Origin of the sequence: Haloarcula sp. JP-Z28, from assembly GCF_011440255.1 — an archaeon.
Taxonomy (GTDB): Archaea; Halobacteriota; Halobacteria; order Halobacteriales; family Haloarculaceae; genus Haloarcula; species Haloarcula marismortui.
The window spans coordinates 227,795-284,124 of sequence record NZ_JAAOHT010000001.1 but is presented as its reverse complement, the minus strand read 5'-3'; the positions used below and the strand labels follow the sequence as shown (position 1 = coordinate 284,124).

The window sequence follows — 56,330 nt, the reverse complement described above, 5'->3', positions numbered from 1 at the left end:
GCGTCGCCGGCCCGGAGACTGCGCTTGAACAACTGGATGACGTGTACGACGACCCGGTCCAGTGTACCGAGTGCATCGGAACCCGTAACTGCAAGACGGACTGGACGTACGAGGTCATCGGCTCGGACCCCGGCGCTCGGACGGTGTACAGCTACCGGTCGGAAGCCGGCGACTGTCACTCGATTCCGCGGTTAGCCATCGACCACGTCGGCCGCGGCGTCCTCGTCGAGACCGAGCGCCGTGGCAGCCGGTGTGAGTGGCGGCTCCTCCTCTGTAGCGACGCCGGCGTCGACGGCCTGTTCGAGGAGATGAAATCCGAGCTCCGGGAGGGACTCACCGTCGAATTCCGGCAGCTCAGTTCCCCCTCGTACTGGGTCGACGAGGCCGTGACGCTGGCGGAGCTGCCGCCGGAACAACAGGCCGCTGTCGAGGCTGCCGTCGAACACGGCTACTACCGGACGCCCCGGGACACCTCGCTCACTGACCTCGCAGAGACGCTCGACGTGTCACGGTCGACGCTCCAGTACCGCCTCCAGCGTGCGGAGGCGTGGATCGTCCGGTCGTTCGTCACGCGGTCGATGGGGCCAGTTCAGGCCGACGAAGATGTCGCCGAGGGTGGACGCCTCCGTATCGGTCGCTCGGGCGTGTAGTCGACAGTATCGCGTCTGGCACCAGAACCGAACTGCACTGCACTACCTGTATACTGCCGCGTCGCAGTTCAGAACGCGGTAACAGCGGGAGTGAGAGTTGTACGTCGTGGTGCGCCGAACGTGACACATAGATATTACTTCTCCGAACTTCGGCATATGCCAAACGAGGCGTCATGGGGGATGCACCCCTATAATTGGGTACGACCGCGGGCGTCCCACGCGCTCGCAGAGGACATCTATGACGACACGCAGCATCTATTCCCCAGACGAACGCGATGAAAGTGCGGACGAACAGGCCGAGTCCGAGGCGAGCACTGGCCACGCCTGCCCGGACTGTGGCGGAAGCCTCGTCACCGACGACAGTCGTGGCGAGACCGTCTGCGAGTCGTGTGGTCTCGTCGTCGACGAGGACGAGATCGACCACGGGCCGGAGTGGCGCGCTTTCGACAGTCAGGAGCGCGACAACAAGCGCCGGGTCGGCGCGCCGACGACCGAGATGAAACACGACAAGGGCCTCTCGACGAACATCGGCTGGCAGGACAAGGACGCCTACGGCAACTCCCTGTCGACGCGCCAGCGCGAGAAGATGCAGCGCCTGCGGACCTGGGACGAGCGGTTCCGCACCCGCGACCACGCCGAGCGCAACCTCAAGCAGGCGCTTGGCGAGATTGACCGGATGGGGAGCGCCCTCGGTGTCCCCGAGAGCGCCCGTGAGACGGCCAGCGTCATCTACCGCCGCGCGCTCGACGAAGGGATGCTACCCGGTCGCTCCATCGAAGGGATGGCGACCGCCGCGCTGTACGCTGCCGTCAGGCAGGCGAACCTTCCGCAGACGCTTGACGACATGGCTGTCGTCAGCCGCGTCGACGAGATGGAGTTCACTCGGGCCTATCGCTATCTCAACCGCGAACTCTCCCTGCAGGTCGGCCCGCCGGACCCTGCAACCTACCTCAGCAAGTTCGTCTCCAAACTCGACGCAGACGACGCCCTCGAACGCCAGGCCCGCGCCCTCATCGAAGCGGGGAAGGAAGCGAACGTCCACAGCGGCAAGAGCCCCGTCGGCCTCGCCGCTGCGGCCATCTACGCCGCCGGCCTCCTACTCGGCGAGGAGATGACCCAGGAGACCGTCAGTGAGGCTACTGACATCAGCACCGTGACCATCCGCGAGCGCTACCGCGAACTGCTTGAAGCCGAGTCGGAACTCGACGACAGCGCCGTCGACGCGGCCAGCGGCACCGAATCCGGCGCGAGCGCCTGAACCGTCGTATCTCCCGCTCTTTTACTCTCTACTGTCCCGGCAGCGGACAGAGGCTCGCAGTCAAAACAGCTACCTCGTCGGTGTGGTTGTGCGCGCCATGGGCCTGCCCGCGCTCGTTCAGGACGACGCCCGGCGCGGCGATGGCTTCCTCGGTGTCGTCCTGCTGGACCGTCACCTCGCCGCGGACGACGTGGAACACGTTCGTCGCGCCGTCGTGCTCGTGCGGGTCGATTGTCGCGTCCGGCCCCAGCGCGAACGCCTTCACCAGCACGTCGTCGGTCACTGCCAGTTCTCCGTCGATGACTTCGCCTGCTTCCGGTTCGGCGTCGAACGCTGCCAATCTATCGAGTGACATACCGGCACGTGGGCCGGGGCGTCCTTAGCCGTTCGGCTGCTGAGAAATTCGTGACTGTTTGTATCGGTGCATACACTGTTCAGACTCGCCTCACGAGAGACCAACACGGCTCACCCATCTGCTCGCCGGAACGCGAGACTGTACATCGTCCCGGTTCGCTCGGAGCCGATAGCTGCGACCAGATCTCCAGCCATCGCAGTCAGTGGCTCCCCGAGCGAATCCGGAAGCGCCGCGGCGTACTCCCGCACCACCTCTGCGTGGGCATCTAGATGAGCCTCGGTCCAGGGGACCGGGTTCAGCAGCGTCTTCCGTCGCTCGACACTCCAGCCGTTGGCGGCGAAAACGGCAGCCAGCACGGCGGGCGGGTAGAACGTCAGCGCCGGCCGGCCGTCGACTACCTGCGCGGCGGCGTTTTCCAGCGCGAACAGTCGGTTGACAGCCGCGTCGGCGGGCGGCACCGCGTAGTCGTCGACGACGAGGCAACCGTCGGGTTTTGCGACCCGCGTCAGTTCGGCCGCGATAGGGGCCAGTTCGGCCGGTGGCAGGACGTTACACAGTCCGTGGGCGGCGACGAGGTCGACGCTCTCGGTCGCAAGCGGCGTCGCCCGGAGGTCAGCCTCGATCACGGCCAGCCGGTCGGCGTTTCGGTCGCCGATGCGGTCCCAGACCGTCGCGGCGTGGTCTGCGTCGTTCGTCACCGCATACACGCGTTTTGCGCCCGCGGCTAGCAGTCCTGCCGTCGTGTTCCCGACGCCGGCTCCGGCCTCAAGACAGACCCGTCCCTCGACCCGCTGGTCAGCGAGTGCCGCTGTCACCGTCTCCGGAACGTCCCCGTTCACGCTCATACTGTTAGCTGTAAATTTATGCAGATATTCACCACCCTCTGGTGGTGACAGTTTTCAATGGCTTACAGCCGACAGTATCAGTGGTGCAGTTGCTCGGGCACCGGACTGTCATCGTGGCGCGCTTCCTCGATGAGTGCGCGCTGGCGCGCCTCGTCCATGCCCGCCGAGCGACTGGCGGCATCGAGCACCATCTTCACGAGCTTCGGGTCGCCGGGGCTGACGACGGTATCGAGACCTCGGGCGGCGGCGAAGTCGAACCGCTCGCGGATGTCCTCTGGTGTGTCGACCGGCTCGTACCAGTTCGCGTACGGGCGGTCGGCCTCGGCCAGTTCGTCGGTCGGTGGCCACGACCCCTTCGCGAACGCCTTGATGCCCAGCGTGCCAATACCCTCCGCCTCACAGCGTTCCAGCACGGCCTCGTAGTCGTACTCGTCACCGTCCTTGCCGGCGACGACGGGGTTCAGCGGGAACATCACCGTCTCAAGGTCGTCGATGCGGTCGATGGCGTCGAGGATGAGCCCGGGGTTGCCGTGGCTCGTCAGCCCGATGTGGTCTACCTTCCCTGCCGCCTTTGCCTCGCGTATCGCATCGAGTGCGCCGCCGTCAGCGGTGATCGTGTCCAGTTCGTCTTCGTATTCCAGGCCGTGGATCTGGTAGAGGTCGATAGTGTCGATGCCGAGGCGGTTCAGCGACCGGTCGATTTTCCGGGCGGCCCCCTCGTACTCTCGCTCTTGGGTCTTACAGCCCAGGAAGATGTCCTCGCGGTACTGCCGGAGCTTCGGCCCCAGTTTCAGCTCTGCGTCACCGTAGGTCGGTGCTACGTCGAAGTGGTTGACGCCGTGGTCCAACACGAGTTCGACCAACTGGTTCGCGCCATCCTGTTCGAGCCAGTTGAGTGAGATCGAACCGAACGTCAGCATCGTGCTCTCCTGTCCAGTGTCGCCCAGTGCTCGGGTCTCCATACCCGGTTGCACGCTCCGGATACCAATAACCGTTCGTCGCTGCTGTCACAGCCAATCTGGCTGCCGGACTGCGACAGGGCACGCCGACCGGGGTTTATTACTCTCTCAGTCCGAACGGGATGTATAGATGTCTAGGAGAGATCAACTGTTCTCGGCGATGACGGCGTCGTACGTGATCGCGGTCACGCTCGCCATCGTCATCGCCGCGATATTCGCGCCGGTCATCTGGAACGGCGTGCCAAGCGGTGGTGACGACGACCCGAGCGTCGCCGTCATCACCCTTCGGGGCGGCACAACCGACGCGAACGTCAACGCCGTCAAACAGGACCTCCGCGAAGCGCGAACGAACGAATCAATCGAGGCGGTCGTCCTCCGGGTCGACAGCCCCGGCGGCCCGGTCGACTCAAGCGAGGAGTTCTACCTCGCCGTGAACCGGACCGCCAGTGAGATGCCCGTTGTCGCCTACGTCGAGGGGACGGCCGCTTCGGGTGGGTACTATGGCATCACACCGGCCGACGAGATCGTCGTCAAGCCGAGTTCGAACGTCGGCAGCATCGGCGTCATCGTCCAGGCCCCGCTGAGTCTCATCGAGCAGGTCGAACAGCAGGGCGAGACGTTCGTCCGCTCGGGGCCGGACAAGGCCCAAATAAGCAAAGACAGCCTCCGCGAGGATATCGAGGTGCTCCAGCGGTCCTTCGTCGGGACAGTCATGCGCCATCGGGGCGATCAACTGACGGTCTCCCGTGAGGAAGTTGCCAACGGAGGCACGTATCTCGGCGCACAGGCGACCGAGAACGGCTTTGCCGACCGGATCGGCGATACCGGACTGGCCATCGAGCGGGCCGCTGCACTCTCAGACGACATCGAGGGCGACCAGTACGACGTTGTCTATCAGGGCACTGGCGGTGCCGAATTCAACGTCATCATCGTCCCTGCCGGCGCTGAAACCGTACAGGGCGCGAATAACGTGACCTATCTCGTTCATCCCGACAACAGTGAGACGACGTTCCGGGAACCGGTGAAGTACTACGCCGTCTGGGGAATCCCCGCCGAAGACAACAATGCAACGGTGATCCGCAATGACTGAGGGTCGTATCGTTAAGCCACTTGCCGTGTTTATCGTCGTCCTCGTGGTGATACTGGGCGGCACGTTCCTTCTCGCAGTCGTTAACCCGGGCTCATCGGGGCCGCCAGATGGCCAGTCCATCGACGGTCAATCGCCGTCACAGTACCAGCCCGACGCTGTCAATGCCCCTGTCGACCCCGAAGAAGGGGCGATCTCGGTCGACTCTGAGGGAAGTGACAAGCGAATACTCGTCGATACGAGCCACGGCAACCAGGTGTCCGAATCCGAACTCGAACCAATCACTGAGGCAGTGTTCGAGGCGGGCCATACTGTCGAGTACGGCACGTCCGGCACCGCCTCGTTCGCCGATTCGCTGGGCCAGTACGACGGCATACTCATCGTCCAGCCGCTCGGCAGTTACTCCGAAGCGGAACGCGAAGCATTACAGGAGTACACCGACGATGGCGGCCGTGTTGTCGTCCTCGCCGAACCGACACAGACCCGCCTTTCGACCGGCTTCACCCAGTCGACCACGACGGTATCGTTCGGGGCCAACAACGCCACCGAGCGCTACGGCGTTCGGATGGGGTCCGAACAGCTGTACAATGTCGACGATGCGGCCAACGACAACAACTTCAAAGCCATTTACGCCTCACCGAGCGACGATGGTGACCTGACCGACGGTGTCGAGACGATTACGTTCGACACCGCCGGCTACGCGGTGGTGAACGGCGACGCCGAGACGAAGTTCACCGCTGTCGAGGGTACCCGGACGCTGGAGACGCGGCGTACCGGCACGTACGCGACAGTCGTCCGCAACGACAACATGGTGTTTGTCACTGACTCGACGTTCATCAGTAGTTCCGAGCTATACGACGCCGACAACGAGGTGTTCATCGGGAACCTGCTTTCGTTCTTGCTCGACGGCGAAGCACCCGACCCGGGCGGTGGCGCGACCCCAAGTGCTGGATTCGGGACTGGTGACAGTGCTTCCACTCCGGCCGAAACACCGCCGGAGCCGACCCCGACGCCAGTCCCCACCCCAAGCGGGTCCTGACCCCGCTCACTCGAACCTTGCTTGCGGAGCTACCGTTCGCTGATACTGACCGTCGTCTCGCTGTACAGGCCACGCTCGCCGGCGTTGGCCACACTCAGTCCGGCGCTGATGGTATACTCCCCGGCTGATGCAGGCTCCCATTCGTCGTCGCTAACCCGGAACATCCGGTCCCACCGTCGCCTGAACTGCTTTCGTTCGCCGCGGTCAAATCGGAGGCTGCCGTCCTCACTGGGCACGCTATCGACGTGGGATGCCTCGGGCACTCCATCAACGTACCACGTCCACGGCCGCGGCGATTCCGTCGGTAGCGTTATCGGCACCGGAAGCGCGTTCTGCATCGTCACGACGAACGGCACCTCGGTTCCCGCCGGATACGACGTCTGCGGGACCTCGATATCGACCGATACCGCACGATAGCGGAGCCACGTCGGTATCAGCAGATCGCTCCAGGCCTGGCCGTCGATACTGCGTGCGGCCTGTGGCTGCGCCCCGCGCTCAGTGGGAGCCTGTGGCTCCTCGTCGTCACGGTGGAGCGCCCCCGAGTCGTAGATGCGACGCATTGTCAGCATATCGGTTGGCATGCGCAAAAGTGTTCGTCGGGCCAGTTCGGCTGGCCCGTCGGGTTCGGCCAAAGCGATACCCCGACGCAGGCACATCGCTGGAAATTGCAGAAAACGCTCACACCTGCCCGTGGATGCCGACCATGCATGTAACACACAGCCAAACACGCTAAGTGGCCGGCCCTCTGATATGTCAGCAAGCTACCGCTCCCGATGACATCAACACGCGACGCGATTCGGCTGTTGCACGTCGACGACGAGCCGGACTTCGCGGAGACGGCCGCCGCGTTCCTTGAAAAAGAGAACGACCGACTCCGCGTTGAAACAGCGTCAAACGCGGAAAACGCGCTGGAACGGCTCGAATCGTCGACGTTTGACTGTATCGTGTCGGATTACGATATGCCCGGGCGCAGCGGCATCGAGTTCCTCGAAGCCGTCCGCGAGGAGTACCCTGAACTCCCGCTCATCCTGTTCACCGGAAAGGGAAGCGAGGAGGTCGCGAGTGACGCCATCTCGGCCGGTGTCACCGACTATCTGCAGAAGGAGGCCGGGACAGACCAGTACACATTGCTGGCGAATCGGGTCCAGAACGCGGTGGAAGCGAGACAGTCAGCGACTGAGGCCGAGCGGCGGCGGCACCGTCTCGAACAGATCCTCAAGACTGTCCCGTCGTGTGTTGTGCAACTCGACCGCGACGGCCAGTTTGTCTTCGCCAACCAGCGCGCTGTCGACGTTCTCGGCCTGTCACAATCGGAAGTGAAAGACCGAACGTACAACGACCCAGAATGGGAAATACGTGATCTCGACGGTCACCCGATACCGGACGCGGAGCTTCCGTTTCGGCAGGTGCTCGAAACCGGCCAGCCCCTATCCGATGCCCGGCACACGATCCATTGGCCGGACGGTACCGAGAAGGTACTCTCGGTGAACGGCGCACCGCTGTTCGACGACGACGGGGCTGTTGAAAGCGTGGTCTGTACCCTGACGGATATCACCGACAAGCGAGACCGGAAACGCGACTTACAGGAAACCGAGCGCCGACTCCAATTGGCGCTGGAAGCCAGCGAAACGGGTGTCTTGGAGTGGGACTACGAGACGGACGAGGTCGTATTAAGCGATACGCTCGAACGACTCTTGGGCTTCGAGCCCGGCGAGTTCGGCGGGACGCTGTCGGCCGTGTTCGAACTGATTCACCCCGAGGACCGCACTGAAGTCCGCGAACAAATAGAGCGGGCAGTCGAGACAGACAGCGTCTACGACGGGGAGTTCCGGATGATCGACGCGGACGGCGACGTACAGTGGGGCTCTGTTCGGGGCCAACCCATCGAAGACGACGACAGTACACTGATGGTCGGCGTCCACCACGACATCACCGAGCACAAGGAACGTGAGCGCGACCTGCGGGTAATAGAGCGCCGGCTCGAGGCAATTCTGGAAAACACCACGACTCCGATGTTTATGAAAGACGACGAAGGGCAGTACCTCTTCGTCAACCACGGCTATCGGGAGCTTACCGGGCTCGCTGACGAGGAAATCGTCGGCCGTACGGACTTCGAGCTGTTCCCCGAAGAGACAGCTGAAACGACGTGGGCAAACGACCGTGCTGTCCTGCAAGCCGGGCAACCGATAGAGACCGAGGAGCAACTCATCATCGACGGCGAGACGCTCCAGTTCCTCTCGACGAAGGTTCCAATATACGACACGGGTGAGCGGTCTGACCCGGATACCCCGGTTGCCGTGTTCGGCGTCGCAAGCAACATTACCGACATCCGAAAGCAAGAGCAGGAGCTACAGCGTGAGCGCGACCGGCTTGCGGAGTTCGCCAGCGTCGTTAGCCACGACCTTCGCAGTCCGCTGAGCGTCGCACAGGGGCGGCTGCAACTCGCCCGGACAACCGGTGATGAGAGCCATCTGGAGGGCATCGAAACTGCACTCGACCGGATGGAACGCATCATCGATGACGTGTTGCTCCTGGCTCGCCAGGGACAGGACATCCAGGAGACAGCACCGGTCTCGCTCCATGACGCGGTCGCGGATGCCTGGGAGATGGTGTCTCAGGACGCAGAAGACGGGACGCTCGCCTTCACCGACACTGATAAACGGGACGTAACGATTACCGCCGACCGGCCGCGCCTGTTGCAACTGCTTGAGAACCTGCTCCGGAACAGTGTGGAACATGGTGCCACGCGCAGTCCGACGGGGACCGACAACGGTGTGAAACACGAGTCGGGGGAGCCGCGTTCACAGGCACACACAAACGTAGACCACGGCACAGCGGGCAGCCAGACGAAGTCTGTGGACGCCGCCGACGGGGATGGAAGCGTGAACATCACTGTCGGTGCCATCAAAGGGGGCTTCTACGTGGCCGACGACGGTCCCGGCGTTCCGGAAGACGAGCGCGAGACATTGTTCGAGGCTGGATACTCGACCGCCGACAACGGGTCCGGGTTCGGGCTGGCGATTGTCGACCGCATCGCAGAGGCCCACGGCTGGGCAGTCGACGTGGCAGAGAGCGCCGACGGCGGCGCACGCTTCGAGATTACCGGCGTCGAGTTTGCGTAGTCGAGTGGGCACACAGCGAGCCACTGTACTGGTACCCTGTCAGCGACTACTGGCCCGTGTAGACGTATCCGGATGGTCGTCATCGTACAGCAGGCAGGCGATTTGGTGGTCGTCACCGACATCGAACAGCGCGGGGTCGGTTCGCTCGCAGGGGGATTCGAAGGCGTCGTCCATCGCCGTCCGGGCGGCTTCGAAAGCCTCGTCGTGCAGGTGGTCGAGCGCCGTCGCCAGCACTCCTTCGGCCTCCCGGTCGCCGACCGTGTCCGGGAGGCCAAATTCGGCTCGGACCCGTGTTTCGAGAGCGGACCGAGAGAGCTGACGCAGGTCCTCGTCCTCGACACTGTCTTTGACGGCAGTGACGGCCTCCAGTGAGTCGGCCTTCCGGAGCCGTTGTTTCAGGTCCATCAGTGACCGCCACTCCGACTGGGCCATGTCAGTCCCCTCGGGCTGGATGACCCTCGGACAGCGGGTGTGGAACCGACAGCCCGACGGGGGGTTCAGTGGCGATGGAACATCGCCGGAGAGGAAAATCCGGTCGCCCTCCCAGCCGGGGTCTGGTTCCGGAATGGCGGACAGCAGCGCCTCGGCGTAGGGGTGATACGGTGGCTGAAACACGTTCTCGGTCGGCCCGACTTCGGCGAACTCCCCGAGATACAGGACACCCACGCGGTCGGCGATATGCTCAACGACGCTGAGGTCGTGGGCGATGACGATATAGGAGAGGCCGAACTCCGACTGCAGGTCCGTAAGCAGGTTCAGAATCTGGGCCTGCACGCTCACGTCCAGCGCCGAGACGGGTTCGTCACAGACGATGACCTCGGGGTCGACGGCGAGTGCGCGGGCGATGCCGATTCGCTGGCGCTGGCCACCGGAGAACTCGTGGGGATAGCGGTGGGTGTGACGCTGGCTTAGCCCGACGGTCTCCAGCAAGTCGTTGACACGCTCGGTTCGCGCCTCGCCGTCCGCGATCCCGTGGATATCCAGCGGCTCGCCGACGATGTCGCCCACCGTCAGCCGCGGGTTGAGGCTGGCGAACGGGTCCTGAAATATATACTGGATATCCTTTCGAAGCGCCCGCAGACGGTCATTTGAGGCACCTGTCAGGTCTTCGCCTTTGTAGCGAACTGAGCCGGCTGTGGGTTCGATGAGCCGAAGCAGCGTCTGGGCGAGCGTGGTCTTGCCACAGCCGGACTCGCCGACGATACCCAGTGTCTCGCCGGGATAGAGCTCCAGATCGACGCCATCTAGAGCTTTCACTTCCTGACTCCGACCCAGCAGGGTATCGACGATGGTCCCGCCGGACTCGTAGTACTTCGTGAGGTTTTCGACCTCCAGAATGGGGCTATCGGCTGTCTTAGCCATCCTGCTGGCCCCCCGTGTCGTTGTCCGCGTCGCCGTCCCGGTCTAGCAGGTCGGTATCGAGGCCGACCGGATCGGAGTCTGTCCGGAGTGGCTCTGCGTCCGTCCGTCCGGAGCGGGAGCCGGGCTGTGTGTTGTCGGGCGGCGTGTCGCGACCCTGTACCTCGACCTCGTAATCCAGTTCGTCGTCAAGGTCGCCGGTGTAGGCCAGACAGGCCGCTCCGCGGTCAGACAGGCCGACGCCGTCGCCGGTCTCCGGGTCGACGAGCGGTGGTTGTTTGCGCGTACAGACCTCCTCGGCGAAGGGACAGCGTGGGTGGAAGCTACAGCCCGATGGCACTTCGACGAGGTCCGGCATGGTCCCCGGAATCGTCTTGAGGCGGTCCTGCCGGTCGCCGATACGCGGGATAGCACTCATCAGCCCGACGGTGTAGGGGTGTTTTGGGTCGTAGTACAGTTCTTCGACAGAAGCTTTCTCGACAGCGCGGCCGGCGTACATCACCATCACCCGGTCGCACATCTCCGCGATGACGCCGAGGTCGTGGGTGATGAGCTGAATCGCCGTGTCGTACTCGTCGGCGAGCCGGTTGAGGCGGTCCAGAATCTTCGCCTCGATGGTCACGTCAAGCGCCGTCGTCGGCTCGTCGGCGATGAGGAGTTCGGGGTCACAGGACAGCGCCATCGCGATGATGGCCCGCTGTTGCATCCCGCCGGAGAATTCGTGTGGGTAGTCGTCGTATCTGGCTTCGGGTTCCGGGATACCGACATCATCGAGCAGCCGAATCGTGCGTTCGCGAGCGGCTGTGTCGTCGTAGTCGAGGTGGTGCCGGATAGCCTCTGAAATCTGTTCGCCGACGGTGTAGACGGGGTTGAGTGCGGTCTGTGCGTCCTGAAATATCATCGCAACGTCGTTGCCCCGGACATCTCGAACCTCGGAGTCGGACAGTTCGGTGAGGTCCTGGCCGTCAAAACGAATCGTCCCGCTCTCGATACGGCCGGGCTCTTCGATGAGTCGCATTACCGACAGCGCGGTGACGCTCTTGCCCGCGCCGCTCTCGCCGACGACGCCGAACTTCTCGCCGCGGTTGATACGAAACGAGAGGTCGTCGACGGCGGTGACAACGCCCTCCTCGGTGTAGAAGTTCACCGTGAGGTTCTCGACTTCGAGCAGCGCCATCAGACCTCGCCCCCGCGGGCCACGTCCTCGCCCTCCTGGGCGTCGAGGGCATCGTTGATGCCGTCGCCGATGAGGTTCATCGACATCACGAACAGGAAGATCGCGCCGCCGGGGAACACAGTGACCCACCAGGGGATCGTCCCACCAGGGCCCTGAACGATAGTCTCGCGGGTCTGATCCAGCATCGTCCCCCACTCGGCTGACCCGGGCGGAAGGCCCAGCCCGAGGAAGCCAAGTGCCGCCACACCGATGACGACTGTCCCGATAGAGAGAGAGGCCTGGACGACAAGCGGTGCGACAGCGTTGGGGACGACGTGTCTGAAGATGACGCGCCGGTCACGCGCGCCCAGCGCCTTCGCGGCCATGACGTACTCGTTTTCCTTGACTTTCAGTATCTCCCCGCGTATCAGCCGGGCGTAGCCGGCCCAGCCGAATGCGGTGAACGCGAGCACTAGCTCCCAGTACCCTTTGCCGAGCACAGCGACGATAATCAACGCCAGCAGGAGGCCGGGGAACGCGAATATCAGGTCCAGCGTTCGCATCATCACCTCGTCAACCCGGCCGCCGTAGTAGCCCGCGATGGCACCATACACCAGCCCGATGGCGGCGGTGATGAACACCACAATAAAGCCAATCGAGAGGCTGAACCGACCGCCGTACAGCACGCGGGAGAACACGTCCCGGGCGGAGCCGTCGGTTCCGAAGGGATGGGCCAGCGACGGGGCCTCGTACGCACTCACATCGAGGCCCTGTACGTACAGAATCGCGCTCGGGTCGTAGGGGGCCAGCGAGAAGGGCTGGACTGTCACGCCAGCAATGGTGACTGGGCGGGCGAATAGAGCCAGGATTCCCATCAGGGCAACAGTGTAGAGCCCGAGCATCGCGCTCCGGTTGTCACGGAACTCACGCCAGGCGCGCCCCCAGCGGCTCTCGGTTTCAGTGCCTCGCTGCTCTGTCCAGTCGGATAGTGGTTCGCGGGACTCGACGCGGTCGGCGTCGAACCCCGTTATCCGGATGCGTCCTCGGTCAGTACTCATAGGTCAGTCATAGCGGATTCGTGGGTCTAACAGCGCGTACGCAATGTCTGCGAGCAAGTTTGCCAGGATGATCGTCACACCGGTAAACAGCGTAATCGCCATAATGAGGTCGACTTCGCGGCCGACGATAGCGCCGACGAAGGCCCGGCCCAGGCCGGGCCAGGCGAACACCTGCTCGACGACGACGGCACCGGCGAAGATACTCGCGGTCAGGAACGCGGCAATAGTGGTCACGGAAATGAGCGAGTTCCGCAGGACGTGTTTCAACACGACGGTCCGCTCCGGAAGCCCCTTCGCCCGCGCCGCCGTGACGTACTGCTTGTTCATTTCTTCGGCCATCGACGACCGCATCACACGCATCAGCGTCGCCGACGACGCTGTCCCGATGGTGACGCCCGGGAGGACGAGATACCACAGCATCTCAGGCGAGAGTAGCGGCCTGTCCGGAGCCAGCACCGGCCACAGGTCGAGCCAGAGCGCGAACACGAGGATGAGCATCAGGCCGAGCCAGAAGTTCGGCAGCGAGATGCCCGAAAGGGCGAACACCCGCGAGAGGTCGTCGCCCAGCGTATCCTTGTTCACCGCAGCGTAGATACCGGTCGGGATGGAGATCAGCAACGCGATGGCCCAGCCGAACAGCCCCAGCGCGATGGTTTCGGGGAGCCGGGCCATGATGTAGGGCAGGACCGGCTGGTCGACGCTGATGACCGTGCCGAGGTCGCCCTGCAGAACGTTGCCTATCCATGTGAGATACTGCTGCCAGACAGGGCCGTCGAGGCCGTATCTGGCGCGTATCGCTGCCTCCTCAGCCGCCGAAATCTGGGGGTTCAGTGCAACCATCTGGTCGATGGGGTCCCCCGGCGTCAGGTGGACCAGCGCGAAGGTAAGCACCGAGACGCCAAACAGTATCGGCACCGTCGCGGCCACGCGAACCGCGATGAATCGTCTGAGGCTCATCGTACTGACTCACTCCCGGTCCAGATACGCGACCTGCTGGTCCGTCGGGTCGTGCAGTCCGTAGGGGAGAATCCCGCCCGAGAACGTGTACGTGTTGTGCCCGACGTAGTCGGTTGACAGCGACGAGACGTTCGTTCCGAAGACGGTGTAGCTGTTCGGGGCCTGCTCGATGAGTCCGCGCCACACCTGGTCGTACTGTTCCCCGCGGAACGCGGGGTCCTCGACAGCCTCGACCGAGAACCGCGCTTCCGTTGCGATCTCGTCGAGGTCGGGCGTATCGACCCGCTGGAAGTTACAGCACTGGCCGAAGTTGTCGATGGAGTTGACGGCGTCGTAGAAGCTCCCGGGGTTGAACGTCCCCGAGAGGCCGATGAGGACGATGTTGCCCTGCTGGTAGTACTCCGGGCCGAGGATGCGCTGGACGAACGTCGTGAACTCGAAGGTCTCGACGCTGATGTCGAAAAACTCCGTGTTGCTCATCACCTGGGCGATGAGTTCGGCCTCGCGCACCCGGTCGTCGGAGGTGTTGGTCTCGATGGTCGCCTCGATTGGTGTCTCGACGCCGAGGTCGTCGACGGCCTCCCCTAGCAGTTCGGTCGCGGCCTCGGTGTTCTGTTCGGTCTCCGGGCGCAGTTCCTCCACCAGCGCGTCGTAGTCAGCCGACCCTTCCGCAGCGGCCAACTCTGGCAGTGGCGTGTAGGCCGGATTCCGGTACCCGTTATAGATATTCTCGGCGATCTGGGCGCGTGGAATCAACTGATTGACGCCCCGGCGGATGCGGGGGTCGTCCCACGGCGAGACCGTGACAGGGTACTGCAGGAAATTGTACGCCCCGGCGTTGGTCACGCTGAGCCGGTACTCCTCCGAACTCCGGTACTCGCTGTAGGTGTCGCTCGTGAGGCCATAGGTGAGGTCTATCTCGTTGTTGTTGAGCGCGGCCGCACGGGTCGCGTCGTCGGTAACGATGGAGACCGTGACATCGTCGACGACTGGGCTCGTCGGGAACCCCTCTGGGCCGTCCCACCACTCCAGCGCGTCGAGGCCGAGGTCGTCCAGCCAGTAGTCGTCGAACGTGCTGAACTGGGCGCGCTGTTCGGCCTCGTAGGACTCGAACTCGAAGGGACCGGTCCCGATAGGCGTCAGGTCGTTGCGCGGGTCCGCGGCGGTATCGGGGTAGTCCTCGATGTGCGCCATGGGGTACACCGTCGGTGGGAGTTGACTGTCGGCCTCGGCGTCTGGCTCCTGCCCGTAGATGTTGACGGTGTAGTCATCGACAGCCTCGGCGTAGAGGAACGAGTCGAAGGTCTGGGCCGAAATCGCGGAGTTCTCAAGCACCTCATACGAGCGGGCGACGTGTTCTGCGGTCATTTCCTCGCCGTTGTGGAAGGTGACGCCCTCGTGGAGTTCGGCCTGGTACTGAATCCCATAGGTGCCGTCTTCAACCGCGTCCGGCGCTTCGTTGACGGTCAGCACTTCGCCGGCGTCAGGGTTCCTGATGATGATCTGGTCGTCGGCGACGAGGTTCCCCTCGTCGTCCGTCTCCGCCGACACCATGTACGGCTCATAGGCTCCGTCTTCGACCTCTTGGACCTCTACCCGTTCCCACGTCCGCGCGAGCCACGGGTACACGGTCCCCGCAGCGTCCTGTGTGATGAGGCCCTCGTAGACGAGTCCGTGGACGTTCCCGGCCGGCGCACTGGTGCTGTAAGACGGGTCGAAGGAGTCGATACCCGCTCCGAGGCCGAACCTGAGTGTCCCGCCCTCCTGGATGTCGTCGACGGCAACCTCCGCCCGTTCCCGAACTGGGTCGAGGCTCTGCTCGCCCCCGCTTTCACCCTGCTCCGCCCCGTCGCTTCCGGCGTTGCAGCCGGCGAACGCCACCACCGCCGACGCGCCCGCCGTCTTGAGGACGCGCCGTCGCGATACTGTACTCGTATCGGTATCTGCGTCATAAGGCATTCACGTTGACCTCGAGAGTTATGTATTGTGTTGCCGTCCCACACACTTATAGCATATCGGCCCTCAGGCTACCGAAGTCGGGTGACACCACCGGAGAGCGACGGTCTGGGGACACACTCAATAGAATCGACGCAGACTCCACGGGCGACTTTCACCGCCGGTTGGACTGTGTCGGTGTCTGGCCTCCGACCGGTTCTCCGATATCTCCTTGCCAGTGAACGCTATTTGCCGTGCATAAAACTGTGTCCCGGTCGGTACCGGGGAAAGCGCGGGCAGTTGCGCTCCAAATACGAACGGGCGCTCAGAACGGCGGGCTGTAATCTTCGTACTCGTCCATCTCCTCCATATCGTCGGTCTTCGAGGGCATGACCGCGGCGCGCGGCCCGCCGGAGCGGACGACTTCGACATCTTCGAGCCCGTCGACACTCTCGGGGAGTCGCTGCTCGATTGCCTTCATCGTCATCGGAGCGATGCCACATCCCGAACACGCGCCGCCGATAGCGACGGTAGCCGTGCCTTTGCTCTCGTCGACCTCGCGGACCTCGAAGTTGCCGCCGTGTTGCTGGATCTGCGGGACGTTATTGCTCAAGTAGTTACGCGTCTGTCGTTCGAGTCCTTCTACGCTCATAACAGTTCTACCTACGCACCATCATGTCATAAAACTGGTGTTTTTGGAGGGCCTAAAATACTGCACTTTAGGCCATCAAAAGCCCGAATTTTGGCTATCCAAAATTTTACTATACGCTTTCTGTTACCTTTTCGCACCGCCTAAAACAGGTCTTGATCAATATAGCCCCTCAAACAGTGTCTCTATCGGAGGCCGTCGTGTTTGAATCGGCGAGCCCCCGTGTACTTTCCCCGGCGTCACAGGGCAGTGTGGCCGCCAGCCGCTTGGCAACTATCGGACTGACTAGACCGGCCAGCTCCATCGCTTCTGTCTCGTGGTCGTCGAGGTCCAGCACACCCCGAAAGAACCACGAGACGGTCACGTACGTCTCGTGCAACTCCGCGGCTTTCTCGCGTCCTGGTTCGGTCAGTGTCACCCCGTCGTAGGGCTTGTAGGACACGAGACCGTCTTCCGAAAGTCGCTGACACATCTCCGTCACCGCTGCCGGAGACCGGTCGAGCATCTCTCCCAACTCCCCCGGCGAAACAGGCGGTTCGCTCCGGTGCTGTGCGATATAGATAGCCAACAGGTACTCCGGTGCCGTGCTCATCGCTCCGATGAATTCGTTCCGTCCCCGTCGTTTGCTGTGGGCGTATCGGTCGTCAGCTCCCCTGTCGACCGCTTACCGGCCTCGAAGACCACCGCGTAGGCCCATGCCCACAGTCGAGCGCGCGACCGTTGCGGGCGTTCATTCATCGTTTGGCTCCCCCCCCAGCCCCACCACCATTGCCACCCATCAGGCAGACGCCCCCCATGGTTCCGGCAGAGCACGGGCGGGCGAGCAACCGCTCGTCGGTGGGACCTCGGGATATCGCTCGCGGTATATGTTGGCACCACGCAGACGGTGTCGATGGGTCTGGACAATACGAAGCGTCCCGCCATCGTTCCTTGCGTGGGTCTCCCCCCGTTTGTGCCCCGCACTCAGTACCGTCGTCTGCCATATGATTTAGGGCTACCTAACAATATAAAACGTCTGTGGTTTTTAGGATGGCCTAATCCAATCTGCGGAGCGTCGGTACATCTGGAACATTCAAACCTGCTGTCCAACGAAGTGGGTCCGTCGCACAGCACTCAGCCCCGCTACCGGCAAAGACTCGCCTCCATCACCGCTGTCTCGAATCGACCCGGCCAGCACGGTTTTGTCTAATTCGATATCGCATTATAGGATTTATCCGAGCGACGATCGGCCCAGCTCCGAGTCGTCTGTGAACCGCCAGAAGAGAGCAATTAGCGGCCAAAACGCCGCTACTCAGTAAATTCGGTAATCGAATCGAACGCGTCGGTCGCCAGCCGTTCGGCGACTGCGTCCCTGTCGACGTTGCTGATTTCCTGCGGATATTTTCGTTCGAAGTAGCTCACGATGTTCTCGACATCGCGAGTTAGCAGTTCCCGGGCGTTTTCGTGGTCGGTCGGGACTGCCTGTGGCCAGTCGAAGACGACGACACCCTCGTTCGTGACGAAGACGTTGTACTCGCTCATGTCCGCGTGGACGTACCCCTCGCGGTAGGCCGTCTGCATCTCCTCAAGCACGAGATCCAGAATCGGTAGTACCTGTGCTGTTTCGAGTTTCGTTCGGGAGAGCTCGACGCCATCTATTTTCTCCATGACAATCGCATGGCGGTTCGTGTCGATTGGCTGTGGGACCGACACGTTCGGATACAGCGTCTCGAGGGCATCGTACTCCCGCTCGGCGGCCTTCCGGGCGGTGTAGAGCCAGGAGACATGGTCTCGGTCGGCGGTGTACTCTCGTTCTTTCATCACTTCGCGGAAATTGGTGTACCCCTCGCGGTGGTATTTCAGCGCCACCGGTTTGTACGACTGGGCCTCGTACACGTCGCTCTCCTTGCCGACGCCCAGCGGCGATCCCACTCCTTCAATTGTGTCTCGCTCAGCAAAGGTATGCAGCGCAAGCGTATCGTACCCTTCAAAAGTGAGTTTGAACCCTTCGTACTGGATGGTTTTTCGCTCGACCAGTCCCCGGTCCGCACACCGGTCAAGCCGGTAGTCGACATCTTCTGTCGTCAGCCGGGAGAACTCGGTCAACTTCTCGCGGGCGACGTACTCCGAGAACCGCATCCCCTGTTCGACGCCAGAGAGCAGATGGAAGTCCCCGGGTTCCAGCTCCACCATCACTGAAGCCACGTTCTGGACCATTAGGTCCCTCTACTCGGCGTACTCGTAAAAGGCCGACGCGTTCGGTGAATGGCGCCGATAAACTGGTAATTGCTATACTAAATTGAGCTTTGTCCTCGCCGCTCTTGGTTTGCTACCTGACTGCCGATGTGCCGATCAGTACCGTCTGTTGTGCAAGCGGGTCCAGTTCCGTGAAGTACTGGTACGGCTCCGTACGGTAGTTCTGTACCGATTGGCGTTTCAAACACAGTCGCCGTCGCCGTGTTTAATTAAATCCAAGAAGGCAGCGCGCTCGTAATAGACTGGAGTTCGCTTGGGCAAAATATACCAGTTCCAATATTCGGTATCTAACTACTCTGATACGACACTTGCTTTCGCTGCTTCGGGAGCGAAACAGTGCCTGCGACGCCATCACGCCGAGTAGGGGAAGTTTAACCCACATGAGTACACGTTCGATATAACAGTACTATTGACCGGGCATCACTGCTGTACCACCGTTCCGTACTCAAACTAGGACTGAGTACGCACGAAAGCGGTCTCTGAACGGTTGTAGCTATTCATACGAACTGTGTCTGAAATGGGTTGCGAGCTACACAGCAATCTACAAATACAATCCTAACCACGGTGACTGTATATGTAATGCGAACAGTGACTGCTTTCAGCTACTGCACATGTTCTAAATTAGTCTATACTTTTGGCCACCTGAACACAAACAAACCATGTGAGCAGACGAAACAAAGACCAGCTCAGGGATCTGCTTCGTTCGCTTGCTCTTCGACCCCACGATAGACGGCTCGCGTTTCCAGTGCTGTTCGCCGTTGGCACACAGTTGTACTTTTTCGTGACAATCACACTCGATTCTACTCGACCACCCATGGCACCCGACGCTGGAATCTTCGAGCATCTCGGCTGGTACCTGACACATGGTGGCCGGTTGTACGTCGATGCCTGGGAACCGAAGTTGCCGCTGTCCTACGAGACGGCGGGGGTACTGGCGTTGCTATCTGGCGGCGATATGTATCGCCTCCACCTCCTCAGCGTGGTGCTGATGAGCGGCGCGGTGTGTGCAATCGTTGCACTCGTTGTGATGCTCGTCTACGACATCACTGGCGACGATATCGTTGCGCCGCTGGCTGGTCTGTCGATGTTCCTGTTGCCGGGGTTTGCTGTCCGTCCGGCGTATGGGTTCAAAGCGAAATATCTTCTCGTTCTCTGTGGGCTACTAGCGATATATCTGTACACGCGTGGCTACCCGGCACTGAGCGGTGTGGCTGCGGCAGCCAGCGTGGGATACTGGCAGGCAGGAGCCATCTTCCCGCTGATTTTGGTCGGTTTAGCGGTCCAGCGGCGCGACATGCGGGCGCTTGAGCGTGTCGTCGCCGGTGGCCTCGGTTTTACCATCGTCATGTTGCTGCCGGTGTTTCTCCTGTGGCATTCGGCCTCGGAGATGGTCGTTCAGGTTTTCCTCGTCCCGTTACAGACGGAGGAACACGCGTCGTTGCTCGCTCGGTTTGTGGCCGGTGTTGTCCACTTCAAATGGGCGTCACCGTTCGTCGTGCTTGGTGGACTTGGCCTCGCTCACACCGCTCGACACTGTTTCACTGGTACTGACGGTGTTGTCGGACGCACCGAATGGTGGATTCCGGTCGGCACAGCGTGGTTTGTGTTTCTGATACTGTTCGTTGATTTCGAGACCGGTGGCTACACAGACCTCATTCCGGGGCTTGCGTTCGTCGCAATCGGGCTCGGGATGGTTGCGACAGTGTTTCGGGACCGGCAACAGACACAGTATCTCAGCGCCATCCTTGCGCTGGTCCTCGTTGTGAATGTCGTCTTCCTCGGTAGCGTTGGCGTTATCTTCACACCCGTCGAGACACCGGGCCCGGAACCGATGTCAGATCTCGAAACCCACGACCTCCCAGCGGCATACGACGAGGCCGAACCAGTACCCGACGTCCGGTACCTCTACTGGCAACAGGCCGAGCCATCGACGTGTCACTACCGCCTCTCGGTGATGGAGCTACGGTGGCTCGACCGAATCGATTCGTCGGTAGACAGTCGCTGTCTCGACTTCGGGACTGCCAGCGCCCGACTCAGGAACGGGTAGCAGTTACGACTCCCCGGAGTCGTATTCGGAGAGCGACGTCTGTGTCGTTTCGACTGTGCCCGTAATGATGTAGGGGACAATAATCCGGAAGAACTGGGCGGCAAGGACCAGCAGCATCGGACCCAAAAAGATGCCGTAGAAGCCAAAGGCGATGGGACCGAGGATGTACGCGAACATCAACAGGCCGACGTGGGTCAGGTCGCCACTGACGTACGGCCGAATCAGGAAATCCGGGATAGTGTCGACGACGACCAGTGTGACCACGAGGAAGAGGGCAACCCAGGCCAGGGCCGCCGTCTGCCCCGTGACGACCGCGGAGACCGCAAGCAGCACAGCGACGGGCAGGTAGACGATTTTCATCCCGACCACGGGAATGAGGCTGCCGATGCCGGTGAGTGCGCCGACAAGTGGCGCAAACGGAATCTGTACTGAGCCGGGAGCGACCAGATTGTACAGCGAGAACACGAAAATCCCGATGACGCCGGTCACCAGTGCGTTCAGGATGTTTCCGAAGAGAATTGAAGACAGTTCCTCGTCGACTGCCGCCGCGTACTCGCGAAGGACACCCGACCCGTCGAAGGTGTCGAGAAACCAGCCGACAAGCCGCGGTCCGTCGGTAAGCAGGTAGTACGTTCCAGCGAACATGATGAACACGCGAAGCAGTAGCGACGTGAGCAGACTCAACGATCCAATGAGCGTATCAGAGACTCGTCCCAGCCACGACTGGACTGTCGCGTTTCGCAACAGGTCGATCACCTCAGCCGGCCCCATTGCCAGCACCTCTGAGAAGCCGAGGTCAGCGAGCGGTCCCGGCGGCGAGCCACCCTGCAGCTCCTGAAACTGTGAGAGGTACGCCGCACCCAGGCCACCCTCGCCGAAGAACGACTGTAGCTCAGGGATAACGAGGACGAGCGTGTAGCCGACCAGAACCACAAACGGCAACAGAAAGAAGAAAATCGTGGCGGCCGCATGGACCTGCTTCTGGTAGGGGACGGCCCGCTTCAGGAACGACTTGGGCAGCGGAAGCCGTCCGAGCCGTCGATAAATCGGTCGGCTGGCATAGTACAGAAAGACGGTAAACACGAGCGTCGGAAGGAACTGGGACAGGACGAGCCCGACCACGAGGAGGAGTGCGACGCCCGCGAGGGTGAGGAGGACGCGCCGTCCGAGGTCGGTACTGTATTCCATATGTTTTCAGTACAACATCTGGATAAAAAGTAAAACCACCGGTCGGCCCGACGGTTTCTACGTTGGACGGAGCAAAATGGATGGTTCTCGCTATCGGCTGTGGCTACAGCCCCTCGAATTTCGTGATCGCGTCCCGCCAGTCTTCGGGAATCGGGCGCGAGGATTCCGTGTCGCGATCGTATGTGACGACGGTTGTTTCCCCGGTCGCAGCAACCCCATCTTCGGTCCGGACCTCATACTCGAAGGGGAAGCTCTTCTCACCCAGTCGTGGAACCCGGACGGCAACGGCGACTGAGTCACTGATCTGGACCGGCTGGATGTAATCGACTTCGAGGTTTGCGATGACCATTCCGGTGCCCGACTCGCTGCCCGAGAGCAGCGCTTCGCCACAGTTGACCACGTCGTGCAGGTAGTCGATGCGAGCCTCCTCGAAGTAGGTCGCATACGTCGCGTTGTTGACGTGGCCGTACGTGTCGATGTCCGTGTACCGGACCTCGACTTCCGTCGTGTACTCGAAGCTCATGCCAGCAATTCCGCGTGTTTCTGTTTGAGCTTCTCGATTTTCGGCGGGATGGTCAACTGACAGTAACTCTGGTCCGGGTTCTTTTCGAAGTAGTCCTGGTGATACTCCTCGGCGGGATAGAATGTCTCCAGCGGCTCGACTTCGGTGACGATATCGCTGTCGTAGCCCGGCTCTATCTCCTCGATGAGGGCTTCGACAGTTTCGCGCTGAGCCTCGTCGTGGTAGAACACAGCCGAGCGGTACTGCGTGCCAACGTCGTTGCCTTCCCGGTCTTTCGTCGTCGGGGTATGCGTTGTGAAGTGGACCGCGAGCAGGTCCTCGTAGCTCACCTCCTCGGGGTCGTAGGTGAGCTGTACGCACTCGGCATGGCCCGTTTCCTCGCGGCAGACCGCCTCGTAGCTGGGGTCAGCGACGTGGCCGCCGGCATAGCCCGAAACCACATCGGTCACCCCGTTGATCTGCTTGAACACCGATTCCGTACACCAGAAGCAACCGCCCGCGAATGTCGCTTGTTCAGTCATCATCGGTCGTACGTGCCCGGCGTACAAAACTCACTGGCTGTGGTCGTCGCAGATGGGTGCCGGCCTATCGGTCGACCTCGCCCATGATTGTGTCCAGACTGCCGATTGTCGCGACGAGGTCTGGCACGTATTCACCGCGAGCCATCTCGGACAGTGCCTGCACGTGTGAGAAGGAGGGGCCGCGAATCTTGAACCGCGCCGGCGTCTCCGTCCCATCAGAACGGATGTAGATGCCAAGTTCGCCTTTCGCGGCCTCGACGGCGCGGTAGATTTCGGTGTCAGGGTCTGGCCGGAGCGTGCGGGGGACGTTTGCCTGTATCTCGCGGTCGTCCTCGGGCCAGTCCTCCAGCAGGTCGACGCACTGGCCGATAATCTTCGCCGATTCCTCTACTTCGCGCAGGCGCACGAGCAGGCGCGAGAAGTTGTCGCCGCCCTGTTCGGTGACGACCGACCAGTCAAGTTCGTCGTAGTAGCCGTATGGGTCGTCCCGACGAAGGTCGTAGTCGACGCCGGACGCTCGGGCGACCGGGCCGGTACAGCCGTAGGCCTTCGCGGTCTCGGCCGAGAGGTGGCCCGTGTCAATCGTCCGTAGCTGAAGGATCTCGTTGCTGGTGAGCATGTCGTGGTACTCAGTGAGCTTATGGGGCAGATCGTCGAGGAACGCACGTATCTTCTCGAAGAACGCATCGCGAGGTTCGGGCAAGTCCCAGGCGACACCACCCAGCCGCAAGTAGTTGAACATCAGCCGCTGGCCGGTCAGGTCTTCGAGGATATCCTGCACGAGTTCGCGGTCCCGGACCCCCCACTGGAAGGTGGCGGTGAACTCCCCGACCACGTCCAGCGCGTAGGTCGCGACCGCAAGCATGTGCGAGAGAATTCGCGAGAGTTCGCCGCCCATCGTCCGGATGACCTGGGCATACGCCGGCACCTCGATGTCGGCGAGGGCCTCGGCCGCACGGGCGTACGCCCACTCGTTCAGCAGCCCGGCCCCGCCCCAGTCCCAACGGTCCGGGTAGGGCATGATCTGGTGGCGGTAGGCCCCCTGCTGGCACATCTGTTCTTCACAGCGATGGATGTAGCCGATGTCAGGGTCGACGGCCGCTACCTGTTCGCCATCGAGCTGGACGTTCAAGTGCAAGACGCCGTGTGTCGAGGGATGGTGTGGTCCCATGTTGATGTGCATCGTCTCCGGTCCCGCACGGTGGTCTTCGAGCAGGCGCTCGTGTTCGCGGAAGGAGACGATTTGTGGCTGGTCTTGATTGTAGTCCCGGCTCAGTGGGTGGCCCTGCCAGGTCTCGGGCAGGAGAATCCGCCGGAGGTCGGGATGGTCTTCGTACTCGATACCGACCAAATCGTACGCCTCCCGCTCGTGCCACGCTGCCGTCGGATACACGGGCACGGCTGACTCGCTGGTCGGCGACTCTCTGGCCGTCGGGACGACGACCGAGAGTTCCTGTGTCGGGTCGGCGTAGCGTCGCAGGTGATAGATCGTCTCGAACCGGTCGGCGTACTCCTGGGCTGTGACGCAGGCGCAGTGGTCCAGACCGGCCTCGGTTCGAAGCGTCGAGAGGACGGTCTGGACCTCGTCAGCACGGATGACAGCAGCCGGGGCGTTCTCGTGGCGTTCGGTGGAAAGGATGTGGTCGGCGATCGGCTCGATAAGCGGATGGACATCGTCGGTTCGGTGGACTGTCTGGGCCATCTCCGTGACCGTGCGTTCGGCGTTTGCGTCCCTCGACCTGTCCCCTCATGCCCGAGGTTATTTTAAATACTGCTCGGAACAGCCAGGTATGAAATACGTCACGCTCTCGCTGTGGATGGCCCCTGAGGTCCGCCACTCGATGCACCAGTTCGTCGTTGAGCACGACGGCTACGAGGCGAGCTATCTCCTCCGGGGCAACGACATCGGTTCCGACCTCCAGACGCTGCTGTTTCACGTCGACGGCTTCCCGCCGGAGCCTTACCGAGTGGCGCTGGAACAGGCCGAAACCGTCCGGGAATATGCTATCTCGACGTGTCCCGACGAGACGTTCTTCCTCTACGTACAGGATTCGCCGTCGGCGACCGGTCACGACCTCGTCGACGCCCTCACGCGGGCCGGTCTAGTCATCGTCTCGCCGGTCGCATACCGCACCGATGGCACTGTCGGACTCACGCTGGTCGGTCCGGGCGGGACGGTCCAGCAGGCAGTCGAGACGGTGCCAGACGGCGTCTCCGTCGACGTTCGGGAGGTGGGGGAGTACGACAGCCGGCGGCTCGACACCGGCGCGGCGCTCACCGACCGGCAGTTCGAGGCCGTCGCCGCCGCCGTCGACTGTGGGTACTACGGCGACACTCGCGAAGGCGGCGTCGACGATGTCGCCGATGAACTCGGCTGTGCACCCGGAACTGCCGCTGAACACCTCCGGAAAGCTGAGGCCCGCGTGATGGCTGACATACTCGAACAGCGTCCCGCATCGACGGCGTAGTCCGTTCTGCCCGGGAACTGTCGGAGCGGTTGCCCACCGTATGCTGTCCCGAAAAACTATAAACTCCGGAACAGTGCCTTCTAATGCTGGATTGCGAACGCATCACAGGGGCCAGCGGTAGCCCGACTCAGGACAACACCGATCATGAACACAGTAACTATCGACGACGTACCGGTCGAACGGAATCCGATGCAGGTACACGACATCCGCAAGCCTGTCTCCCGGACACTCGGGACCGAGCATTTCGCGGCAAACTACTTCGAACTCGAACCCGGCGACTCCTTCTCGGGGAGCCTCCACCGCCATCACGACCAGGAAGAGGTGTTCTACATCGAACAGGGACAGACCACCTTCGAGGTCGGCCTCGACCGCGAGGAAGTCGATGTTTCGGGCGGCGAACTGATTCGCTTCGAGCCCGGCGAGTTTCAGGAAGGGTACAACTCCGGCGACGAGCGCGTCATCGGCTGGGCCTTTGGCGCGCCCGGCGCGACCCACGACTGGGACGCCATCGAATCGAGAGCGCACTGTCCAGAGTGCGACACGGAAACCACCCAGAGCGTCGCCCTCGCCGACGGTCGGTTCGAACTGACCTGTACCGAGTGCGGGAACGTTCAGGGCTAGGACCCACTTCTGTCGCTCTCGTGATTGGTAACGGGTGTTTGTACAGCCAGAAAGCCCCCGCTCGCTCAACTCCTGCGACTCGCTGCGCGCTTCCTCGCTCCTCAACGTCGCTCGTCAGTGCTTGCATCGCCTCGAACGTCGAGCGAGCGGCCCCTTTCAGTCCCACCCGTAGCCGGTTGGACAAAGAATGCTGGGCGGGACTGAAAGGGGCGTTGTCGGCGCTGTGCGCCGACTGCTCGGGAGACCGCAGGTCTCCCGGTGGGCGGCTGGACGAAGGCGGGCGATGTAAGCACCACAGGAACGACCGGAGGGAGTGACAAGGAGCGCAGCGAGCCCCCCGAGTTCAGCCGGCCGGGGCTTTCTGGCTCTTTGCATAAACAACGACCCCGTCAGTCATTCCACCCGCTGCTAGCCCGCAATTCATATCGCATCGCGTCACGAAGCCCGGGTATGTCACTGGCCGACCTGGAGTGGCGCGTCATCGGCGAGGAAACACGACCCGGACCGATGACGATGGCACTGGAAGCGGCCGCTGCCGAAACCGTCGCCGCGGGCGGTCCGGCAACGGTGCGAGTGTACACCTGGCCCGATACGCTGTCGCTGGGCTACGGGCAGGACCCCGACACCATCGACTGGGAGTTCTGCGAGCGCGAGGACGTTGGTGTAACGCGACGGCCCACCGGTGGCGGCGCAATTTATCACGACAGCGTGGCGGACATCTCCTATGGCATCATCGCGCCGGCCGAGGCCGTGCCGGGCGACCTGATGGCGTGCTACGAGCAGTTCTGTGAGCCGGTGCTCGAAGCGTTCGAGCGCATGGGCGTCGACGCGTCGTTTGCCGACGACGAGCGGTCGGCGGTCCACCAGCCGGCCTGTTACCTGCGGCAACTCCATCCGGCCCACGATATCGTCGGTCCCGATGGCCGCAAACTCAGCGGGAACGCGCAGTACCGCCAGAAAGACGCCGTCATCCAGCACGGCTCTCTGTCCGTCTCGCTGCGCCCCGACCGCCACTGCGGCTGTTTCACCGCCGACCCCGACTCGGAGCGGTTCACCGAGCGCGTCGGAGCGATAGACGAATACGCCGACATCGACCGTGCCGAGGCTGTCGAGACGCTCCGCTCGACGCTGGCCGAGTGGGTCGACGCGACGGCGGGGTCGTGGACGGACGACGAACTGGCACGCACACGCGAGCACGCGAAAGAGAAGTTTGACGCAGACGAGTGGATTCGACGGTCCCCATGATACCACTCCGGAACGGTCGGGGGTTGTGGTTCCACAGCGACGAGTCCGCTGACTCCGTTGCCGTAGTCACGAGGTGAGGCCACGTCGTGAAACGAATTGGCCATCGTATCAAAGTCGCTTTATAACTCTCACTGGACGGTCGAACCGTGCAGCAGAAGCTAGCATACGCTAACACTTTGGGCGGCCCACGGAGAGCTATTTGGAGATTTCAGCAGTGAACGGCGGCTCGCAGGTTTCGCTTAATTACGTTTTGAGCGCTTTGGGAGCGGTATACTGGACTAACTCTCTCAGTGCAAGAACCCCAATCGAATCGTACGCTGGCAAGATCTTGTCTAATGCTAAAAACAGTGCTAATGCCTTCACCCAGCAAGTGTTCGTTGATGGCTAAACGAGACCAAGATTGGTCGCCAAACCAGCTGCGTCTAGATATTCTCGACCAGAACGCGCGTGACGCTGACCCGCGGGGGACAGGGTTCGACTACGCTGAAGAATTTCAGGAACTCGACCTCGACGCGGTGAAAGCTGACCTCGAAGAGCTGATGACATCGTCACAGGACTGGTGGCCGGCTGACTACGGCCACTACGGGCCGCTGTTCATTCGGATGGCTTGGCACAGCGCCGGGACATACCGCACCACCGACGGCCGCGGTGGTGCGTCCGGTGGCCGCCAGCGCTTTGCACCGCTCAATAGCTGGCCGGACAACGCGAACCTGGATAAGGCGCGTCGGTTGCTCTGGCCAATCAAAAAGAAGTACGGCCGCAAGCTCTCGTGGGCCGACCTGATCGTGCTGGCTGGCAACCACGCCATCGAATCGATGGGGCTCAAGACGTTCGGCTGGGCCGGCGGGCGCGAAGATGCGTTCGAACCCGACGAAGCAGTCGACTGGGGGCCCGAAGACGAGATGGAAGCCCATCAGTCCGAGCGGCGTACTGACGACGGCGAACTCAAAGAGCCTCTGGGTGCTGCGGTGATGGGGCTGATTTACGTGGACCCAGAGGGGCCAAACGGCAACCCGGACCCGCTCGCGTCCGCGGAAAATATCCGCGAGTCGTTCGGTCGGATGGCGATGAACGACGAGGAAACGGCGGCACTCATCGCTGGCGGCCACACGTTCGGGAAGGTCCACGGTGCCGACGACCCCGAGGAGAACCTCGGCGACGTTCCCGAGGACGCGCCAATCGAACAGATGGGGCTGGGCTGGGAGAACGACTACGGCTCCGGGAAGGCCGGCGATACAATCACCAGTGGTATCGAAGGCCCCTGGACGCAGGCACCGATAGAGTGGGACAACGGATACATCGACAATCTCCTCGACTACGAGTGGGAACCCGAGAAAGGACCCGGCGGGGCGTGGCAGTGGACGCCGACGGACGAGGCACTTGCGAATACAGTCCCAGATGCCCATGACCCATCCGAAAAGCAGACGCCGATGATGCTCACGACCGATATCGCGCTCAAGCGGGACCCGGACTACCGCGAGGTGATGGAGCGATTCCAGGAGAACCCGATGGAGTTCGGCATCAACTTCGCGCGGGCGTGGTACAAACTTATCCACCGCGACATGGGCCCGCCCGAGCGGTTCCTCGGTCCGGACGCCCCCGACGAAGAGATGATCTGGCAGGACCCCGTACCCGATGTCGACCACGACCTGATCGGGGACGAGGAAGTCGCCGAGCTCAAGACGGACATCCTCGAAACGGACCTCACCGTTTCCCAGCTCGTGAAGACTGCCTGGGCGTCGGCATCGACCTACCGCGACAGCGACAAGCGCGGCGGCGCGAACGGGGCACGCATCCGACTCGAACCCCAGAAAAACTGGGAGGTCAACGAACCGGCCCAACTCGAAACGGTCCTCGCCACGCTCGAAGAGATTCAGGCGGAATTCAATAGCGCCCGGACCGATGACACGCGTGTCTCGCTCGCAGACCTGATTGTGCTGGGCGGCAACGCGGCCGTCGAGCAGGCGGCGGCCGACGCCGGCTACGATGTGACGGTGCCGTTTGAACCGGGCCGGACAGACGCGACGCCGGAACAGACCGATGTCGATTCCTTCGAGGCGCTCAAGCCGAGGGCCGATGGGTTCCGGAACTACGCCCGTGACGACGTTGACGTGCCGGCCGAAGAGCTACTCGTGGACAGAGCGGACCTGCTGGACCTGACTCCAGAGGAGATGACCGTGCTGGTTGGCGGGCTCCGCTCGCTGGGTGCGACGTATCAGGACTCCGACCTTGGCGTGTTCACCGACGAACCGGGAACGTTGACAAACGACTTCTTCGAGGTCGTTCTCGGTATGGATACAGAGTGGGAGCCCGTCTCGGAGTCGAAAGATGTCTTCGAGGGGTACGACCGAGAAACGGGCGAACAGACGTGGGCGGCGTCCCGCGTCGACCTGATATTCGGGTCACACTCTCGCCTGCGCGCCATTGCGGAAGTCTACGGCGCTGACGGCGCCGAGGCCGAACTCGTCGATGACTTCGTCGACGCGTGGCACAAGGTGATGCGCCTCGACCGCTTCGACCTCGAATAGGGTCCCAGCGAGTAGCGTTTCTGCTCGCGCAATCCGCTCTCAGAGGGTTTCCTCGACAAACTGCGAGACGATGCGGTCCTCGGCAGTCCGGAGCTGGTACTGCACGGTCGACCGGGGCTCGTCAAGTATCGATGCGAGGTCCTTGACAGAGACTTCCCGCGGTCGCTCGTAGTAGCCGTGGGTCACGGCGGCCTTGAGCACCCGCCACTGCTGGGGCGAGAAGTTCGTTGCGACTCGCTCAGTGGCCTTCCAGTTTCCGGCACTGGTGATATGGGACACTGAGAGTGTGACGCCATCGCGGAGGCTCGATTCGATTTTGTCGTACACCTCGCCGATGGGGTTGGACCCCGGATAGAGAACGCGCCAGCGGTACTCGTTGCCCGTCCGTCGGGATTCGAAGATAGTGCCTTCGCTGACGTGCCGGTGCAGGAAACTCGGCAGCGACTGACAGCCGCTGAGTTCACGACGCAACGTGTACACTGTCCGTGACGACTCCCCGCGGTCCAGCATGTGGTAGGTTCGCGTCGTATCACAGCTCACGACGTCGAAACACTCGTTACAGCGGTCTTCGTCCAGAAAGACCTCGTCGAACGCGTTCAGGGCCTCCGGCGTCCCTTTCGCGTGGTCGAGTCGCCACATATGGTCGTCACCGACGAAGATGGCCGAGGACCACACAGAGAGGCTCTCGTGTTGCCGAAACACGTCCATCAGCTTATCAGCTCCTGCGTCGAACTGCAAGACGAACTCGAACTCGCGTGTATCCGCGACTGCGGCCTGTGATTCGGTCATCTGGCTATTACTAAATTAGGTGTGTTGCTATAAGTCGGTTACTGGTCCATCGAACTCCTTTCACTCTGTTTAGTTGGCTATTGATAAGACTATACAGTCACGCCACTGCGGACCGTACGTCTGCAATGACGGGGCTACAGGGATGGACTGGTCACCGGTCGTGACAACAGCCCTACGTCACCGTTTTGTGACATCCCGGCCAAGCGGTGGTATGGTCTCGTCCCCCGCTGATGACGACCCTGTCGACACCTCCACCGACCCTCCAGCAACTGACGGCACCGTCGCAGCGCTTTCTGAGGAAGAACTGTACGCGATTGTCCGTGTCGCAGCCGAGGACGCGGTGCTCGGCGCGCTCGGGACGCTCATGCTGGTCGGCATCGGAATCGTCCTGATTGCTACCGGCGTGTCCGCACTGCTTGCAGATGTAACACCGATTTCGTTGCTCGTCTCCGCCGTTTTCATCGGCTTTGGCGTCTACCTCGTTACGTCGAGTCTCGGCGTGATTCCGCCCGCCCGCGAGTGGCTCTGACTCCGGAACCTCTTTTGTCGGGCATCACTGACCGGTGTGCATGGTACGAGTCGGGGCACACACCTCTATCGCCGGCGGTGTCTACAACGCCGTCGAGGAACAGGTCGAGTACAGCGGCAACTGCGGGCAGATATTCTCCCATTCGCCGCAGGTCTGGCAGGACCCGAACATCGACGACGACGAGGCCGAGCAGTTCCGCGACCTCGCAGCCGACCACGGCGTCGGCCCGTGGGTCATCCACTCGTCGTATCTGGTCAATCTCTGTACGCCCAAAGACGATCTCCGGGAGAAGTCACTGGACTCCATGCAGAAGGAGGTCGACGCCGCCGCGAAATTGGGCATCGAGTACGTCAACGTCCACCTCGGCGCCCACACCGGCGCGGGTGTCGACGGCGGCCTCGACAACGCCGCGAGCGTGCTGGACGACCTCGACATCCCCGAGGGCGTCACGGTGCTGGTCGAGTCTGATGCGGGTAGCGGGACGAAACTCGGCGGCCAGTTCGAGCATCTGGCGACGGTCCGTGAACGCACGGACCAGGATATCGAGTTCTGTCTCGACACGGCCCACATGTTCGCCGCGGGCTACGACCTCTCGACACCCGAGGCTGTCGACGAGACGCTCGCGGAGTTCGACGAGGTCGTCGGTGTTGAGGACCTCGCCTGTGTCCACCTCAACGACTCGAAACACGAGTGCGGGACGAACAAGGACGAACACGCCCACATCGGTGAGGGCCACATCGGCGAGGACGGCATGCGCGCGTTCGTCAACCACGACGCCATCCGCGACGTACCGCTGGTGCTTGAGACGCCGACCGAGAACGGCAAGAGCTTCGCCTGGAACATCGAGCGCGTCAAGGAACTACGCGGCGAATAAGGCCCTTCGACCGCGGTACTTTTGAGGGCGACTCGACTCTGCGGAACTGTGCGCAGGTTCTCCGCCGACTACCTCGAAACCACCCGCCGGGGGATGTGGACCGACTCCCGCGAGGCGCTCTCAGACCTGCAGTTGGGCGAGTGCGAGCGCGTCCTCGACGTGGGCTGTGGGACCGGCGAACTGACCCGTGTCCTCCGCGAGGAGACCGACGGCACGGTCGTCGGCCTCGACGCCGATACGGACTTACTGGCCGCCGCCGGCGACCCGACCGTCTGCGGGGACGCGACGCAACTCCCTTTCGACGACGACAGCTTCGACCTGGTTGTGTGCCAGGCGCTGCTCATCAACCTCCCCGACCCCGAGGTCGCGGTCCGGGAGTTCGCCCGCGTCGCCACCGACCGGGTGGCTGCCATCGAGCCGAACAACGCTGCCGTCACCGTTGAGTCGACCGTCGACGCGGAGCCCATGCTGGCCCGCCGCGCTCGCCGGCTTTTTCTCGATGGAGTGCGGACAGACGTGACCCTCGGTAGTGACGCCGCCGACGTGTTCAGCGATGCGGAGCTGACCGTCGTTTCGACGACACAGTACGACCAGGAGCAGCAAATCGAACCACCCTACGACGACGCGGCGATGCAGGCCGCCCGGCGGAAGGCGACCGGGACCGGGCTGGCTCACGACCGCGAGACGATTCTCAACGGCGATGCGACGCCCGCCGAGTACGACGCGCTCCGCGAGCGCTGGCGGTCGATGGGCCGCGACGTGGTCGAGCAGATGCAGGACGAGGCCTACGAGCGCCACGAGACCGTGCCGTTCTTCGTCACCGTCGGCGAGATTCCGTGACCCGCTCGCCCCCGGCTTCGGGGAGCAGAGAGCCTGCCAGTCCGTAGACTGCGATATCCAGCAGGCTGGCGAGCAGGCCGACGACGCCGCCGACGATAGCGGCGACACCGGCTCCGATGAGCAGGACCAGTACCACGGTCTGGAGGCTGACCCCGCCGCTCTGTATTGTTGGGACGAGTGCCACCGCGAGCAGTCCCAGCAAGAACGCGACGCCTGCGACACTCCCGGCCGCAACTCCGTGGAGGACGAGGGTTTGCAGCGGGACATCCACAAGTGCCACCCGGCTGTGGACCCACCGAACGGCCAGGACGAACAGCGCCCAGAGATAGCAGAAGACGGCGACGCCGACGAGGGTGTTCAGCCCGGCGAGCAGGTCGGCGAGGCCACCGCTCGCGTGGGCGGCGAGGACGCCGAGCAGGACGAACAGGGCGGTGTCGAACGTGGCGAGCGTCCACGTCACGAGTGACACCGGTCGCGTAGAACGCTGTCTGGCGTCGCGCGCTGGCTTGGTCTCACTCGCTCGTTCCGCCATAGCTTCCCGCTCACGCTGGTTCTCACCCATGCGCGAGGACCTCCGCGAGGACGACGATGCTCAAGAGGACGGCCGCCGTCGCGCCGTAGGCCCGCGAGAGCGTTTGCTGAATGGCCGGGGGTAGGTCGTCGAACGTGCCCTCGCGGTCACTGGCTCGGACGAGCAAAAGCGTACGGACGACCGACCCGCCGATGAGGACAACGACGATGGCGAGTTTCGCCAGCAATGTTCGTCCCCAGTCGGTTCCGGGACCCGGCGGCCCGAGCGCGCCGAGGTTCCCGATGCCGGTGAACACGAGTACGCCGACACCGCCCCAGAACAGCCACTCAAACTGTTGCGCGGGCGCGAGCGAGGCAATAGCGCCGCTCCGATAGCTGTACCAGAGAACGGTCGTGCCGCCGACGAGGGCCGCCATCGCGAGCACGTGGAGGGTTCGAATCAGGAGGGCTGCCATAGCTGTCGCTTCACCGGCAGGTCGCAAAGAACACGGGGTCAGTTCGACTGGTCGATTGTTACCACGTCCTCGCCCGTCGCCACGTTGTACCGCGTCGACGGGTCGACGGTCAGGCTGACGACGCCGCTGTCAAGTGCGTCTGGGCGCTCGAACCGTGCCACCGTTGTGCGGGCGGTGTAATCGGCGGTGTAGACGCAGGGCCGGGTGTAACAGCCGAAGGCGCGGATTCCGGTGTCGGTCGCCTCGATGCGTTTCAGATGGGGCAGTATCGACCCCGATCCCCAGCCGGTCTGGACGACAAGGACGGCCCGGCGCTCGAAGTCCGTCTCCGAAACGAACGCGTGAATTTCGTCCCTCTCGTCGTCGAGTCGGTCGACATCGTCGGGCCCGGTCAACAGCGTCGCATAGAGCTGTTTGCCGTTTCCGCCGCTGTCGTCGCCGGGAGAGAACTGTAGCCCTTCCTCGCGAAACACCGTTCCCCGCGCCGGCCGCTGGTCGAACGCCAGCGACGGCTCGGCCGGCATGTTGGCACAGAGGTACAGCGGGTCGTAGTCCTCGTTCTGCCCGTCTCCCGAGCACCTGGGCTCCTCAGTGTCGTACGGCGGCGCGTCGACCCGCTTGACGCCAGCGGGGAGTCTGTTTGGCGTCCGGGTTGGGGTTTCGTTCTCGGTGTCGGTCGGTGTGCCTTGGTCGGTGCCGTTTCGCGGCGTTGGCGTCGTCGCGCCGCCGTCGCCGCCAGCCCCGGGAGCGAGACAGCCGCCGAGGACGGTCGCCGCGAGGCCCCCGACCAGCCCCAGTGTCTCGCGTCTCGTTCGGTTCATACGAGACGCTCCGATCGGCGCGGATGTATCCTTTCTGTACGCTCAAACTCGCGTTGTAGTTGTCATGGACTGTGTCCATGCCCGTGACCTCGCCCAGAGCGATGTCGACCGCCGACAGACCCTTGCAAGGCGAACGGCTACGAACGACACGTGTCGATTCGCGCCTTCCCATGATACCACCGCTCGTCCGCCGCTGTCCGGAGTGCCGTCACGTGACCTGGAGCCGCCGGTTCACTGCGGTCGCCGACGGCGGGAGCGGTTCGCGGGTCGTTGAATGCCCCGCCTGCGGACATCAGTTTTCAACAGTCGACACCCCGTGGTTGCAGTAATCGGTCTGCCAAAGCCGGCTGTGACTGCCTACTGCCTACACCACGTCGCCCCGAACCGTCGCTCCCTCCTGCTGTGCTCGGTACTCTTTGACCGCGTCGGCAGCGTCGCCAGCTTCCGTCTCGTCCATCCCGAGCATCGACAGCGACTGCGTTAGTGTGGGGAAGACGAACTCGTTGTCCCGGAGCTTCTGGAACGCGTCGGGAGACCGTTCGCCGTCGAGCCACAGGCAGGCTCCGCGCGGGTCCAGAATCTGCTCGTAGTCGTTTCGCATCTTGGCCCCTTTGAGCCGCTGGGTGACGTTGTCCTCGAAGGAGGCGTTACACACTTCCAGATGGACCGGTTCGTCGTCGTTCAGGAGGTGGGCGGCGAGGCACTTCTCGGGGGCGGCGTGGCCGTTGGCGTTCGCGCGAATGTACTCGGGGTGCTCGTCGGCCCACGCGGCCCGGACGGTCTTGCCGACGCCGTCGACGCCGTGACTGCGCTGGAACTCCTCGGCGCGCTCGGGCGCGTCTTTGAACAGAATGTCTTTGGTGACGTACACGTCCAACCGCTCGACCGGGTCCAACCCGAGCGCTACGTCGCCGTACACCCACACCTCGCGGACCGGGACCGGCATCGTCTCGTCCTCGACTGTGGCGACGATTTCTTCGACCCGCTCGACGGCCTCCGGACGGTCCAGACTCATTGCCTGCTCTACCAGTTGCGCGGCCTAAACGCTGACTCTCCGGAGGCGAACACTGATACCACTGTGCTGTCTCCACGAGGATATGTCAGCGCTTCAGGCACAGTTTCGGGACCTGGCTGAGTGGGCCACCGACTCCTCCCCGCTGTACGCTCACCTCTGCCGCGAGGCGGCGGAAGACAGCGATATCCTCGACATCGCAGCGACCGTTCCCGAGGGTCGCCAGGCCCCGCACCTCCTGCTGGCCGCAGTGCATTACCTGCTCGACCGGCATCCTGACCATCGGCTGGCCGAGTACTACCCGAGCATCTCTCCGGAATCTCGGGCCCCTGACGACGGGTGCTTTCCAGCCTTCCGCGAGTTCTGTCTCGACCATGCCGACGCCATCCGGCCGCTCCTGCGGACCCGGCGCACGCAGACGAACGCGGTACGGCGCAGTGCGGTCCTCTACCCGGCCATCGCACAGGTGGCAAGCGCCGCCGACGGGCCGCTCGCGCTGGTGGAACTCGGTCCGAGCGCCGGCCTGAACCTGCTGTTTGACCGCTACCGCTACGACTACGACGGTCGTGTGGTCGGCAACAGCGACTCGCCAGTCACCATCGGGAGTCGCGTCCGACGTGGCGACCCGCCGCTCCCGGAAACGCCGCCCGCTATCCGCTCCCGGGTCGGTCTCGACCGCAATCCGCTCGACGTGACCGACGAGGCCGACAGGGACTGGCTCCGCGCACTTGTCTGGCCCGAACACGAGGAACGGCGCGCCGTCTTAGACGGTGCGCTGACGGTTGCACACGACGACCCACCCGAGCTTATCGAGGGCGACATGCTCGATGACCTGCCGCCGGTCCTCGACGAGATTCCGTCCGACGTCCCGGTCTGTGTCGTCAACACACTCGTGCTGTATCAGGTCCCGGCGGAACTGAGCGAGGCGCTGACGGCGTTGCTCGAAGCGCAAATGGCCGAGCGCCAGCTTCACTGGCTCACCGGTCGGCGGGACCTGTCAGGCGGCGAGTCGGTGGAACTGGACTGGAAGCGCTGGAGTGGTGACGGCGTCAAGACGACCCACCTCGTCGACTACGAGCCACACGGCGCGTGGCTGTCGTGGCGGCCGTGAGCGCGCACGGGCGATCCATATCGACAACGCGACGGACGGCTGTCAGGCGTTCACCCGGGCTTATGTCCTCGCCGCGGGAACGTCGGGTATGCAGATTCGCGTGTACGACGAGGGGGCTGTACAGGATTGCCTGTTCGTCCTCGGCTGGGGGAACCGGTGTCGACACCGGACTGTCCAGTGGCTCATCGACCAGCTTACCACGGCGTACCGCGTTCACGCCGTCGAACTGCCGACACACATCACCGACTACCGGCGGGAGTGGGTCGGTCCGGTTCAGGAGTACGCCGCCGACCTCGGCAGATTCGACCTGCTTGGACACAGCGCGGGCGGACTGACAGCAGCCCATCTCGACGCCGACGGTATTGGGAATCGAGTGTACCTGAGCCCCTGGTGGGACAGTGACTTTCCGGTTCCGGGGCCGGTACTCGACGCTATCGCATCGCTCCCGATTACGAAACCGTTCATCCCTATCGATACCTTGGACGCCGATGCTATCGGCGACCTGGCGACGGCCCAGCAACTCGCGGAGGCTCCGTCGTCGGTTTCGCCCGCCTTCCTTCGGACGGTGTTTCGTGCCCAGCGGTCGCTGCCGCCGGCCCGGGACACTGCCGCGGTGTTTTGCTCACTTACGGACACAGTTGTCGACCCGCGTGCCGTCGGGGAGCGCCTGCCGGCCGACCGCATCCGGCTGTATGACGGCGGCCACGAACTGTTCTCCTTGAGCGGCCGCGAGGACACCGCCGAGACAGTCATCGACACGTTACAGCACGGCCCCGACGCGCTGTGAGGTGTGGCTGCGACCGGTTCGGTGCGACCCTGTCCGTCGAGGCCGAGACGAAACCCTCTCACCATTGCGGCCACGATTACTCGCTACGATGGAGTGCGACAAATGCGGCGAGAATGCGGTGTTACACGCGGCCTATTCCGGGCTTCACCTCTGTGAGTCTCATCTCTGCCGAGCGGTCACGAAACGGGTCCGCCGTCGCATCCGCGAGGACGGCCTCGTGTCCGACGACGCCACGGTTGAGGACCCCGAGACGTGGGTCATCGGCCTCTCGGGCGGCAAAGACAGCGTCGTTCTCACGCAGATTCTGCACGACACGTTCGCCGAAGACCCCCGCATCGAACTGGTTGCGCTTTCTATCCACGAGGGCATTGAGGGCTATCGCGACGCGAGCTTAGAGGCCTGTGAAGAACTGACCGACGATCTGGGCATCGAACACGTCACCGTCTCCTACGCCGAGGAGTTCGGCGTCCAGATGGACGATGTCGTCGAGGACGACCCCGAAGGGATGGCCGCCTGTGCCTACTGTGGTGTGTTCCGCCGTGACCTCCTCTCGAAGTACGCCGAGGAACTCGACGCCGATAAACTCCTGACCGGCCACAACCTCGACGACGAGGCCGAGACGGCACTGATGAACTTCCTCGAAGGCGATATCTCACAGATCGCCAAGCATTTCGAAGCGTCGCTGGGACCGTTCGACTCGTCCGCCGACGCGCCGACGGAGCAGACGCGTGAGGCGCAAGACCACCATATCCCACGGGCCAAGCCGCTCCGTGACATCCCGGAGAAGGAAGTCGCGCTGTACGCCCGGTTCGAAGATCTCCCGGCGCACATCACCGAATGTCCCCACGCCGAGGAGGCTTACCGCGGCGAGATACAGGAGCTCATGCTTGGCCTCGAAGAGAACCACCCCGGAACCCGCCACTCGATCATGGCCGGCTACGAGAAGCTCGCTGCACTGGCTGCCGACACCTACGGCGGCGAGAACAGCGACACCGACTACGGCGAGTGTGACAACTGCGGCGCACCGACGGCGCGGGACCTCTGCCGGAAGTGCAATCTGCTGGACGCGCTGGAAGCGGTCTGAGCGAGAGACCGCGACTGACGCGACAAAGAACTTTTCAATCGAACCTTCTAAACCACGCCGAATGCGTCGGCTCGTGCCCGGCCCTCGCACTGGACGGGGTGTCTCGCCCGTCATCGGGACGGTCCTACTGGTGGCAATTCTCGTCGTCCTGTCTGCCGTCTCAGCAGCGTTCGTCCTCGGGCTCACCGGAGAACAGGACCCCGTGCCACAGGCCAAGCTCGCGCTGGAGCAAACGGAAGCGGCGGGCGAGTACCACCTCGTTCACGAATCCGGTGACACCATTGACGGCGACCGGCTCACGCTTCGTGGCGTGGCTAATCCCGATATCCTCGCCGGTACGGAACTCGCTGCTGGCAAGGCAGTCACTATCGAACCACAGGCTGACACCGTTCGCGTCGTCTGGACCGAACGCGAGGGCGCACCCTCGTCATACGTGCTGACGACGTTCAATCCAGACTTCGTCGCGGGTGCCCTTCCCACCGGAACGGTGTTCACCGGTTCCAGCGGCGGTGTCCGACAGATAATCGGGGCTACGGGGGACACGATGGTTCTTTCGACGTCAAGCGAGCCAACGGCGCTCGGCCCAGCGACGGACATCGACAACGACGGTACCATCGAGGTCCCGTACACCACGAGCGGCGGCGCTGTCAAGATCGTCGATACTGACGGCACCGTCGAAACTGTCACCACCAGTATCCCCTCCGGTAGCGGCATCGACACAGACAAGACCCGCCTCGCCAGCGGGACATGGGGCGGCTGTACGGGCGTCTTCTTCGCGGGCGACGACGATGACATATACTGTTCGACCGTCGGTGGATCGACCACGCACATTGCTGACCCCGGCGACGGCGGCACGGCGATACTGGGTGTCGGCGATATCGACGCTGACGGGGACGACGAGTTCGTCTTCGCCGACGCGAGCGCACAGCTCCAGTACTACGACTCACCGGGTGGATCGCCGACCGCAATCGGTCCTACGCTCGGCGCGAGCACCGGTATGGGAGCTGGCACGCTGGGCGACTTCGACGGTGACGGCCAGTCCCGCGTTGCGGTCGTTGATGGCGGCAACGACATCCACATGGTCGACGCCGGTAGCGACAAAAAAATCGAAAGCGGTGATACCGTCAGCGGCACCGCACCGAGCGCGAAACAGTCATCGGCTGCCGCGGCGGACATCGACGACGATGGCGTCGGCGAACTCGTCTACATCGGTGACAGTAGTGGGAACCTGAAATACATCGACAATATCGACCAGCCGTCCGGGAACTGGGAGCGGAAGTTCCTGACTGATGATGGCGGCTCACAGATCGACGGCGACGTCGAGACTGGTGCTGTCTGACGGTGTGTCTGACCGCAAAAACGGAAAACGAAACGCCGCTACTTGTTCGTCCGGATGACGTCGAGTCCGTTGTTCTTCTCCCGCTGGTCCTGCCCGCCGTCGGTCTCGCTGTAGCCGGTGGTTCGACCGCCGCTGTTCTGACTCCCGCTGTTCGGGGCGGGGCTGTCGAAGCTTTCGACGTTGTCTGACGCGTCGAAGGACGTGTCGTCGCCGACTTCCTGAATCGCCTCGCGGGACTTGTTGGCCTGCTTCTGGGTCGTTGGGCCGAGCACCTGGGCGGACTGGACGCCGGTCATGATGGCCATGACCCGCACCTTACCCTTGTACTCTTCCTGAATCCGTGCGCCCCAGATGACGTTGGCGTCGGCCTCGAGCCGCTCGGTGATGTTCTGTGCGATGCCCTCGGCCTCCTTCAGCGTGAGGTCCGGGCCGCCGGTGATGTGGACCAGGCCACCGCTCGCGCCGCGGTAGTCCACGTCAAGCAGCGGATGGTTCATCGCGTCCTTGACGACCTCTTCGGTCTTATTCTTGTCCTGAGTCTCGCCGACAAGCATCACCGCGACGCCGCCCTGATTCATGATGGATGTCATGTCGGCGTAGTCGAGGTTGATGAGGCTCGGCTGTGTGATGGTCTCCGAGATACCCTTGACAGTCTCGGCGATGATCTGGTCCATCACGGAGAACGCCTTTCCGATCGGCAGGTTCGGGACGTAATCGAGCAGACGGTTGTTGTCCAGCACGATGATGGAGTCCGCTTCGTTGCGGAGCTTCTCTAGGCCTTCCTCGGCCTTGACCGTCCGTGCTCGCTCGACGTTGAACGGCGTCGACACCATGCCGACGACGATTGCGCCCTGTTCCTTGGCGATCTTCGAGACGACGGGGGCGGCCCCGGTCCCGGTTCCGCCACCCATGCCGGCGGTAACGAACACGAGGTCAGCGTCGCCCAGCACTTCCTTGATAGTCCCCTGTGCCATCTCCGTCGCGCGCTCGCCCATCGACGGGTCGCCACCGGCACCGAGGCCGTTGGTGAGAGACTTGCCGACCAGAATCTTCGTGTCGGCTTCGATCATCTTGAGGTGCTGTTTGTCCGTGTTGATGGCCACGGTGTCAGCGCCCTCGACGCCGATGTTGTACAGGCGGTTGACCGTGTTGTTGCCGGCGCCACCACAGCCGACGATGACGATGCGCGGGTCGCCGAAGCCGTCGACATCACTGTCGGACAGCTGTTTCTGCTCCTGCTCGTCGCGTTCGAGGGCCTCATTAACGATATCCTGCATCGTTACACCTTGGCCCAGGACCGCTTCTTTTCGGAGGCTTTCTCGGAGCCTTCCTCGGCGAGCATCTCCCGAACCGCCGAGCGAATCGCTTCGCTCCGATTGGGGTACTCGCCCGTCTCGACCATTTGTTCGACCTCTTCAATCTGCTGCTTCGGAATCCGTAGTGTCACACGCTCCATGTTTGGTAGTTTCCCCTTGGGTAAGACGGCCCGGACGGGATCTGTTTACGACCCGCACGAGTGTTTACACAGCGAAACCGCAGTACGAGGGCGGCATCCCCTCGCGTTCGCCGCTGTGTAAGACGACCGTCTTACGCAGAATAAACCACTGACCCTGATGTATTAAAACTTACGGGCAGTGTCATACACTTTCCCGTTTACGGCGTTTAGAGGGCGTGTACTGCGTGCAAACGCTGGTTTAGGTCTGGTCAAGCACATCCGCCGCAGGCGTGCGTCTTCCGCACCCCGGACAGAAACCCCAGTCCGACCGGAGTTCATCGCCGCAATCACAGAACACCCGACGGGATGCCTTCTCACCGCAGTTCGGGCAGTAAACGTGGTCAGAGCCCAGATTTTCACCGCATTGCGCGCATGTCTTACGTTCCTCTGTGTCGGACCTCTCCCGTGTTTCCGGTTCTGTCTTACGCCCGCTCGTGTCGGACGCCTGACTTTCACTGTGAGACCGCCCGTCCTCGGCGCTTGCACCCCGGTCAGCGGTGCGCCGTTGTTCGGTTTCGGCGTTCGCTGCCCCTGCGCTGACGCCGTCTAACGAGATGTTTACGTTGACATCCTGTGGCTGCGGGTGGTGGTGTCGCGTTTGCAGTCGGTCGGCGATGATACTGTCAACACGTTCTTCGATGAGTTCGTCGATCGTCTCGGCGTCGGTCACGGACTCCGACGCCGACGACGGTGGGTCCGACGCTGACGGAGACGCGTCTCCGAGGTACTCCCGGAGCGCCTCGCGCATGACCTCGCTCTTCGAGGCATCGAACGCCTCGAGTTGGTCGATGAGGTCATCGTCAGCACGGAACGTTATTTTACTCATCGGACTCGGTGAGAGTATTATACATGATGGTATTTTAATCTTCCCGCACTGTCTGACGCCCGTCAGCTACCGGAATGACGCGATACACCGCCTTGCTCAGATTCCCTTGGCGACTGCTTTGACCCGTCTGTCAGAACATCGGCAAGCGGGTCAGACGTGTCTGACATTGGCCAGTGTGTCACTCCGCGTCGTGTGACCGTTCGGCGAACCCTCCGCGAATAACAACCCTTAAGTCCAGACGGCGGGGTATTTTCGGGTGTCGACCGCCCTTAGCTCAGACTGGTAGAGCAGTCGACTGTAGATCGACTTGTCCCCCGTTCAAATCGGGGAGGGCGGATTTTCTCACCAGACGATTCAGAGCCGAGCGGAGCCGCGCCATCGTGCGATTCCATCTCGGCGTGTTTGTGTTGAACAGGTCACCTGACTCGGGTGACCGCCGTCGTGCGTTCGCGTATAGCCGAACGTATCGGGGAACCTAGAAACTTTCGGCCCAAAATCGCGTACTGCTCTCAGTCGAACGTACAAGTCTTGAGCGGGGTGTTTTCTTTTTAAAAGCGCGTCGAACTCGCTCCACAGAAGGAGGCCACCCTGACTCCAAAAATATCCCTGCTCTGCAACCAGACATATGCGCTCGGTGGTCTGTGAGATTTCGCTAAGTGTGACTTGTATCTCAGAAACAACTTCGTGGAACTTGCCCAATTGTCATATGATAGTATGGAGAAGTGGAAGACAACGAAATAGCACAGTAGGGGGATGACTCCTCTTGTGGGCTATCTATGTCAGGTTGAGGGTTCTCTCCTCCTACAATCAGGCTTGTGATGGGGGCCTGCTATGAAAGGTGTTGCATCACAGTACCTGCACTCCTTGCTCATAGCCAAGTCGCTGGTAGTCGCCCGACTCGGTTGCCATCGCTCGCACTTTTTCTCGTGATGTGGCCCTTCACTAAACGGCTTTGCTCCACAGTGCTTGCACTTGGACTTGTAGTTGTACATCCCCATACTCAAGAGTTCAATCGGATATCACATAATTGTTACCCCCTCTAAATCGTTGTCTCTCTCAAGCAGAGATTGACTACCGTTATTTTCGCATACCGTATATGGGAAACACCCCGTGTACCTCAGTTGATGACCGAGGAAATAACACGGGAGTTGGAAGATACCAACACTCTCCAACACCTATCCTCTCTCTACGTACCTCCCTCCGAAGGTGTCGCTGTTAGTTCGACAGACCTTATCGATGATTTGCTCGCCGTAGGTGTCACCGTTGGAGTAGTGAACCTCGTCCCACTTCGGAGTCTGTCGAGGACGCATCCCGTATCGACCCGAGACTCGGAAGCAGTCGTCCATCAACTGCTGGTCGCCTTTGCACCAGTAGTAGAGTTGCTTCACGAAGGCCATATCTGCCTCCGATGCAGACGGTCGGCTCTCGTCACTCCCTCGCCACAGACGGAGTACCTCTCCGTCGACGTCGTGGCTGTCGGTCTTGACGTAGGCTCGTATCGTCTGACGTACCTGCTCAGGAGTCGCATCCGTCTGTCGTCCGTCGAACTCCTGTTCGCTCACAGGCTTCTGGTGGCCTGTGAACGAGAACTTCTGGCGCTCGGGGAGATAGTCGTCCTGCACCTCTCGGACGACTGTAGGCCTGCTCTCGACCGATGTGAAGCCGTCGTACACGTATCCCGTTAGGACGAAGTACCGGCTCTCGTCGTACACTTCGAGGTGACCGCTCTCGGACAGGTCGCCTCGGTGCTTGTAGTCGTCCGATTGGTTGCCTTCCGCGATGACGTGCAGGCCTGTCCCCGAACTCGAAACCTCGGTGTAAGAGTCGAGCCGTTCCACGATACCGAGTGCCTCGTCCGTGAACTCGCCGTCTGGCTTCACATCGTCGAGGTCGAATCCGACGAAGGGGCCACTCTCGGTGAAGACGAAGGCTACCTCTCCACTGAGTTGTTCGGCCTTGTCCTGTGCCTCGGTGAAGGGGAGTTGGTTCACCGACTCCTCCCATCCCGTTGATGGAGCGACTGGCTTCTTGTCCTGAGTCACGAGCCACTGGTCGTGTTCCTTCAGGCAACTCGGAATACCATCACCACCCGTGTTATTCTCGCTGTCCTGCTGGAAGGTGAACTCGAATCGACTCATCATACGTCACCTCCGTACTTCCGCCAGACGTACTCCACCAACTTCTCACCATCTACACCGAGCATCGCCTCGGCCTCATCCACCAGATAGGAGTCCTCCGAGCATCGCCTCGGCCTCATCCACCAGATAGGAGTCCTTGGCCATCTCGACGTCGTCGTACTTGCAGAGAGTGGCGAATCCGAGAGCGGCTCCATCGATGCCCTCGTAGTACCGACTGAATCCTTGCAGGTCTTTTTCCATCACCTTCTGGACTGCCCACTCCTCGACTGGGGCAGTGACACCGGCTTGCGAGAGGATGATGTGCGCTCGACAGAACTTCCAGACGTCTTCCTGTCGTACCTTCTGGCCATCCCATCCCTCGCTATAGCCGTTTGCACGCCTCTCCGCAGGGTGCTGTCGTCCGTGTTGCAGGAGGAAGAACACCTCGTACCGTTCCTCCTTGTCGCCGTCTGCGTCTCGTGCGTAGAGGGTCGTGCGAGCCGTCGAACACGGTGGGAAACTCGACTGATGGTCGTACTGGTGCTTGTCCTTCTGCACCTCCTCCCACGACTTCGAGCCTGTGTCGAGACGCTCCTCTAAGGCGAGCGGTTGCCCGCCATCGGTTACGGCTTCCCCTGTGTCTGTATTCGCGTCCTTCTCGGACGCTTCCCTGTCCTCTTGATTACCAGAGTCGTTGCTGTTAGTTGGCATATTTGGTCACCACGCAAGCCAGACTCATCGCTCAAGAGTCGCCCTGAACAGTCCCGCGACTGCCAGACCCACTGCTCAAACCCCTGTCTGCACAGGCACCCTCAGCAGAAGAAGTGGCTACTCAGCGAGCGATACGTTTCTGACTTCCTTACACTACTATTCGGGAGATTACTACTTAAAGGTGGCGACGAGTTTTCTCCCGTTTTTCTGGACACAGAGGCCCCATTAGCCTGTCTTTCTAGACGAACGTGGACACCAAACTACTCTTAATCCCCACTGTGTTATCTCTGTTGTCTGTCATTCAAAGAGGGGTAGTCTACCCTCCCTTCACTCCTCCATATATGGCCTATGACAATCGGGCGGTCACATCGAGTCGAGGTACTCCCTCCGTTGCTCCATCTTCTCCTGTTCGGTCATCTTGTTGTAGTGCTTGTCCAGTACATCGGGCGAGACGTCTGCCCTGTCAGAGACGACTTGCTTCGGCACGTCGTTCTTCAGGAGGTGAGTGAGGCTCCCCTTCCGCAAGCAGTGGGGACTCCGTGATTGCTCGCACTTGCTGGCGTAGGAGTAGGGGTACTGCTCGTCACAACAGCAGGACTCCCCGTAGTAACAGGGTCGGGTGATGTGGTACACGAGGGCACGGATGTTGCTCTGACTGACACGCCCCTGCTCCGTGGTGATAAGCGGCTCTCGTCCGTTGTCGTCAGTCACGTCGGGACGAGTGTGGGAAATCCAGTCACTCACGACTTCACAGGTACGCTCTGGCAAGGCGATGATTCGCTCTGCCCTCTCGCCGTTTTTGAGGGACGTCCCTTCATCGGGACGATGACGGATGGCGAGTGCCTGCTCGTCCGAGCGGAAGTCTTCAAGGTCGAGCGAGTGCAGGGTTCCCATCCGTATCGAGGTCGACCAGAAAATCTCGAAGAGGACGTGCTTTCGGGAGGCGTACTCGAAGCGTTCGAGGTACTCCCGAATCTTCTCTGCCCGCTCTCCGTCCAGCATCTCGTCCTTCACGTCGTCGTTGGCATCGAGGGTCGGGAGCAGGATTTCTTCGTGCGTGCCTGACTCGACGGCGTCGATGCTCTCGCAGAATCGCACGAAGGCACGGAGCGTCGAGAGTTGGGTTCGGAGTGAGACGGGATTGAGGTCGCCGTCGTCCTTCCGCCAGAGCCGGTACTCGTAGAGCCTGCGGCCAGTGAGGCCGTTGAGGTTGGTGAGGTCTCCTGCCCACACCAGCGCACGAAGTGCTTGAGACGGTATCTGTGAGCCTGTACGGTTCTCTCAGATGCGTCGTCTTCCCGTTGTGCGAGGTAGAGGTCTACCGCTTTCTGTGGTGCGATGGGTTCGAGGTTTTGGGTCATCGGTTGTCATCTCCGCGAACCCACGCCAGCGGTCGGGGGAACCGAGCAGATGGCCCGATGCAACCCTGTTATCCCGCCGCAGTCTCCCGTTCAAATCGGGGAGGGCGGACTTGGTTTTCCGTTGATTCGCAATCGGCTGTAGATCGACTTGTCCCCCGTCCTCGTGAGCGAAGCGAGCGAGGGCTCGGAAGACGCGCAGCGAAGTGAGCACGTCTTCCGGCGTTCAAATCGGGGAGGGCGGACTTGGTTTTCCGCGAATCATCGAACGTGAGACTGTGAGCGGCAAGTACGCCTACCGGGGCGATTTGAGCACGAGTCAGGCGTTCAAATAACAACGGGCTTGCGTTTCAACCTTGCACCACCCGGCCACTGAAGGCGGTCAGCCGGTGAGCGTAACCGGGCGTTCGGCAGCGAGCATGATGTCCTGCGTGGTGCTCCCGAGGAGGACGTTCGCGATCCCCGACCGTTTGCGTCCGCCTATGACGATGCTGTCGGCGTCCCGGTCCGTTGCGGCGTCGAGTATCTTCCGTCCGACCTCGCCGCCGACGGCGACTCGTTCGACGGAGATGCCCTTCGCTTCCAGATGCTCCGCAGCAGTGACAGCGGCGTCGACCTCCTCAAAGTCGTGGGATGGAGCGCCCTTGTAATCCTGATGTGGGAATACGAAGAGGACCGTTGCTTCGACTGAATCGGGAATGTTGGGAAGGGAAGTCAGGTACTTAGCCTGGTTCCGTGCTCGCTCTTCGCTCGTATCGACTGGGACGAGGACTCGCCGTATTCCGTCGCCGAGGACAACGCTCTCGCCCGTGATTGTGACCGGCCGCTCAGCTGAGAGCAGGACGTCCTGTGCAGTACTACCGAGCAAGACTTTCGAGACGCCCGATCGCTTGCGTCCGCCGACGACGATCTCATCGCTGTCCAGTTCGGTCGCGGTACGGACGATCTGTTGGGCAACGCCGCCGTCATCAACCATTCGAGTTACCGAGACGCCAGCCGCTTCCAGTTGGTTGGCCGCCTGGACAGCAGCGTCTATGTCGTCGAACGCCACCTCAGCAGCGTCGGCGAATTCGTCGGGGGGCACCACGTAGAGCACTGTCGCCTCGACGGTGTCAGTGGCATCCGGGAGCTGTGAAACATAGCTCGCTTGATTCGACGCGCGCGCTTCGTCTCTGTCGACGGGTATGAGTACACTGTACATCACACGTAGATATGTTAGTGCAACTGAATTAAATCATGACATATGTTCCCGCAGGGTAAGAAAGCCAGTCTGCGTGACCAGCTCGACCGGGTGATATGAACCGTACTGCTGTGATGCGCTCGAAGCAGTAGACGCAGGTCTCGAAACAAAGCAAAAACCGAGGGGCTACAAGGTGCTGAATATAGACCTGCAGAATCTCGAATCGAACTGCGGGTGTCGGCTTGGCGTGGCGTTAGAAGCGCTCGCTCATCGCCGCCAGTCCAGCGTCCACGTCTATGGCCGCGCCCTGCTCACCGAGCGCGTTACCCAGCGCTGCAAGCAGATAGCTGACGTTCTGCCGTCGGGCCGAATGGCCCATGCAGCCGATACGCCAGATGTCGCCTTCCAGTGCACCCAGTCCGCTGGCGATTTCGAGGTCGTACTCGTCTAGCAGGTACTGGATGACCGCGCCGTCGTCAACGCCGTCGGGCACGCGGACGGTGTTCAGACTCGGGAGCCAGAAGTCGTCGGGGGCGTTCATCTCCAGCCCCATGCCCTCGACGCCGGCCTTCAGCGCGCCAGCGACGCGCAGGTGGCGGTCCCAGCGTTCTTCGATGCCTTCCTCGGCGACGAGTCGGAGCGCCTCACGGAGTGCATACACGTTCGTGATCGGGGCCGTGTGGTGGTAGGCGCGCTCATCGCCCCAGTACCCTTCCAGCAGGGAGATGTCCAGATACCATGAGCGGGCCTCGGACTCGCGGGAAAGGACTTTGTCCATCGCGTCGTCGTTGAGCGTGAGCGGACTCGCGCCCGGTGGACAGGAGAGGCATTTCTGCGGGCCGGAGTACGCCACATCGATGCCCCACTCGTCGACGCGGAGTTCGACGCCGCCCAGCGAGGTCACGCTGTCAGCGATGACCAGCGCGTCGTTTGCGTGGGCGATGTCAGTGAGTTCAGGCACCGACGGCTGGAGAACGCCAGTGCTGGTCTCGGCGTGGACGAACCCGAACACGTCCGGGCTGTGTTCGTCGAATGCCGCTTCGACCGCTGCCGGGTCGAGCGGCTGGCCCCAGGGTGCGTCGACGGTGACGACGTCGCCGCCCGCGCGCTCGGCCATGCTTGCCATCCGGTCGCCGAAGTAGCCGTTCGTCGGGACGAGCATCGTATCGCCCGGCTCGACGACGTTGCCGATGGCCGCCTCCATCGCCGCGGAACCGGTCCCGGAGACCGGAATCGTCCACTTGTTGTCCGTCCGGAACGTATACCGGAGGAGGTTCTGGACCTCGTCCATGATCTCGATGAACGAGGGGTCAAGATGGCCGACCAGCGGCGTACTCATCGCCTTGAGCACGCGCGGGTGGACGTCGCTCGGGCCGGGACCCATTAGCGTTCGATCCGGCGGTGTCAACTCCCCGACAGTGGGTGCCGCATCCATACCCTGGGGTACCCGGTGACTGGGCATTAAAATCAGTGGTCACGACCCCTTAGTCAGGGGGCGGCCTCACATTTCTGCTGGGATCGTCTCTCTCCTGCAAAAGTATAGACTAGTTATCACTTCTACGCTGCCAGTCACCGGCTGCCACTACCCTACTCCATAATCACAATCGCCAGACGCCACTGGTGTGAAAGGTGTGAACAATCTACCCTGTTTTTAGTCTCGTACTGCTAAGGTGGCGTGTGGTCGTCGATGGGATTGTTCGATAACGCTGCGTCCCCTGGGGAGGAACCGAGACGCCGGTACACCTGTTTGGTGTGCCGGGCGTCGTTCGACGTTCAGTACCACTCGTGTCCGGACTGCGGTGGGTACGACATCCGCCGGACGAAGTGGCTCACGTAGCCCCCGGCGTCCACGTTGGCACGTCCACCGGACTGCCTGCTATCGGGCTACACTGCCCTTTTTTGCTCAGCGTGTCTCCGTGTACCACAGCCACCAAGTGACTGTCGACGGTACGGTCGTACGTGAACCGACGACAGTTAGGAACGACGGGGTACGACGTGACGGATGTCGGACTTGGTACCTGGAACATCGGTGGTGACTGGGGTGATGTCTCAGCGGAGGAGGGCCGGGAAACGATTCGTTCGGCGCTTGACGCCGGCGTCGACTTCATCGACACCGCCGACGTGTACGGCGACGGCTTCAGCGAGCAGCGTATCGCCGACGTGCTGGACGAACGCGGGGTCCGCGACGAGGTGACCGTCGCGACGAAGGCCGGCCGCCGGCTCGACCCACATACAGCCGACCGCTACAACTACCACAACCTCTCCGAGCACGTCGACCGCTCGCGTGAGTACCTCGGGACCGAAACGCTGGAACTGTTACAACTCCACTGTCCGCCGACCGACGCCTACTATCAGCCCGAGACGTTCGACGCCCTCTCGCGGCTGCAAGACGAAGGGAAGGTCGCTCACTGCGGCGTCAGCGTCGAACGTGTTGAGGAAGCGCTGAAAGCCATCGAGTACCCGGAAATCGAAACGGTCCAGATCATCTTCAATATGTTCCGCCAGCGGCCTGCGGAGCGGTTCTTCGAGGAAGCCAAGCGCCGCGACATCGGCGTCATCGTCCGCGTCCCACTGGCTTCCGGGCTCCTGACTGGCAAACTCTCCCGGGACATGGAGTTCCCCGAGAGCGACCATCGGAACTTCAACATTGAGGGCGAGGCGTTCGACCGCGGTGAGACCTTTGCCGGGCTCCCGGTCGACGCGGGCTTCGACGCTGTCGACGAACTCCGCGAGCACGTCCCCGAGCGAATGACGATGGCCCAGATGGCGCTACGCTGGATTCTGGACCACGACGCAGTGTCGACTGTCATCCCCGGCTCCACCTCACCGGACCACGTCCGGGCGAACGCGGCGGTCAGTGAGATGGCCCCACTCTCGAATCAGGTCCACGGCGCGGTGCGTGATATCTACGAGGAGTACGTCTTTGAGGACGTTCACCATCGCTGGTAGTCGCCGCTCGGTAAACGTTTACGATTGCGTACACTTTTCACGGCGGTAAACAACGACTGACGCAACGAAATCTGTCTTAGATTTCTATCTGGAGTACCGCTTGTGTCCCCGAAATCATATACCAAATCTGACCATTCTGGCCACAGAAAACATATGAATACAGACATTTCACGGCTATCGTCGTGTCAGAATCTGAGAATTCGTCAGACAATTATCTGCCCTGTAGTCCACACCCCGAACTGCCCATCAGTCGTCGGCGGACACCGGGTCACACAATGCCTGCCATCGCAGGCGGACGTTCTATTCCCGTGGCTCGCGACCCGTGTACTGTGAGTACCGCTCAGCTATCGATCACAGTCACCATCACCGGAACGCGCCCCAGACACCGATGAGTGGTCTCGTGACCGGACGCGAGATCGTTCAGACGGCCCGTGATGAGAACGTCCCATTCATGGGGGCCAGCATTGCCTACTATGCGATTGCATCGATCGTTCCACTGCTTGCGCTCTTGCTCGCTGCGCTCTCTACGTTTGGAGGCACTGTTACGCTGCTGGAACTGCTTCGAACGGTCCTCTCCGAGAACGGCCAAGTGATTCTGACGGAACTGCTTGAGAACACGCGCGGCCATGGGGCGACCGGAACCCTGAGTCTGGTGTTGGTCGTCTGGAGCGGCAGCAAGGTGTTTCGCAGCCTCTCCGTTGCCTTTACCGAGGTGTACGGCGAGGTCACGGACATATCGCTGCCGGCCCAGCTTGTCCGTAGCGCAGTCGTGATGGGCGTGCTCCTCGGTGCTGTCGTCTTTCTGTCGGCCACTAGCGTCGCACTTACGTACGTCAAGTTTCAGGTCCCGTATCCGACGCTGGTCGGCAACGTCGCTGCGTTTGCCGCCCTCGGTGTCGCGTTCGTCCCGATATACTACGTTCTGCCACCCGTCAAAACCTCGCTTACACACGTCGCCCCGGGAGCGCTGTTTGCCGCGGCGGGCTGGATCACCATCCAAGTCGGATTTTTCTATTACGCCGGGACTGCCGGTCGGTACGCGGCATACGGCTACCTCGGTGCGCTGCTCCTGTTCGTCACGGCGCTGTATCTGGCCGCTATCGTGTTGCTGCTCGGTGTCGTCGTTAACGCGACGCTGGACTGGTAGCACCTGTGGACAGCCACGTCGGGTCTTGCATTGGCAGGCAGTAGCTTCCTCCTGTTTCCCCCGGTCTATTCAGTCGCCACATGAGCGAATCATCGTCACTGCGGCCTCGGATCGCCGGGCGTCTGCAGTCCAGGGCGGAACAAGCCATCAAACGCCCAGTCAGAGAAGCCGTCCAGGAGGCGCTCGCAAACGCGGCTCAGACCGGGGGCGGAAACGTCGAACCTGGAAAAGCGGCCACGACTGCGTCGAGACGCGCCAAAACGGACCTGTCGGACAGCACGGACGCTGACCAGTCGATGTCGTCCGCCGGGGACAACAAACCAGTCGGCTCGCGTTCAGGCTCCAGCAGTCGACTCCGGTCTCGCCGGACGCTGGCCTTCGGGCTCGTTGCACTCGGTGCCTACCTCTCCCGCCGCCGTCGGTCTGCAAGCGGGGAAACGTAGCACCGGTAACGACGCACAGTCCGGGCCATCAGTCAAAGTCGACAAACAGTACGTCCTCGACGAGGGCGTCGGTCGCGCGTCTGAGCCGCTCGGAGGCTGCCTGGTGTGTTATACCCAGCGCGTCGGCGAGTTCCGCTAAATCCACCTCGCGGGGCACCTCGAAGTAGCCGCGGTCGGACGCCTCGGCGAGGATCTCGTACTGGGCTGAGGTAAGTCCGTAGCGGCCGGCCGGGTCTTCGTCGAGTTCCCGGATCGAGGAGACCTCGAATGCGAGGTTGTGCTCTGCACAGAAGTCGTGAGTCTTGGAGAACAGCGACCGACGCGGATACAGCACGCGCAGCTTCCAGGCGGTCCCATGGCCCACGGCATCGAGAATCGTCGCCTCCGAGTTCGTGAGCATCTGGACGATGAGGTCGACGTGGTCGACCCATTCCATCCTGAACAGCCACTCGTCCTCAAAGTCGCCCAGCAGTTCGACGTTGTCAACGGAGGGGTCCGCTTCGAGTGTCTGCTCGATGTCCTCGCGCTGACTCCCGCGGACCCACAGCATCGGCATGAGTGCATCGTCACCGCTCGTGACGATCCGCTCGATTTCGAACTGCAGCTCCGGTAACTGTTCCAGCGAGTGATTGAGCGCCAAATCGCTGGCCGGAACCGTCCCGGAGACGATGGTGGGCATAGATACCCGAACTGGGAGTGGCACGCTGGTATGTCTTTTCGTTGACTATTACGGGTCGGTAGCCACATGAGCGTCTCATCGCCCGGCCAGCGGCTGCATGTGCAAGCACGTCGGTGATGCGCGTCCCGCCGGTAGCGACGACTGCAATGTCTACGATCCAACTGACCGACGACGACGTCGGCAAGACAGTTGTCACGAGTACCGGCAACGAAATCGGCATCGTTAGCGGGTACAGATACGGCACCGCCTACGTTGACCCGGACCCCGGGCTAAAAACGACGCTCCTGACGAAGCTCGGCTGGGAGGACACCGACGCCGATGACGGCTACCCGCTGCAGACCGACGCCGTCGACACTATCACCGAAGACCAGATCCGTCTCAGCACGGACCTGTAAGGGGTCTGTAACTGTCGGACAGACGTATCACGGACCAACGCCGGGTGGGCAAACCCGGCGTGAAACCGTCCCGTACAGGGGAGCATGAGACGGTGGGCGTCGGGAGAGTACGAGCACCCAATGTGCTCGCATACAGTGGTCTGCGCTATCCGATGTTTGTTATACGGCTCTTTATCTGGCGACCATCGGTGAACTGGGCAGCAGGAAGCCGCTACTGAACTTCCTCCACGGCGACCGGACCTACTCCGTTGAACATCGCAACCGGTACTCCGGTGGGCGTTATAGCCGTCGACTTCGGCCGTTACTGTCCGTTTGCGACGGACTAGCCAACCGCTACCGGCCGGACTGTGGTACGTCACACGCCGTCCCGGTGTGAGACAAGCCGGCCCATGTCGGACCCGCCGTGATGGCTCTTATTCCTCGGTGGTAAGTTTCGGGCCTGGCTTCCAGGTGTTGCCTTCGAGGACAACAAGGTCGTAGCGTTCGAGCACCTGAAGCGTATCGACGACCGCCTGGGCATCGAAGGAGACGGTCATATCCTCGGGCAGTTGCTGGGCGATTGCGCTGCGTGTCCCACCGTCCATCCGGACCACTGTGTCGAGCAACTGTTCGAGGTCGTCGAGCAGCGAGACGAGCGACGTCGAGCCTTCGTCTTCTGTCGCCAGTTTCGACATGACTTCGTCGTAATTCCCCGATATCTCCATCGATACGGACACGGCCTCGTCTTCGATGTCTTCTTCGTCTCCCATAGGAGTGAATATATGCACACTTGCAGAAATACGTTTCTATATTCGGAACAACGTGTGTATCTTCTACCCGTTTCTCTGCAAAACAGTTGTGACTCTGCATTTTCGCATTAGACGTAGTCCATCTAAATAATATGTTTATGAATTTTTATTCCACAAGGTAGAATAGTACTGTGATATTTGTGTCCTTACTTGCTCTATTCAAAAACAAGGTAGACTCATCTGAATATATATCCCCATATCCAAGGATACTCGTAGGGTTTTGCAACTATCTTTCCTGCGTCAGAGGACAGTGTTCCCCGTATGCCTGTTTCAGTAAACAGAACGATACCGATAGCTCCGCTGTGGTGCGACCAGACACACGGCATCTATACCAATACCACAGAGTAATTCAACGGGATGCCGACTTAGCGACTTAGTCTGGCTGTCCAGTCGGGGTAGTTCCCACCCGTACTGCTGGCTACCGGATAACAAAAGTACGGCTATTATTCTTCTCATTCCGATTCTCGCGAAAACGAACTGAAAGGCCGTGAGTGGCCGACTGTGTCGCACTACAGCGATTGTTCCAGTATATGGAACTCCGCATCGCAGAACGTTCCGTTTACAGACGACAGCCATTGGGAGAACGATGCCTGTTGGGTCACGACAGTGGGGGCTTGTGTGGCAATCCTTCTGTTATTGCTGCTACTGTACGGGGTCTTTCAGCGGTCAGACCACGTTCCACGGGAGTACCTGCTGTGATGGCACACGGCCAAATCTATATTTGGGTGGCCGTCACACATCGAATATGGCGTTTAGCTTGACGGCCGAGCAGACGGCAGTCCGAGAAGCGGTGCGCGAATTCGGCGAGAACGAAATCGAGCCGCTCGGAAAGGAATGCGATAGGGAGAAACGCTACCCGGCGGAACTGATGGAGCAGGCGGCACAGTACGACCTCATCGCGCCGGAAGTCCCCGAGAAGTACGGCGGCGCGGGGATGGACAGCCTCACTGGCGTCGTCGTCACCGAGGAACTCTGGCGGGCCGACCCGGGCATCGGGAGCGCCATCGGCTCCCGTGGCTTCGGGTCGAGCATGATTCAGAAGTACGGCGACGAGTGGATGAAAGAGAAGTGGCTGCCGAAGATCACCAGCGGCGAGTCGGCGTGTGCCAGCGCCATCAGCGAACCCGCCCATGGCTCGAACGTGGCTGGTATCGAGACCTACGCCGAACGCGACAGCGACGGCTGGGTCCTTAACGGCAATAAGATGTGGATTACGAACGGAACTGTCGCCGACGTGATGGTCGTGATGGCCAAGACTGACCCCGACGCCGGCCACGAGGGCATCAGCGCGTTCCTCGTGCCGACGGACACCGACGGCCTGCAGGCCGAGAAAATCGACAACAAGCTCGGCATCCGCGCGTCGGATCTGGCCGAAATCATCATCGACGACGTTCGCGTGCCCGAGGAGAACCTCATCGGAGAAGCGGGCGCTGGCTTCTACCAACTGATGGACTTCTTCGCGAGCGGGCGAGCGAATGTCGCCGCGCAAGCCGTCGGCACCGCTCAGGCCGCCATCGACGACTCTATCGAGTACGCGAACGAGCGCGAGCAGTTCGGCCAGCCGATCAGCGAGTTCCAGGCCATCGAACACAAGGTTGCGGAGATGGCCACCAACGTCGAGGCTGCGCGGTCGCTTACCTATCGTGCCGCCAGCGCCATCGATTCGGGCAACCTCGATGTGGCGACAAAGCTGGCCAGCATGGCAAAGCTGTTCGCCAGCGAACACGCCGTCGACGTGGCTGACGAGGCGATTCAGGTCCACGGTGGGGCCGGCTACGTCACCGACCACAACGTCGAGCGGTACTATCGGGATGCCCGAATCACCAAGATATACGAGGGGACCAGCGAGATACAGAAGAACATCATCGCCGACCGCGTGCTGTGAGGCCACGATAGACGGACTGCCGACGCTGCCACTGATTCGACAGTCGGCCTACCGCCGGAGCGTCAGGAACTCGGCCGAAAAGACAGCGTCGTCGGCCTGATTCACGGCGGTGACTTCGGTTCGGACGACACCCGTCGCAACCGGGTGGTCCCGCCGTTCGGTGTCGACAATCTCGGCCTCGACGTGAATGGTCTCTCCCAGGAACACCGGCTTGATGAACCGAAGCCGGTCGATACCGTAGAACGCGACCATGTGCCGCTTTTCGGCCTCGTCACGGGCCTGCCACAGGAGGCCAGTGACGACTGAAAACACCAGTGCGCCGTGGGCGATACGCTCACCGTACCCCGAGTCGGCCATCCGCTCTGCGTTCGTGTGGAGGT

Annotated in this window: 55 protein-coding genes and 1 tRNA gene (2 of these 56 running past the window's edge); 23 read left to right on the top strand and 33 right to left on the bottom strand. The window is 62.0% G+C overall.

The genetic code is table 11. The features are described 5' to 3' along the window. Both G9463_RS01345 and G9463_RS01340 read left to right on the top strand, forming a co-directional pair. Positions 1-650: the 3' portion of a helix-turn-helix domain-containing protein gene (locus G9463_RS01345; protein ID WP_049919092.1), read on the top strand. Its footprint begins 136 nt before the window's first position; only the last 650 of its 786 coding nucleotides appear in the window; its start codon lies off the left edge, out of view; it ends in the stop codon at positions 648-650. A gap of 238 nt (positions 651-888) precedes the next feature. After that, positions 889-1,908, top strand: coding sequence for a transcription initiation factor IIB family protein (locus G9463_RS01340; RefSeq protein WP_004958347.1), 1,020 nt, complete (start codon positions 889-891; stop codon positions 1,906-1,908). Between the two features lie 28 nt (positions 1,909-1,936). Here the strand turns inward: G9463_RS01340 and G9463_RS01335 are convergent, their stop codons facing one another. The 3 genes from G9463_RS01335 to G9463_RS01325 all read right to left on the bottom strand — a co-directional run bounded on the left by G9463_RS01335 (position 1,937) and on the right by G9463_RS01325 (position 4,070). Continuing rightward, positions 1,937-2,263 (bottom strand): cupin domain-containing protein, encoded by a 327-nt coding sequence (locus tag G9463_RS01335; RefSeq protein ID WP_011224005.1) that lies wholly within the window; start codon positions 2,261-2,263, stop codon positions 1,937-1,939. A 110-nt stretch (positions 2,264-2,373) separates the two neighbouring features. Continuing rightward, on the bottom strand, positions 2,374-3,108 hold the full coding sequence (locus tag G9463_RS01330) for a class I SAM-dependent methyltransferase (protein ID WP_165895757.1): 735 nt from the start codon (positions 3,106-3,108) through the stop codon (positions 2,374-2,376). A 77-nt stretch (positions 3,109-3,185) separates the two neighbouring features. Continuing rightward, complete coding sequence (locus tag G9463_RS01325) at positions 3,186-4,070, bottom strand: aldo/keto reductase (RefSeq protein ID WP_165895756.1); 885 nt, start codon at positions 4,068-4,070, stop codon at positions 3,186-3,188. 127 nt (positions 4,071-4,197) lie between these two features. On the opposite strand from G9463_RS01325, the gene G9463_RS01320 reads away from it, so the two are divergent. Both G9463_RS01320 and G9463_RS01315 read left to right on the top strand, forming a co-directional pair. After that, complete coding sequence (locus G9463_RS01320) at positions 4,198-5,157, top strand: S49 family peptidase (protein ID WP_193569491.1); 960 nt, start codon at positions 4,198-4,200, stop codon at positions 5,155-5,157. Next, positions 5,150-6,193: a DUF4350 domain-containing protein gene (locus G9463_RS01315; protein WP_004958335.1), complete on the top strand. Its 1,044-nt coding sequence runs from the start codon at positions 5,150-5,152 to the stop codon at positions 6,191-6,193. Before G9463_RS01320 ends, G9463_RS01315 begins: the two co-directional genes overlap by 8 nt. 29 nt (positions 6,194-6,222) lie before the next feature. Here the strand turns inward: G9463_RS01315 and G9463_RS01310 are convergent, their stop codons facing one another. Beyond that, positions 6,223-6,753: a hypothetical protein gene (locus G9463_RS01310; protein ID WP_049939170.1), complete on the bottom strand. Its 531-nt coding sequence runs from the start codon at positions 6,751-6,753 to the stop codon at positions 6,223-6,225. A 213-nt stretch (positions 6,754-6,966) separates the two neighbouring features. On the opposite strand from G9463_RS01310, the gene G9463_RS01305 reads away from it, so the two are divergent. Further along, positions 6,967-9,315 carry a PAS domain S-box protein gene (locus tag G9463_RS01305; RefSeq protein ID WP_165895755.1) on the top strand — a complete coding sequence of 783 codons (2,349 nt, stop codon included), beginning with the start codon at positions 6,967-6,969 and terminating at the stop codon, positions 9,313-9,315. A gap of 39 nt (positions 9,316-9,354) precedes the next feature. Here G9463_RS01305 and G9463_RS01300 read toward each other — a convergent pair whose 3' ends face one another. The 9 genes from G9463_RS01300 to G9463_RS01260 all read right to left on the bottom strand — a co-directional run bounded on the left by G9463_RS01300 (position 9,355) and on the right by G9463_RS01260 (position 18,625). Further along, positions 9,355-10,677 (bottom strand): ABC transporter ATP-binding protein, encoded by a 1,323-nt coding sequence (locus G9463_RS01300; protein WP_007188680.1) that lies wholly within the window; start codon positions 10,675-10,677, stop codon positions 9,355-9,357. Then, the gene (locus G9463_RS01295; RefSeq protein ID WP_165895754.1) at positions 10,670-11,851 is read right to left on the bottom strand and encodes an ABC transporter ATP-binding protein; all 1,182 of its coding nucleotides are present in this window, start codon (positions 11,849-11,851) and stop codon (positions 10,670-10,672) included. Before G9463_RS01295 ends, G9463_RS01300 begins: the two co-directional genes overlap by 8 nt. Further along, positions 11,851-12,888: an ABC transporter permease gene (locus G9463_RS01290; RefSeq protein ID WP_007188682.1), complete on the bottom strand. Its 1,038-nt coding sequence runs from the start codon at positions 12,886-12,888 to the stop codon at positions 11,851-11,853. The genes G9463_RS01295 and G9463_RS01290 overlap by 1 nt, the downstream gene beginning before the upstream one ends. A gap of 3 nt (positions 12,889-12,891) precedes the next feature. Beyond that, the gene (locus G9463_RS01285; protein WP_004958323.1) at positions 12,892-13,845 is read right to left on the bottom strand and encodes an ABC transporter permease; all 954 of its coding nucleotides are present in this window, start codon (positions 13,843-13,845) and stop codon (positions 12,892-12,894) included. Between the two features lie 9 nt (positions 13,846-13,854). Beyond that, a complete protein-coding gene (locus G9463_RS01280; protein ID WP_165895753.1) occupies positions 13,855-15,804 on the bottom strand; it encodes an ABC transporter substrate-binding protein in 1,950 nt (649 codons plus the stop codon). 301 nt (positions 15,805-16,105) lie between these two features. Then, positions 16,106-16,432 carry a NifU family protein gene (locus G9463_RS01275; RefSeq protein WP_004958317.1) on the bottom strand — a complete coding sequence of 109 codons (327 nt, stop codon included), beginning with the start codon at positions 16,430-16,432 and terminating at the stop codon, positions 16,106-16,108. Between the two features lie 169 nt (positions 16,433-16,601). Next, complete coding sequence (locus G9463_RS01270; RefSeq protein ID WP_004958315.1) at positions 16,602-17,021, bottom strand: metal-dependent transcriptional regulator; 420 nt, start codon at positions 17,019-17,021, stop codon at positions 16,602-16,604. Further along, entirely contained in the window at positions 17,018-17,167 is a 150-nt protein-coding gene (locus tag G9463_RS01265) for a hypothetical protein (protein WP_165895752.1), read from the bottom strand. The genes G9463_RS01270 and G9463_RS01265 overlap by 4 nt, the downstream gene beginning before the upstream one ends. 549 nt (positions 17,168-17,716) lie before the next feature. Next, positions 17,717-18,625 carry a serine/threonine-protein kinase RIO2 gene (locus G9463_RS01260; protein ID WP_165895751.1) on the bottom strand — a complete coding sequence of 303 codons (909 nt, stop codon included), beginning with the start codon at positions 18,623-18,625 and terminating at the stop codon, positions 17,717-17,719. A gap of 853 nt (positions 18,626-19,478) precedes the next feature. Here G9463_RS01260 and G9463_RS01255 point away from each other — a divergent pair. Then, positions 19,479-20,711, top strand: a complete 1,233-nt coding sequence (locus G9463_RS01255; protein ID WP_165895775.1) for a DolP-mannose mannosyltransferase — start codon at positions 19,479-19,481, stop codon at positions 20,709-20,711. Positions 20,712-20,714: 3 nt separating this feature from the next. On the opposite strand, the gene G9463_RS01250 is transcribed toward G9463_RS01255, so the two are convergent. From G9463_RS01250 to G9463_RS01235, 4 genes are all read right to left on the bottom strand, one after another. Then, positions 20,715-21,899 carry an AI-2E family transporter gene (locus tag G9463_RS01250; RefSeq protein WP_011223996.1) on the bottom strand — a complete coding sequence of 395 codons (1,185 nt, stop codon included), beginning with the start codon at positions 21,897-21,899 and terminating at the stop codon, positions 20,715-20,717. Between the two features lie 103 nt (positions 21,900-22,002). Continuing rightward, positions 22,003-22,422, bottom strand: a complete 420-nt coding sequence (locus tag G9463_RS01245) for a thioesterase family protein (RefSeq protein WP_127014231.1) — start codon at positions 22,420-22,422, stop codon at positions 22,003-22,005. Beyond that, positions 22,419-22,943, bottom strand: a complete 525-nt coding sequence (gene msrA / locus G9463_RS01240; RefSeq protein WP_165895750.1) for a peptide-methionine (S)-S-oxide reductase MsrA — start codon at positions 22,941-22,943, stop codon at positions 22,419-22,421. Before msrA ends, G9463_RS01245 begins: the two co-directional genes overlap by 4 nt. Positions 22,944-23,007: 64 nt before the next feature. Then, positions 23,008-24,645, bottom strand: a complete 1,638-nt coding sequence (locus tag G9463_RS01235) for an NADH-quinone oxidoreductase subunit D (protein ID WP_165895749.1) — start codon at positions 24,643-24,645, stop codon at positions 23,008-23,010. An 88-nt stretch (positions 24,646-24,733) separates the two neighbouring features. Between G9463_RS01235 and G9463_RS01230 the strand changes: the two genes are divergently transcribed. From G9463_RS01230 to katG, 4 genes are all read left to right on the top strand, one after another. Then, entirely contained in the window at positions 24,734-25,411 is a 678-nt protein-coding gene (locus tag G9463_RS01230; RefSeq protein WP_004958293.1) for a helix-turn-helix domain-containing protein, read from the top strand. A 144-nt stretch (positions 25,412-25,555) separates the two neighbouring features. Continuing rightward, positions 25,556-26,032, top strand: a complete 477-nt coding sequence (locus G9463_RS01225) for a cupin domain-containing protein (protein WP_004958289.1) — start codon at positions 25,556-25,558, stop codon at positions 26,030-26,032. A gap of 450 nt (positions 26,033-26,482) precedes the next feature. Next, positions 26,483-27,277 carry a biotin/lipoate A/B protein ligase family protein gene (locus G9463_RS01220; RefSeq protein ID WP_165895748.1) on the top strand — a complete coding sequence of 265 codons (795 nt, stop codon included), beginning with the start codon at positions 26,483-26,485 and terminating at the stop codon, positions 27,275-27,277. Between the two features lie 380 nt (positions 27,278-27,657). Then, positions 27,658-29,805, top strand: coding sequence for a catalase/peroxidase HPI (katG, locus tag G9463_RS01215; RefSeq protein ID WP_004958285.1), 2,148 nt, complete (start codon positions 27,658-27,660; stop codon positions 29,803-29,805). A gap of 39 nt (positions 29,806-29,844) precedes the next feature. On the opposite strand, the gene G9463_RS01210 is transcribed toward katG, so the two are convergent. After that, entirely contained in the window at positions 29,845-30,594 is a 750-nt protein-coding gene (locus tag G9463_RS01210) for a helix-turn-helix domain-containing protein (RefSeq protein ID WP_127014236.1), read from the bottom strand. A gap of 211 nt (positions 30,595-30,805) precedes the next feature. Between G9463_RS01210 and G9463_RS01205 the strand changes: the two genes are divergently transcribed. The 3 genes from G9463_RS01205 to G9463_RS01195 all read left to right on the top strand — a co-directional run bounded on the left by G9463_RS01205 (position 30,806) and on the right by G9463_RS01195 (position 32,837). Then, positions 30,806-31,123: a hypothetical protein gene (locus G9463_RS01205; RefSeq protein ID WP_004958282.1), complete on the top strand. Its 318-nt coding sequence runs from the start codon at positions 30,806-30,808 to the stop codon at positions 31,121-31,123. Between the two features lie 40 nt (positions 31,124-31,163). After that, on the top strand, positions 31,164-31,997 hold the full coding sequence (locus tag G9463_RS01200; protein ID WP_007188693.1) for a deoxyribonuclease IV: 834 nt from the start codon (positions 31,164-31,166) through the stop codon (positions 31,995-31,997). A 93-nt stretch (positions 31,998-32,090) separates the two neighbouring features. After that, positions 32,091-32,837, top strand: coding sequence for a class I SAM-dependent methyltransferase (locus G9463_RS01195; RefSeq protein ID WP_165895774.1), 747 nt, complete (start codon positions 32,091-32,093; stop codon positions 32,835-32,837). Here G9463_RS01195 and G9463_RS01190 read toward each other — a convergent pair. The 4 genes from G9463_RS01190 to G9463_RS01175 all read right to left on the bottom strand — a co-directional run bounded on the left by G9463_RS01190 (position 32,815) and on the right by G9463_RS01175 (position 35,659). Further along, positions 32,815-33,399 (bottom strand): hypothetical protein, encoded by a 585-nt coding sequence (locus tag G9463_RS01190; RefSeq protein WP_165895747.1) that lies wholly within the window; start codon positions 33,397-33,399, stop codon positions 32,815-32,817. The genes G9463_RS01195 and G9463_RS01190 overlap by 23 nt on opposite strands. Continuing rightward, positions 33,392-33,823 carry a CopD family protein gene (locus tag G9463_RS01185; RefSeq protein ID WP_004958275.1) on the bottom strand — a complete coding sequence of 144 codons (432 nt, stop codon included), beginning with the start codon at positions 33,821-33,823 and terminating at the stop codon, positions 33,392-33,394. Before G9463_RS01185 ends, G9463_RS01190 begins: the two co-directional genes overlap by 8 nt. Before the next feature lie 38 nt (positions 33,824-33,861). Then, a complete protein-coding gene (locus tag G9463_RS01180; protein ID WP_165895746.1) occupies positions 33,862-34,644 on the bottom strand; it encodes a hypothetical protein in 783 nt (260 codons plus the stop codon). Between the two features lie 364 nt (positions 34,645-35,008). Continuing rightward, the gene (locus G9463_RS01175; RefSeq protein ID WP_004591112.1) at positions 35,009-35,659 is read right to left on the bottom strand and encodes a hypothetical protein; all 651 of its coding nucleotides are present in this window, start codon (positions 35,657-35,659) and stop codon (positions 35,009-35,011) included. Positions 35,660-35,741: 82 nt separating this feature from the next. Between G9463_RS01175 and G9463_RS01170 the strand changes: the two genes are divergently transcribed. The 4 genes from G9463_RS01170 (at position 35,742) to G9463_RS01155 (ending at position 39,977) form a co-directional block, all read left to right on the top strand. Further along, complete coding sequence (locus tag G9463_RS01170; RefSeq protein WP_165895745.1) at positions 35,742-36,767, top strand: DUF2332 domain-containing protein; 1,026 nt, start codon at positions 35,742-35,744, stop codon at positions 36,765-36,767. An 88-nt stretch (positions 36,768-36,855) separates the two neighbouring features. Continuing rightward, a complete protein-coding gene (locus G9463_RS01165) occupies positions 36,856-37,554 on the top strand; it encodes an alpha/beta hydrolase (protein WP_165895744.1) in 699 nt (232 codons plus the stop codon). 88 nt (positions 37,555-37,642) lie between these two features. Continuing rightward, positions 37,643-38,638, top strand: a complete 996-nt coding sequence (locus G9463_RS01160) for a TIGR00269 family protein (protein ID WP_007188697.1) — start codon at positions 37,643-37,645, stop codon at positions 38,636-38,638. Between the two features lie 61 nt (positions 38,639-38,699). Further along, positions 38,700-39,977 (top strand): type IV pilin, encoded by a 1,278-nt coding sequence (locus G9463_RS01155; RefSeq protein ID WP_121302504.1) that lies wholly within the window; start codon positions 38,700-38,702, stop codon positions 39,975-39,977. 38 nt (positions 39,978-40,015) lie between these two features. Here G9463_RS01155 and ftsZ read toward each other — a convergent pair whose 3' ends face one another. From ftsZ to G9463_RS01140, 3 genes are all read right to left on the bottom strand, one after another. Further along, on the bottom strand, positions 40,016-41,254 hold the full coding sequence (gene ftsZ, locus G9463_RS01150) for a cell division protein FtsZ (protein ID WP_004958265.1): 1,239 nt from the start codon (positions 41,252-41,254) through the stop codon (positions 40,016-40,018). Between the two features lie 2 nt (positions 41,255-41,256). Beyond that, entirely contained in the window at positions 41,257-41,433 is a 177-nt protein-coding gene (locus tag G9463_RS01145) for a ribbon-helix-helix domain-containing protein (RefSeq protein WP_004958264.1), read from the bottom strand. A 238-nt stretch (positions 41,434-41,671) separates the two neighbouring features. Continuing rightward, on the bottom strand, positions 41,672-42,298 hold the full coding sequence (locus G9463_RS01140) for a zinc ribbon domain-containing protein (protein WP_004958261.1): 627 nt from the start codon (positions 42,296-42,298) through the stop codon (positions 41,672-41,674). 263 nt (positions 42,299-42,561) lie between these two features. On the opposite strand from G9463_RS01140, the gene G9463_RS01135 reads away from it, so the two are divergent. Continuing rightward, positions 42,562-42,635 (top strand) — tRNA-Tyr (locus G9463_RS01135). Positions 42,636-43,473: 838 nt separating this feature from the next. Here the strand turns inward: G9463_RS01135 and G9463_RS01130 are convergent. From G9463_RS01130 to G9463_RS01110, 5 genes are all read right to left on the bottom strand, one after another. After that, positions 43,474-44,436 (bottom strand): hypothetical protein, encoded by a 963-nt coding sequence (locus G9463_RS01130; protein ID WP_165895743.1) that lies wholly within the window; start codon positions 44,434-44,436, stop codon positions 43,474-43,476. Positions 44,437-44,511: 75 nt separating this feature from the next. Next, positions 44,512-45,126 carry a hypothetical protein gene (locus G9463_RS01125; RefSeq protein WP_165895742.1) on the bottom strand — a complete coding sequence of 205 codons (615 nt, stop codon included), beginning with the start codon at positions 45,124-45,126 and terminating at the stop codon, positions 44,512-44,514. Positions 45,127-45,489: 363 nt separating this feature from the next. Then, the gene (locus G9463_RS23930) at positions 45,490-46,359 is read right to left on the bottom strand and encodes a tyrosine-type recombinase/integrase (RefSeq protein ID WP_370457887.1); all 870 of its coding nucleotides are present in this window, start codon (positions 46,357-46,359) and stop codon (positions 45,490-45,492) included. Positions 46,360-46,866: 507 nt separating this feature from the next. Beyond that, on the bottom strand, positions 46,867-47,685 hold the full coding sequence (locus G9463_RS01115; RefSeq protein WP_165895741.1) for a universal stress protein: 819 nt from the start codon (positions 47,683-47,685) through the stop codon (positions 46,867-46,869). A gap of 232 nt (positions 47,686-47,917) precedes the next feature. Continuing rightward, the gene (locus G9463_RS01110; protein ID WP_165895740.1) at positions 47,918-49,099 is read right to left on the bottom strand and encodes an alanine--glyoxylate aminotransferase family protein; all 1,182 of its coding nucleotides are present in this window, start codon (positions 49,097-49,099) and stop codon (positions 47,918-47,920) included. Between the two features lie 524 nt (positions 49,100-49,623). Between G9463_RS01110 and G9463_RS01100 the strand changes: the two genes are divergently transcribed. From G9463_RS01100 to G9463_RS01090, 3 genes are all read left to right on the top strand, one after another. Continuing rightward, positions 49,624-50,613, top strand: coding sequence for an aldo/keto reductase (locus G9463_RS01100; RefSeq protein WP_165895739.1), 990 nt, complete (start codon positions 49,624-49,626; stop codon positions 50,611-50,613). 388 nt (positions 50,614-51,001) lie between these two features. Beyond that, entirely contained in the window at positions 51,002-51,760 is a 759-nt protein-coding gene (locus tag G9463_RS01095) for a YihY/virulence factor BrkB family protein (RefSeq protein ID WP_011223978.1), read from the top strand. A gap of 80 nt (positions 51,761-51,840) precedes the next feature. Continuing rightward, positions 51,841-52,203: a hypothetical protein gene (locus G9463_RS01090; RefSeq protein ID WP_049938955.1), complete on the top strand. Its 363-nt coding sequence runs from the start codon at positions 51,841-51,843 to the stop codon at positions 52,201-52,203. 28 nt (positions 52,204-52,231) lie between these two features. On the opposite strand, the gene G9463_RS01085 is transcribed toward G9463_RS01090, so the two are convergent. Further along, entirely contained in the window at positions 52,232-52,882 is a 651-nt protein-coding gene (locus G9463_RS01085; protein ID WP_011223977.1) for a helix-turn-helix domain-containing protein, read from the bottom strand. A gap of 146 nt (positions 52,883-53,028) precedes the next feature. Between G9463_RS01085 and G9463_RS01080 the strand changes: the two genes are divergently transcribed. Continuing rightward, positions 53,029-53,277, top strand: a complete 249-nt coding sequence (locus G9463_RS01080) for a PRC-barrel domain containing protein (protein ID WP_232508526.1) — start codon at positions 53,029-53,031, stop codon at positions 53,275-53,277. 413 nt (positions 53,278-53,690) lie between these two features. Here G9463_RS01080 and G9463_RS01075 read toward each other — a convergent pair whose 3' ends face one another. Continuing rightward, positions 53,691-54,026 (bottom strand): hypothetical protein, encoded by a 336-nt coding sequence (locus tag G9463_RS01075; protein ID WP_011223975.1) that lies wholly within the window; start codon positions 54,024-54,026, stop codon positions 53,691-53,693. Positions 54,027-54,810: 784 nt separating this feature from the next. Here G9463_RS01075 and G9463_RS01070 point away from each other — a divergent pair. Continuing rightward, entirely contained in the window at positions 54,811-55,950 is a 1,140-nt protein-coding gene (locus tag G9463_RS01070) for an acyl-CoA dehydrogenase family protein (protein ID WP_165895738.1), read from the top strand. A gap of 48 nt (positions 55,951-55,998) precedes the next feature. Here the strand turns inward: G9463_RS01070 and G9463_RS01065 are convergent, their stop codons facing one another. Then, positions 55,999-56,330 carry the 3' portion of a MaoC/PaaZ C-terminal domain-containing protein gene (locus G9463_RS01065; RefSeq protein ID WP_011223968.1) on the bottom strand. 112 nt of this gene lie beyond the right edge of the window, so the window shows 332 of its 444 coding nt (coding positions 113-444); its start codon lies beyond the right edge, outside the window; it ends in the stop codon at positions 55,999-56,001.

Coding starts and splice junctions, on each gene's coding strand:
- G9463_RS01340 (WP_004958347.1), top strand. CDS start 889: ATGACGACACGCAGCATCTATTCCCCAGACGAACGCGATGAAAGTGCG.
- G9463_RS01335 (WP_011224005.1), bottom strand. CDS start 2,263: ATGTCACTCGATAGATTGGCAGCGTTCGACGCCGAACCGGAAGCAGGC.
- G9463_RS01330 (WP_165895757.1), bottom strand. CDS start 3,108: ATGAGCGTGAACGGGGACGTTCCGGAGACGGTGACAGCGGCACTCGCT.
- G9463_RS01325 (WP_165895756.1), bottom strand. CDS start 4,070: ATGGAGACCCGAGCACTGGGCGACACTGGACAGGAGAGCACGATGCTG.
- G9463_RS01320 (WP_193569491.1), top strand. CDS start 4,198: ATGTCTAGGAGAGATCAACTGTTCTCGGCGATGACGGCGTCGTACGTG.
- G9463_RS01315 (WP_004958335.1), top strand. CDS start 5,150: ATGACTGAGGGTCGTATCGTTAAGCCACTTGCCGTGTTTATCGTCGTC.
- G9463_RS01310 (WP_049939170.1), bottom strand. CDS start 6,753: ATGCGTCGCATCTACGACTCGGGGGCGCTCCACCGTGACGACGAGGAG.
- G9463_RS01305 (WP_165895755.1), top strand. CDS start 6,967: ATGACATCAACACGCGACGCGATTCGGCTGTTGCACGTCGACGACGAG.
- G9463_RS01300 (WP_007188680.1), bottom strand. CDS start 10,677: ATGGCTAAGACAGCCGATAGCCCCATTCTGGAGGTCGAAAACCTCACG.
- G9463_RS01295 (WP_165895754.1), bottom strand. CDS start 11,851: ATGGCGCTGCTCGAAGTCGAGAACCTCACGGTGAACTTCTACACCGAG.
- G9463_RS01290 (WP_007188682.1), bottom strand. CDS start 12,888: ATGAGTACTGACCGAGGACGCATCCGGATAACGGGGTTCGACGCCGAC.
- G9463_RS01285 (WP_004958323.1), bottom strand. CDS start 13,845: ATGAGCCTCAGACGATTCATCGCGGTTCGCGTGGCCGCGACGGTGCCG.
- G9463_RS01280 (WP_165895753.1), bottom strand. CDS start 15,804: ATGCCTTATGACGCAGATACCGATACGAGTACAGTATCGCGACGGCGC.
- G9463_RS01275 (WP_004958317.1), bottom strand. CDS start 16,432: ATGAGCGTAGAAGGACTCGAACGACAGACGCGTAACTACTTGAGCAAT.
- G9463_RS01270 (WP_004958315.1), bottom strand. CDS start 17,021: ATGAGCACGGCACCGGAGTACCTGTTGGCTATCTATATCGCACAGCAC.
- G9463_RS01265 (WP_165895752.1), bottom strand. CDS start 17,167: ATGAATGAACGCCCGCAACGGTCGCGCGCTCGACTGTGGGCATGGGCC.
- G9463_RS01260 (WP_165895751.1), bottom strand. CDS start 18,625: ATGGTCCAGAACGTGGCTTCAGTGATGGTGGAGCTGGAACCCGGGGAC.
- G9463_RS01255 (WP_165895775.1), top strand. CDS start 19,479: ATGGCACCCGACGCTGGAATCTTCGAGCATCTCGGCTGGTACCTGACA.
- G9463_RS01250 (WP_011223996.1), bottom strand. CDS start 21,899: ATGGAATACAGTACCGACCTCGGACGGCGCGTCCTCCTCACCCTCGCG.
- G9463_RS01245 (WP_127014231.1), bottom strand. CDS start 22,422: ATGAGCTTCGAGTACACGACGGAAGTCGAGGTCCGGTACACGGACATC.
- msrA (WP_165895750.1), bottom strand. CDS start 22,943: ATGACTGAACAAGCGACATTCGCGGGCGGTTGCTTCTGGTGTACGGAA.
- G9463_RS01235 (WP_165895749.1), bottom strand. CDS start 24,645: ATGGCCCAGACAGTCCACCGAACCGACGATGTCCATCCGCTTATCGAG.
- G9463_RS01230 (WP_004958293.1), top strand. CDS start 24,734: ATGAAATACGTCACGCTCTCGCTGTGGATGGCCCCTGAGGTCCGCCAC.
- G9463_RS01225 (WP_004958289.1), top strand. CDS start 25,556: ATGAACACAGTAACTATCGACGACGTACCGGTCGAACGGAATCCGATG.
- G9463_RS01220 (WP_165895748.1), top strand. CDS start 26,483: ATGTCACTGGCCGACCTGGAGTGGCGCGTCATCGGCGAGGAAACACGA.
- katG (WP_004958285.1), top strand. CDS start 27,658: ATGGCTAAACGAGACCAAGATTGGTCGCCAAACCAGCTGCGTCTAGAT.
- G9463_RS01210 (WP_127014236.1), bottom strand. CDS start 30,594: ATGACCGAATCACAGGCCGCAGTCGCGGATACACGCGAGTTCGAGTTC.
- G9463_RS01205 (WP_004958282.1), top strand. CDS start 30,806: ATGGTCTCGTCCCCCGCTGATGACGACCCTGTCGACACCTCCACCGAC.
- G9463_RS01200 (WP_007188693.1), top strand. CDS start 31,164: ATGGTACGAGTCGGGGCACACACCTCTATCGCCGGCGGTGTCTACAAC.
- G9463_RS01195 (WP_165895774.1), top strand. CDS start 32,091: ATGTGGACCGACTCCCGCGAGGCGCTCTCAGACCTGCAGTTGGGCGAG.
- G9463_RS01190 (WP_165895747.1), bottom strand. CDS start 33,399: ATGGGTGAGAACCAGCGTGAGCGGGAAGCTATGGCGGAACGAGCGAGT.
- G9463_RS01185 (WP_004958275.1), bottom strand. CDS start 33,823: ATGGCAGCCCTCCTGATTCGAACCCTCCACGTGCTCGCGATGGCGGCC.
- G9463_RS01180 (WP_165895746.1), bottom strand. CDS start 34,644: ATGAACCGAACGAGACGCGAGACACTGGGGCTGGTCGGGGGCCTCGCG.
- G9463_RS01175 (WP_004591112.1), bottom strand. CDS start 35,659: ATGAGTCTGGACCGTCCGGAGGCCGTCGAGCGGGTCGAAGAAATCGTC.
- G9463_RS01170 (WP_165895745.1), top strand. CDS start 35,742: ATGTCAGCGCTTCAGGCACAGTTTCGGGACCTGGCTGAGTGGGCCACC.
- G9463_RS01165 (WP_165895744.1), top strand. CDS start 36,856: ATGCAGATTCGCGTGTACGACGAGGGGGCTGTACAGGATTGCCTGTTC.
- G9463_RS01160 (WP_007188697.1), top strand. CDS start 37,643: ATGGAGTGCGACAAATGCGGCGAGAATGCGGTGTTACACGCGGCCTAT.
- G9463_RS01155 (WP_121302504.1), top strand. CDS start 38,700: ATGCGTCGGCTCGTGCCCGGCCCTCGCACTGGACGGGGTGTCTCGCCC.
- ftsZ (WP_004958265.1), bottom strand. CDS start 41,254: ATGCAGGATATCGTTAATGAGGCCCTCGAACGCGACGAGCAGGAGCAG.
- G9463_RS01145 (WP_004958264.1), bottom strand. CDS start 41,433: ATGGAGCGTGTGACACTACGGATTCCGAAGCAGCAGATTGAAGAGGTC.
- G9463_RS01140 (WP_004958261.1), bottom strand. CDS start 42,298: ATGAGTAAAATAACGTTCCGTGCTGACGATGACCTCATCGACCAACTC.
- G9463_RS01130 (WP_165895743.1), bottom strand. CDS start 44,436: ATGAGTCGATTCGAGTTCACCTTCCAGCAGGACAGCGAGAATAACACG.
- G9463_RS01125 (WP_165895742.1), bottom strand. CDS start 45,126: ATGCCAACTAACAGCAACGACTCTGGTAATCAAGAGGACAGGGAAGCG.
- G9463_RS01115 (WP_165895741.1), bottom strand. CDS start 47,685: ATGTACAGTGTACTCATACCCGTCGACAGAGACGAAGCGCGCGCGTCG.
- G9463_RS01110 (WP_165895740.1), bottom strand. CDS start 49,099: ATGGATGCGGCACCCACTGTCGGGGAGTTGACACCGCCGGATCGAACG.
- G9463_RS01095 (WP_011223978.1), top strand. CDS start 51,002: ATGAGTGGTCTCGTGACCGGACGCGAGATCGTTCAGACGGCCCGTGAT.
- G9463_RS01090 (WP_049938955.1), top strand. CDS start 51,841: ATGAGCGAATCATCGTCACTGCGGCCTCGGATCGCCGGGCGTCTGCAG.
- G9463_RS01085 (WP_011223977.1), bottom strand. CDS start 52,882: ATGCCCACCATCGTCTCCGGGACGGTTCCGGCCAGCGATTTGGCGCTC.
- G9463_RS01080 (WP_232508526.1), top strand. CDS start 53,029: ATGTCTACGATCCAACTGACCGACGACGACGTCGGCAAGACAGTTGTC.
- G9463_RS01075 (WP_011223975.1), bottom strand. CDS start 54,026: ATGGGAGACGAAGAAGACATCGAAGACGAGGCCGTGTCCGTATCGATG.
- G9463_RS01070 (WP_165895738.1), top strand. CDS start 54,811: ATGGCGTTTAGCTTGACGGCCGAGCAGACGGCAGTCCGAGAAGCGGTG.